This window comes from Aliidiomarina soli, assembly GCF_003986975.1.
GTDB lineage: Bacteria > Pseudomonadota > Gammaproteobacteria > Enterobacterales > Alteromonadaceae > Aliidiomarina > Aliidiomarina soli.
Genome location: NZ_PIPO01000007.1, coordinates 54,857 through 112,527 on the forward strand (window position 1 = coordinate 54,857; position 57,671 = coordinate 112,527).

The 57,671-nt window shown below is 52.3% G+C and carries 49 protein-coding genes (1 of these 49 cut by a window edge); 25 read left to right on the forward strand and 24 right to left on the reverse strand.

The window, feature by feature from the left end:
* Positions 1 to 149 precede the first annotated feature (149 nt).
* Positions 150 to 1,208: a bifunctional transcriptional activator/DNA repair enzyme AdaA gene (locus CWE14_RS14130; RefSeq protein WP_126799977.1), complete on the forward strand. Its 1,059-nt coding sequence runs from the start codon at positions 150 to 152 to the stop codon at positions 1,206 to 1,208.
* 12 nt (positions 1,209 to 1,220) lie between these two features.
* Here CWE14_RS14130 and CWE14_RS14135 read toward each other — a convergent pair whose 3' ends face one another.
* A complete protein-coding gene (locus tag CWE14_RS14135) occupies positions 1,221 to 2,477 on the reverse strand; it encodes an ABC transporter permease (RefSeq protein WP_126799978.1) in 1,257 nt (418 codons plus the stop codon).
* Complete coding sequence (locus CWE14_RS14140; RefSeq protein ID WP_126799979.1) at positions 2,468 to 3,154, reverse strand: ABC transporter ATP-binding protein; 687 nt, start codon at positions 3,152 to 3,154, stop codon at positions 2,468 to 2,470. The genes CWE14_RS14135 and CWE14_RS14140 overlap by 10 nt, the downstream gene beginning before the upstream one ends.
* A 68-nt stretch (positions 3,155 to 3,222) precedes the next feature.
* Between CWE14_RS14140 and CWE14_RS14145 the strand changes: the two genes are divergently transcribed.
* Positions 3,223 to 3,783: a DUF3299 domain-containing protein gene (locus CWE14_RS14145; RefSeq protein ID WP_241972424.1), complete on the forward strand. Its 561-nt coding sequence runs from the start codon at positions 3,223 to 3,225 to the stop codon at positions 3,781 to 3,783.
* Here CWE14_RS14145 and CWE14_RS14150 read toward each other — a convergent pair.
* On the reverse strand, positions 3,768 to 4,307 hold the full coding sequence (locus CWE14_RS14150; protein ID WP_126799980.1) for a ZrgA family zinc uptake protein: 540 nt from the start codon (positions 4,305 to 4,307) through the stop codon (positions 3,768 to 3,770). The genes CWE14_RS14145 and CWE14_RS14150 overlap by 16 nt on opposite strands.
* A 120-nt stretch (positions 4,308 to 4,427) precedes the next feature.
* Between CWE14_RS14150 and CWE14_RS14155 the strand changes: the two genes are divergently transcribed.
* The 8 genes from CWE14_RS14155 (at position 4,428) to CWE14_RS14190 (ending at position 15,181) form a co-directional block, all read left to right on the forward strand.
* A complete protein-coding gene (locus tag CWE14_RS14155; protein ID WP_126799981.1) occupies positions 4,428 to 4,826 on the forward strand; it encodes a MerC domain-containing protein in 399 nt (132 codons plus the stop codon).
* 144 nt (positions 4,827 to 4,970) lie between these two features.
* A complete protein-coding gene (locus CWE14_RS14160; protein WP_126799982.1) occupies positions 4,971 to 7,778 on the forward strand; it encodes a TonB-dependent receptor in 2,808 nt (935 codons plus the stop codon).
* Positions 7,778 to 9,685, forward strand: coding sequence for a metallophosphoesterase family protein (locus CWE14_RS14165; protein ID WP_126799983.1), 1,908 nt, complete (start codon positions 7,778 to 7,780; stop codon positions 9,683 to 9,685). The genes CWE14_RS14160 and CWE14_RS14165 overlap by 1 nt, the downstream gene beginning before the upstream one ends.
* A gap of 458 nt (positions 9,686 to 10,143) precedes the next feature.
* Complete coding sequence (locus CWE14_RS14170; protein WP_126799984.1) at positions 10,144 to 10,470, forward strand: hypothetical protein; 327 nt, start codon at positions 10,144 to 10,146, stop codon at positions 10,468 to 10,470.
* Positions 10,471 to 10,636: 166 nt separating this feature from the next.
* Complete coding sequence (ribA, locus tag CWE14_RS14175) at positions 10,637 to 11,218, forward strand: GTP cyclohydrolase II (RefSeq protein WP_126799985.1); 582 nt, start codon at positions 10,637 to 10,639, stop codon at positions 11,216 to 11,218.
* A 103-nt stretch (positions 11,219 to 11,321) separates the two neighbouring features.
* On the forward strand, positions 11,322 to 13,406 hold the full coding sequence (locus CWE14_RS14180; RefSeq protein WP_126799986.1) for a M13 family metallopeptidase: 2,085 nt from the start codon (positions 11,322 to 11,324) through the stop codon (positions 13,404 to 13,406).
* 89 nt (positions 13,407 to 13,495) lie between these two features.
* Entirely contained in the window at positions 13,496 to 14,755 is a 1,260-nt protein-coding gene (locus tag CWE14_RS14185) for an Nramp family divalent metal transporter (RefSeq protein WP_126799987.1), read from the forward strand.
* Positions 14,756 to 14,968: 213 nt separating this feature from the next.
* Complete coding sequence (locus tag CWE14_RS14190) at positions 14,969 to 15,181, forward strand: hypothetical protein (protein ID WP_126789048.1); 213 nt, start codon at positions 14,969 to 14,971, stop codon at positions 15,179 to 15,181.
* A gap of 113 nt (positions 15,182 to 15,294) precedes the next feature.
* On the opposite strand, the gene CWE14_RS14195 is transcribed toward CWE14_RS14190, so the two are convergent.
* Complete coding sequence (locus CWE14_RS14195; protein ID WP_126799988.1) at positions 15,295 to 17,817, reverse strand: zinc-dependent metalloprotease; 2,523 nt, start codon at positions 17,815 to 17,817, stop codon at positions 15,295 to 15,297.
* A gap of 150 nt (positions 17,818 to 17,967) precedes the next feature.
* Here CWE14_RS14195 and CWE14_RS14200 point away from each other — a divergent pair, with 150 nt between their 5' ends.
* Positions 17,968 to 19,773 carry a glycerophosphodiester phosphodiesterase family protein gene (locus tag CWE14_RS14200; RefSeq protein WP_198676605.1) on the forward strand — a complete coding sequence of 602 codons (1,806 nt, stop codon included), beginning with the start codon at positions 17,968 to 17,970 and terminating at the stop codon, positions 19,771 to 19,773.
* Positions 19,774 to 19,778: 5 nt separating this feature from the next.
* Here CWE14_RS14200 and CWE14_RS14205 read toward each other — a convergent pair whose 3' ends face one another.
* A complete protein-coding gene (locus CWE14_RS14205) occupies positions 19,779 to 22,859 on the reverse strand; it encodes an efflux RND transporter permease subunit (protein WP_126799990.1) in 3,081 nt (1,026 codons plus the stop codon).
* A 3-nt stretch (positions 22,860 to 22,862) separates the two neighbouring features.
* Positions 22,863 to 23,972: an efflux RND transporter periplasmic adaptor subunit gene (locus CWE14_RS14210; RefSeq protein ID WP_126799991.1), complete on the reverse strand. Its 1,110-nt coding sequence runs from the start codon at positions 23,970 to 23,972 to the stop codon at positions 22,863 to 22,865.
* A gap of 102 nt (positions 23,973 to 24,074) precedes the next feature.
* Here CWE14_RS14210 and CWE14_RS14215 point away from each other — a divergent pair, with 102 nt between their 5' ends.
* The 7 genes from CWE14_RS14215 to CWE14_RS14245 all read left to right on the forward strand — a co-directional run bounded on the left by CWE14_RS14215 (position 24,075) and on the right by CWE14_RS14245 (position 32,334).
* Entirely contained in the window at positions 24,075 to 24,962 is an 888-nt protein-coding gene (locus CWE14_RS14215; RefSeq protein ID WP_126799992.1) for a LysR family transcriptional regulator, read from the forward strand.
* Between the two features lie 178 nt (positions 24,963 to 25,140).
* Positions 25,141 to 25,503 (forward strand): hypothetical protein, encoded by a 363-nt coding sequence (locus CWE14_RS14220; protein ID WP_126799993.1) that lies wholly within the window; start codon positions 25,141 to 25,143, stop codon positions 25,501 to 25,503.
* Positions 25,504 to 25,732: 229 nt separating this feature from the next.
* The gene (gene acnB, locus CWE14_RS14225; RefSeq protein ID WP_126799994.1) at positions 25,733 to 28,321 is read left to right on the forward strand and encodes a bifunctional aconitate hydratase 2/2-methylisocitrate dehydratase; all 2,589 of its coding nucleotides are present in this window, start codon (positions 25,733 to 25,735) and stop codon (positions 28,319 to 28,321) included.
* Between the two features lie 220 nt (positions 28,322 to 28,541).
* Positions 28,542 to 28,988: a hypothetical protein gene (locus CWE14_RS14230; RefSeq protein ID WP_126799995.1), complete on the forward strand. Its 447-nt coding sequence runs from the start codon at positions 28,542 to 28,544 to the stop codon at positions 28,986 to 28,988.
* 185 nt (positions 28,989 to 29,173) lie between these two features.
* Positions 29,174 to 30,442 carry a nucleotide sugar dehydrogenase gene (locus CWE14_RS14235; protein ID WP_126799996.1) on the forward strand — a complete coding sequence of 423 codons (1,269 nt, stop codon included), beginning with the start codon at positions 29,174 to 29,176 and terminating at the stop codon, positions 30,440 to 30,442.
* A gap of 17 nt (positions 30,443 to 30,459) precedes the next feature.
* The gene (locus CWE14_RS14240; RefSeq protein WP_198676606.1) at positions 30,460 to 31,383 is read left to right on the forward strand and encodes a glycosyltransferase family 2 protein; all 924 of its coding nucleotides are present in this window, start codon (positions 30,460 to 30,462) and stop codon (positions 31,381 to 31,383) included.
* A 39-nt stretch (positions 31,384 to 31,422) separates the two neighbouring features.
* Positions 31,423 to 32,334 (forward strand): Dyp-type peroxidase, encoded by a 912-nt coding sequence (locus tag CWE14_RS14245; protein WP_126799997.1) that lies wholly within the window; start codon positions 31,423 to 31,425, stop codon positions 32,332 to 32,334.
* Here CWE14_RS14245 and argR read toward each other — a convergent pair.
* Positions 32,331 to 32,795, reverse strand: a complete 465-nt coding sequence (argR, locus tag CWE14_RS14250; protein ID WP_126799998.1) for a transcriptional regulator ArgR — start codon at positions 32,793 to 32,795, stop codon at positions 32,331 to 32,333. The two genes, CWE14_RS14245 and argR, sit on opposite strands and share 4 nt — an antisense overlap.
* A 144-nt stretch (positions 32,796 to 32,939) precedes the next feature.
* Between argR and mdh the strand changes: the two genes are divergently transcribed.
* Complete coding sequence (gene mdh / locus CWE14_RS14255) at positions 32,940 to 33,875, forward strand: malate dehydrogenase (RefSeq protein WP_126799999.1); 936 nt, start codon at positions 32,940 to 32,942, stop codon at positions 33,873 to 33,875.
* 99 nt (positions 33,876 to 33,974) lie between these two features.
* On the opposite strand, the gene CWE14_RS14260 is transcribed toward mdh, so the two are convergent.
* Complete coding sequence (locus CWE14_RS14260) at positions 33,975 to 38,498, reverse strand: EAL domain-containing protein (protein ID WP_126800000.1); 4,524 nt, start codon at positions 38,496 to 38,498, stop codon at positions 33,975 to 33,977.
* Between the two features lie 274 nt (positions 38,499 to 38,772).
* On the reverse strand, positions 38,773 to 39,744 hold the full coding sequence (gene ispB / locus CWE14_RS14265; protein ID WP_126789382.1) for an octaprenyl diphosphate synthase: 972 nt from the start codon (positions 39,742 to 39,744) through the stop codon (positions 38,773 to 38,775).
* Between the two features lie 196 nt (positions 39,745 to 39,940).
* Here ispB and rplU point away from each other — a divergent pair, with 196 nt between their 5' ends.
* From rplU to CWE14_RS14290, 5 genes are all read left to right on the forward strand, one after another.
* A complete protein-coding gene (rplU, locus tag CWE14_RS14270) occupies positions 39,941 to 40,252 on the forward strand; it encodes a 50S ribosomal protein L21 (RefSeq protein ID WP_126789063.1) in 312 nt (103 codons plus the stop codon).
* Positions 40,253 to 40,269: 17 nt separating this feature from the next.
* The gene (gene rpmA, locus CWE14_RS14275; protein WP_126789064.1) at positions 40,270 to 40,527 is read left to right on the forward strand and encodes a 50S ribosomal protein L27; all 258 of its coding nucleotides are present in this window, start codon (positions 40,270 to 40,272) and stop codon (positions 40,525 to 40,527) included.
* A gap of 125 nt (positions 40,528 to 40,652) precedes the next feature.
* Positions 40,653 to 41,825: an Obg family GTPase CgtA gene (gene cgtA / locus CWE14_RS14280; RefSeq protein ID WP_126800001.1), complete on the forward strand. Its 1,173-nt coding sequence runs from the start codon at positions 40,653 to 40,655 to the stop codon at positions 41,823 to 41,825.
* 13 nt (positions 41,826 to 41,838) lie between these two features.
* A complete protein-coding gene (folA, locus tag CWE14_RS14285) occupies positions 41,839 to 42,342 on the forward strand; it encodes a type 3 dihydrofolate reductase (protein ID WP_126800002.1) in 504 nt (167 codons plus the stop codon).
* A gap of 211 nt (positions 42,343 to 42,553) precedes the next feature.
* Positions 42,554 to 42,832 carry a DUF3718 domain-containing protein gene (locus CWE14_RS14290; RefSeq protein ID WP_241972425.1) on the forward strand — a complete coding sequence of 93 codons (279 nt, stop codon included), beginning with the start codon at positions 42,554 to 42,556 and terminating at the stop codon, positions 42,830 to 42,832.
* Between the two features lie 68 nt (positions 42,833 to 42,900).
* On the opposite strand, the gene CWE14_RS14295 is transcribed toward CWE14_RS14290, so the two are convergent.
* From CWE14_RS14295 to folE2, 7 genes are all read right to left on the reverse strand, one after another.
* Entirely contained in the window at positions 42,901 to 44,256 is a 1,356-nt protein-coding gene (locus CWE14_RS14295; RefSeq protein WP_126800003.1) for an NAD(P)/FAD-dependent oxidoreductase, read from the reverse strand.
* Positions 44,257 to 44,263: 7 nt separating this feature from the next.
* Positions 44,264 to 44,854 (reverse strand): GNAT family N-acetyltransferase, encoded by a 591-nt coding sequence (locus CWE14_RS14300; protein ID WP_126789069.1) that lies wholly within the window; start codon positions 44,852 to 44,854, stop codon positions 44,264 to 44,266.
* A gap of 23 nt (positions 44,855 to 44,877) precedes the next feature.
* Complete coding sequence (gene ahcY / locus CWE14_RS14305) at positions 44,878 to 46,251, reverse strand: adenosylhomocysteinase (protein WP_126800004.1); 1,374 nt, start codon at positions 46,249 to 46,251, stop codon at positions 44,878 to 44,880.
* A gap of 14 nt (positions 46,252 to 46,265) precedes the next feature.
* Positions 46,266 to 47,291, reverse strand: coding sequence for an adenosine kinase (locus CWE14_RS14310; protein ID WP_126800005.1), 1,026 nt, complete (start codon positions 47,289 to 47,291; stop codon positions 46,266 to 46,268).
* A gap of 69 nt (positions 47,292 to 47,360) precedes the next feature.
* Complete coding sequence (locus CWE14_RS14315; RefSeq protein ID WP_126800006.1) at positions 47,361 to 48,326, reverse strand: cobalamin biosynthesis protein CobD/CbiB; 966 nt, start codon at positions 48,324 to 48,326, stop codon at positions 47,361 to 47,363.
* A complete protein-coding gene (locus tag CWE14_RS14320; RefSeq protein WP_126789073.1) occupies positions 48,298 to 48,861 on the reverse strand; it encodes a DUF2726 domain-containing protein in 564 nt (187 codons plus the stop codon). The genes CWE14_RS14315 and CWE14_RS14320 overlap by 29 nt, the downstream gene beginning before the upstream one ends.
* Before the next feature lie 164 nt (positions 48,862 to 49,025).
* On the reverse strand, positions 49,026 to 49,952 hold the full coding sequence (gene folE2 / locus CWE14_RS14325; protein ID WP_126800007.1) for a GTP cyclohydrolase FolE2: 927 nt from the start codon (positions 49,950 to 49,952) through the stop codon (positions 49,026 to 49,028).
* A 190-nt stretch (positions 49,953 to 50,142) separates the two neighbouring features.
* Here folE2 and CWE14_RS14330 point away from each other — a divergent pair, with 190 nt between their 5' ends.
* Positions 50,143 to 50,502: an Hpt domain-containing protein gene (locus CWE14_RS14330; protein WP_126800008.1), complete on the forward strand. Its 360-nt coding sequence runs from the start codon at positions 50,143 to 50,145 to the stop codon at positions 50,500 to 50,502.
* Between the two features lie 64 nt (positions 50,503 to 50,566).
* Here CWE14_RS14330 and arcA read toward each other — a convergent pair whose 3' ends face one another.
* The 8 genes from arcA to CWE14_RS14370 all read right to left on the reverse strand — a co-directional run.
* Entirely contained in the window at positions 50,567 to 51,295 is a 729-nt protein-coding gene (arcA, locus tag CWE14_RS14335) for a two-component system response regulator ArcA (protein ID WP_126789076.1), read from the reverse strand.
* 96 nt (positions 51,296 to 51,391) lie between these two features.
* Positions 51,392 to 52,981 (reverse strand): sensor histidine kinase, encoded by a 1,590-nt coding sequence (locus CWE14_RS14340; protein ID WP_126800009.1) that lies wholly within the window; start codon positions 52,979 to 52,981, stop codon positions 51,392 to 51,394.
* Positions 52,975 to 53,967 (reverse strand): methyltransferase, encoded by a 993-nt coding sequence (locus tag CWE14_RS14345; protein WP_126800010.1) that lies wholly within the window; start codon positions 53,965 to 53,967, stop codon positions 52,975 to 52,977. Before CWE14_RS14345 ends, CWE14_RS14340 begins: the two co-directional genes overlap by 7 nt.
* Positions 53,957 to 55,621 (reverse strand): DUF342 domain-containing protein, encoded by a 1,665-nt coding sequence (locus tag CWE14_RS14350; RefSeq protein ID WP_126800011.1) that lies wholly within the window; start codon positions 55,619 to 55,621, stop codon positions 53,957 to 53,959. The genes CWE14_RS14345 and CWE14_RS14350 overlap by 11 nt, the downstream gene beginning before the upstream one ends.
* A gap of 64 nt (positions 55,622 to 55,685) precedes the next feature.
* Positions 55,686 to 56,240, reverse strand: coding sequence for a hypothetical protein (locus CWE14_RS14355; RefSeq protein WP_126800012.1), 555 nt, complete (start codon positions 56,238 to 56,240; stop codon positions 55,686 to 55,688).
* Positions 56,237 to 56,806, reverse strand: coding sequence for a FlgO family outer membrane protein (locus tag CWE14_RS14360; protein ID WP_126800013.1), 570 nt, complete (start codon positions 56,804 to 56,806; stop codon positions 56,237 to 56,239). Before CWE14_RS14360 ends, CWE14_RS14355 begins: the two co-directional genes overlap by 4 nt.
* Positions 56,803 to 57,459, reverse strand: coding sequence for a FlgO family outer membrane protein (locus CWE14_RS14365; RefSeq protein ID WP_126800014.1), 657 nt, complete (start codon positions 57,457 to 57,459; stop codon positions 56,803 to 56,805). Before CWE14_RS14365 ends, CWE14_RS14360 begins: the two co-directional genes overlap by 4 nt.
* A gap of 59 nt (positions 57,460 to 57,518) precedes the next feature.
* Positions 57,519 to 57,671: the 3' end of a succinylglutamate desuccinylase/aspartoacylase family protein gene (locus CWE14_RS14370; protein ID WP_126789083.1), read on the reverse strand. It continues 876 nt past the right edge of the window; only the last 153 of its 1,029 coding nucleotides appear in the window; its start codon lies off the right edge, out of view; it ends in the stop codon at positions 57,519 to 57,521.

A 57,671-nucleotide genomic window follows, 5' to 3' on the forward strand; every position in this document is an offset into this window, starting at 1 on the left:
GTTCATCGATGATCTGTGGTGGATGATACCAAGTTGGTATCAGAACTGACAGATGCGGCTAAAATAGTTGTCCAGTTTTCGGTTGCTGACAGTCACGCACTGAGATTAACTTTAGCCTACCAAAGGTTTTTAACCGAAGGATTAATCCGATGCGAATAACTGATCAACAGATGCAGCAACGCTACTATCAGGCCTTGCTTGATAAAGACCCGTCCTACGTAGGAATTTTCTATGCCGGTGTGAAAACGACCTCGGTGTTTTGCATCGCCAGTTGTCGTGCGCGCAAACCCAAGCCGGAAAACGTCGAATTTTTTACCCATTATAAAGATGCTCTCGACCACGGTTACCGGCCGTGCAAGATATGCCGGCCCACCGAAAATGCCTGCCAGGCGCCACCGGCTGTAGCGCAGGCAATCGACATGGTGCGCAATGCTGAGAAAACCAAAGTGACCGACGAGCAGTTGCGGCAACGGGGAATAGGCCCGGAAACGGTGCGACGATGGTTTAAAAAGCACTATGGAATGACGTTCCAGACGTTTCAGCGAATGTACCGGATTAATCAGGCGCTGGAAGAGTTAAAGCATGGCCGGGCAGTAATAGACAGCGCTTATGAGACGGGCTATCAGTCGCTTAGTGGGTTTGGCTATACCTATAAAAAACTGGTTGGGCAGAAACCCTCGGTGAGCGCAGAGACGCAACCCATTTTACTTGACCGGCTTACAACACCACTCGGACCCATGTTGCTGGGGGCGACTGAAAAAGGTGTGTGTTTGCTCGAATTTGTTGACCGACGGATGCTGGAAACCGAATTCAGAGATCTGCAGCGGCTATTAAAAGCTCCCGTTATGTTGGGTGAAAATGACCATATCCGGCAAGCCAAAACTGAGCTTGAGGAGTATTTTGCTGGTGTGCGGCGCGAGTTCTCGATAGCGCTGGATATGCCCGGAACCGATTTCCAGCAGCAGGTGTGGCAAGGCTTGCAAACTATCCCCTACGCGCAGACCCGCAGCTACAAGGCACAGGCAGACTATCTGGGACGACCCACTGCGGTGCGCGCGGTCGCCAATGCCAATGGCTATAACCGGGTCGCTATTGTGGTGCCCTGTCACCGGGTGATTGGCAGCAATGGAAACTTAACCGGCTATGGCGGTGGGCTCGAGCGCAAGCGCTGGCTACTTGAGCATGAACGCAGTCAGCAGCAGGTTTAGGCGTAGCGCAGGCTACACTCTGGGGGCAAGTGAGCTACTCAGTGCCTGCCGGTAAGCCAGCAGGGCTGGTACGCAGCCGACCAGAAGCGCAATGGCAAAGATGGTCAAGCTTAAGAGCCCGCTATTATCCTGCCATACCTGCTGGCTGATAAAGACGCCAAAGCGTTGCGCTATATAATGCTGGCCGAAAACCATCAGGCCGCGCACCGCAGCCCAGCTAAGGGCAATGGCCGTGAGGGTGATGATTGCCACTTCCGCCTGCAATAACCAGAATACATGAGCCGGTCGGGCACCAGTGGCACGAAGCACCGCAATTTCCCTCTGCCGTTCTTTCATTGACGCCAGTAAAGTGGTGATCAGGCCGGCGAATGCGGCAAACAGGACTAAATAACTGACCAGGAGTAGCAGGCGTTCAACCCCGCCTATCATCTGCCACAGCTCGCCCAATGCGACACCGGGCAAAATAGCGGTGAGCGGCTCCTGGCGGTAGCTATTAATTTGCCGCTGCACTGCAAAGCTGGCTACTCGTGATTTCATACCGACAAAAAACGCGGTGATGGCATCTGGGGTCAGATCGGTTGCGCTGGCTTGTTGCGGGCTGACCTCCTGTCCCGGAATAGGAACGCCATGTTGCCAGCCAAGATGAATTGCTTCGATCGCCTCAAGTGAGACATGCAAGCTCTTGTCAACAGGTGTGCCGGTGGGGGCAAGGATACCTGTCACTGTAAAGGGCATCTCATCGTGATGGATAAAGCTGGTCGACCCTGCGCCATGACTGATTACAACCTTGTCGCCGAGCTGATAATTCAGTTTTCGCGCGACTTCCGCGCCCAGAACGACATCAAATAGCGCGGTAAATGGTTGACCCTCCAAGAATTGAAGTGACTGACGGTCAGCAAACTGAAGGTATTGAAAATAGTCGCGACTGGTACCTATAACGCGATAGCCACGATGAGAATCACCGAGTGAAATGGGCACCGTCCATTCGATTTGACGGTGCTGACGAATGTGTTGATAGCTTTCCCAGGAGATATTATTGGTAGGGTTGCCAACCCTGAACACGGCGTAGAGAAGCAAGTTCAGTTGTCCGGAGCGGGCCCCAACAATCAGATCCACCGCAGAGACTGAACTGGTAAAGCTCTCTTTCGCCTGATGCCGGATATGGTTAATACTGAATAATAAACTCAGGCTGATGGTCAGTGTCAGCAAGGTCATCAAGGCGGTGATGCGTCGGTTCCATAAGCTCCGACAGGCAATTTTTATAAGCATGTGGTGACATTACCCTGGTCAGTTTGCATGCTCAGCACGCGTGGGAAATGCTGCTTTAGCGCGTCGTCGTGGCTAACAAACAGAACAGTTGTCTGCACCGCTTTACTTTGCTCGAGTAGTAATTTGAGAAACGCGTCACGGTTATCGGCATCCAGCGCAGATGTCGGCTCATCGGCAATCAGCAACGCTGGTTTACCGATCAGGGCCCGGGCTATAGCAACACGCTGTTGCTGACCCACGCTTAGCTGGCTGGCGGGGCGATGAAATAAATCCTGCGCGATATCAAGCCGGCCCAGAAGCTCAGCTGCGCGTGTTTTATAGTCGTGCAACGAATGGCCGGCAAAGTGGACAGGTAACAGAACGTTATCCAGCAGATTAAGGTATGGAATCAGGTTCAGTTGCTGGAATACAAAGCCGATACTGTTTGCGCGCAAATGGTCGCGTTGACTGGCGGAAAGGCGGTGCAGTGGATGGTTGCCGACCCAGACTTCACCGTCGCGGACTGCTGTAATACCAGCCAGTATGCTAAGCAACGTACTTTTGCCACTGCCCGATGGCCCTTTAATAAAAACCTGCTCGCCGCGGCGGATCTGCAGCTTTTCGATAGATAGACGCCAGGTGCCGGGACCTGGCCAGGCGAACGTAAGCTGGTTAATAGCGACTGCGTTTACTTGCATTAAAGGCACCAGAGGGGTAATTTATTGTTACGTTATAACATATGGTTTTGGAGGTGCCAATGTGTTCTATGCGGGTTAGTCAATGGGTAGTACTTGCCGGGTTAATGATCTCAGCTGTTGATGTAGAGGCGGACACGCCAGTAACAATAGAGTGGGTTGAATTGATGCCCGAGCACCTCCTTGAGGCGCTCGATAACTTGCCGATGCTTGAGCATGATTACAGTGATGATGCGGTCGATCCGTTTACCGATGAATGGAACGACCCCTACGCAGACGCCTGGAATGACATACTGACATCTACCGAAGTGGTTACCCGCTACGCCGATACTGTTATTCGCCTGCCCGGGTATATTGTGCCGCTGGATATCGATGATAAGCAGCGGGTGCGGAGTTTTTTTCTGGTGCCATATTTTGGTGCATGTATTCACGTACCTCCGCCACCGCCAAATCAGCTGATCTATGTCGACGAGGTACCGGCCGAGGTTAATTTACGGGTGGAGGATATGTACACGGCATACTGGTTAACAGGGCGGCTTAGTCTGGAAATTAACTCGCACGAGTTAGGTACGGCTGCCTACCGGGTGAAAATGCAGACTATCGAGCTGTACCAGTATCAGTTTGACGAATGAAGGCGCAAGCCTGGTTGACTCGCATTTAAGCTTGAATGGCCATGGTTAGTTTGTGTTAACCATTGCAGTTCAATACGATCGATTTTGCTGTAGCGAGCCAGAAAAGCAGATGCGTCCAGTTGCCTCGGCCGGGTATCTTCACATTGCCAGTGTATTTCCACTTCAATGTCTGCATGCCCCGAATGCTCGGAGTTCAGCAGTGGGGTAAACGCATGCCGCTGGGTCGCCTGACAGGTTCTCGCTGTTTCCTCATCGAGCCAACGCGCTTGTTTAAGCCAGTCAAGATGCGAGGTTATGTCTTCTGCTTCCTGGGTTGTTGCTGGGGCCCGCTCCAAACCCAGAATATCACCAGCAGGAACCACCAGGGTCAGCATCACCTCCAGCTCGATACTGGCAAGGCTAGCCTGTGCTTCTCCGTGAACATGTGTGCCGTGCTGGCGATGGTGGGTATCATCTGAATGAGCGACTGCCAGAGTCGGTAATGACAAGGTTAAAATACACAGCACAGATTGAATTGTTTTCATGAATCACCTCAAAACGACGTTCGTGGCCACCAGGGCGGCAAAACAGCAAACTGCCAATCGACAAATGTTATGTTATAACATATTATATCCACCGGCTAGTCCCTAATTGAGGTGGTAACAATGACCAAATTAAGCAAAGATAAAATTGCAATGTGTTTGTCGGCACTCTGTATCTGTCACTGTGTGCTTTCGCCCCTGTTGGTGGTTGGGCTCGGAACTGGTTTAATGCTTAACTGGCTGACGGGCGAGTGGGTGCATCTGGTGCTGATAGTTCCTGTGGCATTGCTGGTGGCTATTTCTATCGTACCGGGGTTTGTAAAGTATGGCCGTCAGCGGCCGTTCTGGTTTGCCGGGACAGGCCTGATGCTGATGACTATCAGTTTGCTGGTACATGGCTGGCTGGAGGTGGTGCTTGCGTTAATAGCTGGCTGCTTGCTGTTCACGGGCCATTTCCTGAATGCTCGGGCATCGCATTGCGAGCATCTGGCAGCCGCTGCAGTGGATGAAAAGGCGCTATAGCAGGGCAGCAGGTGCCTGCATGTTTATTCATTAAAGCGCAAAAATTATTCAGTCAAACTGTCATAATCCGGCGCTAATGTACTTCTCCGCAAGGTGCTCAGTTGCTCTGAGTGCTTATAACAAACACTATTTTGCGGGGTTGTCATGGGTGTATCCAAGGGTTGTCTTAGTTCTGGCCGTGCGGCGCGTTCGCCGTTAGCTATTTGTATTCAGGTTGCACTGGCGACCGGTCTGTGTGCGGGAATGAGCTCTGCATTGGCACAGGACGAGGCGACGGAAACCGAAGAGAATATTGAAGTTATTTCGGTGACCGGTAGCTACAGCCGTAGCCTGGAGCAGGCAAATGATCTGAAGCGTTATAACACAGGGTTTTCTGACTCAGTGGTCGCGACTGATATTGCTGACTTTCCGGAACAGAACCTGGCTGAAGCTCTGCAACGGATCCCCGGGGTTACCATTGAGCGCGACAAAGGCCTGGGAACCCGGGTCAACGTGCGCGGCCTACCTACAGAATTCACTCATGTCTCGATTAACGGCCTGGCCACAGCGTCAGGTAGCGGTGGTCGTGATGTTGAATTTGATATTTTTGCTTCTGAAATTATTCAGCAGGTAACGATTCAGAAGTCCCCGACTGCAGCGGACGAAGAGGGCGGAATAGCTGGCTCAGTAATGATTTCCACGGCGCGTCCGTTCGACTATTCCGAGTCGCGCTTTATTGCCAGTGCGGAAGCTGCTCATAATTCGATGTCCGGTGAAGTAGACCCACGGGTCTCGTTTCTGGCCAGTACGACATCGGGTCCCTGGGGCGGGCTGGCATCGCTGTCGTTTGCAACCCGGACCAATCGCACAGACTCCAACTCAGGGGTCGACTTCCGCCCGCTGGAACGTTTTGCGGCACGCACAGGCAGTGCAGAACGTGACGCCCAGGGGCAGCAGGCGGTTGACGTGGTTGAACGTGATACAGGGCGGGTCATTGATGACCGCTTTGACAGTGATGAAACCTCGCGGGTAGTGTTCCTGAATAAGGCGGGCGACCGTATTTATTTAAATGATCAGGAAAAGTGGGGCGCCACTGCAGCGTTACAGTACCGCCCGTCAGACAGTTTTAGTCTGACCCTGGACGCGATGCTCGGTGGCTATAACACCACGGAAGATGAGTACGATGCGGCAGCTTATTCGGCGTCGAGTATTAGTACCCTGGAGCAGATCCACGACTATGATGACACCACCTTGGCTGATTACGGCATTATGGTGTTGACGGACGCGTCTTATACCGCGACCCAGCATGAGTTTTTAAGTAAAGAAACGGTTAGCGATACCGACTTTTCCCAGTTGAGTTTATCACTCGACTGGCGACAGGGCCCATGGAGTGTATCTGGATTAGTAGGGTACTCAGGTGCCAGCAAACTGGAAGACTTTGCCAACCTCAAACATGTGGCATTTGCGCCTTCACGCACACGTTATACCGAACGCGGCGGTGAAACCATTCCCAGCCAAAGCGGTGCCGGATTCGATATGTATCAGGACGTTGAGCAGTACGTATTTGAGTCGTATCAGGTGAATCTGGAAGAAGTTGACGATGATAAGTACGCGGCACAACTGGATATTACCCGTGACATGCGGCTGGGCTGGTTACCTGCATTAATGGATATCCGCTTTGGGGTGCGTTACACCGATAAATCGAAGCAGCGTAATTTTGGTGACACCCTGGTCGGTGGTCCTGCTGCAGGGGATGCATCCTGGAGCAATACGCGGTTGTTGACCGAAAGCGAGCTCGAGTATGTGACGGATATTGTCCCTGGCGGCGGGTATCGGCCCAATGACATTAACTGGATGCAACCGTCCAATGCGTACGCGCGTAGCACCTTCCGCTACCCGGGTTTTGCGGTGGACTTTGAGCCAGGTGAGTTCTATCGCGTGGACGAAGAGGTATTGGCTGGTTACCTGATGGCCAATTTCGGTTTTGATGTGGGGCGTGTGCCTGTGGCTTTAAATACTGGCGTGCGTGCTGTGGATACGTCGGTTAATTCCTTTGGCTTTCACCAGGTTCAGAATCCTGATGGGTCGACCGGTTATACCGAGTCACCGGTGTCCAGCGATGGAAGCTACCGTGACTTCCTGCCCAGCCTCAACCTGACGGCGCAGTTGACTGACCAGGTGGTGTTGCGCGGAGCGGCGTCACGCACCCTGATGCGTCCTGCGCTGACTGACATTGCCTACCGGCGCAGTGTCAGCTGGAACGAATTCCGTTTCAGTGATGGCAACCCGGACCTTGAACCGACCTACGCAGACCAATGGGATCTGGGTCTCGAATGGTACCTTGATAACGGTGGCTTGTTTGCCGCGACCTATTTTGAAAAACGCATTGAGGGTGTGGTACGCCAGGAGCTGACCGGCATCGTGGAAGACGTGGAGAAGCTGAATGCTAACGGCACCCTGGATGGTTATTACGACTTTGATGTCTATCAGCCGATTAATGCGGACGGTTCTTACAGCATTTCCGGCCTTGAATTGATTGCGCATTTGCCATTCGATGCGATTCACCCAGCACTGGAAGGGTTCGGCATTAACAGCAACTACACGATGCTGGATAATTCATTAACTGGGGCATCAACGCTGAACATTCCGACCCCACCGGAAGGCTTAGCGGACAAAGTGTACAACGCCACCTTGTACTTTGAGAATGATCGCTTTGATGCACGGGTTTCGTACAACTACAAAGATGACTACGTGGAAGTTATCGAACGTAATATGTATCCGGTCTATCGCGAAGGCTATGGTCAGGTCGATATAGCGCTGGGCTACCAGTTGAGTGAGCGGGTCAGACTGACGCTTAAAGGCATTAATATGAGCGATGAAGCGACCCGCGGTTACACCATCGACCCTCGTTTCCCGGTTATGAATGAGTTCTCAGGGCGTCGTATCAGCCTGGGTATCCGGGCAGATATTTGATGGCGTTGAGGAAACTTGGCAAGGCGGTGAGCGGACTGATCCTGCTCGCCGCCTGTGGCCACATCCTTGCGCTTGATAGCAGCCAGGAACCAGCGCTTACCGGCACCCGGATAGCGTTTTTGCCGGATGTTCATTTCCATGATGTATATGCAAATTTCAGTGATGGGGCTTTCGCCGGGATTGGCGAACATGCGCATCAGCCGCAGGCTGTATTGCGCACCATGCAGGCCCAGCTCTACTCTACCCGTCTGTTCAATGAAAACTACTTTGCGCTGCATGCAGCGTTAGACGAACTGGCAGAGCAGGGGGTGGAACTGGTTATTTTGCCCGGTGACTTTAGTGACGACGGTCAGCCACTGCATTTGCGTGGTCTGCAGCAATTGCTGCAGCGCTACGAGCAAGAGCATGGCATGCGGTTCTTTGTGATTACCGGCAACCATGATCCGGTTCGACCCTATGACTTAGCGTCAGGAAAGCCGGATTTTCTCGGACCTGATGGGGCGCCGCTCGCTATATATAGCCATCAGCATGGGCTGTGCCAGCAGCCAGCCTCGTCGGATGTAATTTGCAGCGATGAACTGACCGAGCTCGGCTATGCGGGAATTTTTGACTACATGGGTGGTTTTGGTTTGCAGCCGCAGACTGAAGATATTTATTGGGAAACTCCTTACTCCTCCTACGCCTATTCCGAATACAGTTTGAGTGACGCGCAGCAGGCGTCGTCGTTGACTGAGCGACACTACCGTATATGCCGTGAGGGTGCGCCAAGCCAACCGGAAGACGAAAAGTCGCTGACCAATTGCACCTCGGTGAGTGACGCTTCTTATCTGGTTGAGCCGGTTGAAGGGCTGTGGTTGCTTGCGATCGACGCCAATATATACCAGCCAGTGGCCGAGCCGCGTGAACAGCTGAACCGGGCTGAGGACTTTTTAGGCGCCGGCAATGCGGGTTACAACATGCTGTTGACTCATAAACCACAGGTAGTGGAGTGGATAGCCGATGTGGTGCTGAGGGCGCGGCAACAGGGCAAGCAGCTGATCGCCTTTAGCCACTATCCGATGGCAGAGTTCTACAGTGGGATGTCACCCCATATTCGTCAGCTGTTTGGTTCACAAAGCTTCCAGATGGCACGTGAACCAACCCGCAACGTTAGTCAGGCGCTGGCTGATACCGGATTGCAGCTGCATGTCGCTGGTCATATGCATTTTAACCATACCAGTGTGGTTGAGGGCCGTGACGGGCAGCGACTGGTAAATATCCAGGCTCCGTCTATCGCCGGTTATCAGCCTGCCTATAAGTTACTGACCCTGCACGGGCCGAATCGGGTTGAAGTGAGTACGCCTGTGCTGTCAGACGTGCCTGGTTTCGACCGTTTCTTTGGCCTGTATCAGCGCGAACATGCGTATATGACCGGGCAGCAGGGTAGTGAGACGAGGTGGCAGAAAGAGGTGCTGCAGAGTAGCAGTTATGCTGAATTTACCGAATGGCATTTGCACGAACTGGCTCGGCAGCGTTTTTTGCCAAACGAGTGGCCTCAGCCATTGCGGGAAAGCATTTTACAGGCCAATGGTGCTGAGTTAGTCAGGATGCTACGACCAGACCATGTCAGCATCGACTCGGGTGATATCGATATGGAGCAGTTCGAAAGCTGGCAGGGGCTCGACTTAGCCATTGATTTCTACCGCTTGCGCAATGCAGGAACATTGGGATTGCAGGATATCCCAGCTGCGCGGATCCGCCAGTACAGCCAGCTTCAGCAACTGGCGGCGGTGACAGATTCAGAACTCGGCCAGCAACTGGCGCAGCTGCTGGTAATTTTTGACGGCTTCAGGGACGGTTTAATCAGCGACCACTTTTTTATTGATACCGCACAAGGGCGGGTTTACCCCGCTGCGGGGACTGATTAAGGCGCTCTAACAGCCGCTTCAATGAAAGACTTGCAAGCTACGGCGGCTTGCCGATGTTCTTCTATATTCTACATCTCTACGTTCTGCTGTTACTGTATACGTTAGCGGTCAGTGTTTGAGGTACAAATCACGGGCTTTTAATCGCTATAAACGTAATAGTAGCCAGGCCTGGATAAAATATCTGTAACTTGTTGCTGACGCGGGACTGGCAGAGTTTGAACCTTAGTTTAAGATTTTAGGGTGAGAGGTCGATAGATAGCTGCACAGTAAAGTCGGCGGCTAATTCGCGCTGTGGTTTTAGTGAAGTGTGGAAATTATCGAAATTATCAGACGCTTCCGGTAGAGTTAACAACAAGTTAACTTAGATACAACGTCTGGGTGTGGCAACGAGGAGTTGGATAGGGATGATGCTAAGAGGATTCTTGGTTCTTATATTGCTGGGAGTCAGCTTACCTTCAATGGCCCAGACATGGGTTTCACGTAATTATGTGGTTGAGCTAGAGCGTCAGTGCATTGAGGGTGATGTGGCCTGTGATGCGTACGAAGTGGTCTTCACCGATAAAAAGCGCGGGACGCGGAGCACCATGTACGGTCGCACCTTGCATACTGTTTGTGCTCATCCGGGCGCACGGTGCGGTTTGATGGGCTATCAGTTTTCCGATGCTGAACTTCGTTACCGTCTATATGAAAACGGAACGCTGGAAATCTATGATCGTGGTAACAGAATGTTAGAAAGCGAACGTGGAGACTGGCATAGCAGACCGCCCAGAGTGCGACGGTTATAGAAGAAGCCTGATGGCTTGACAGTCTTGTTATAGTATTACAACGAAGAGGCGCTGCGGCGCCTCTTTTGGTATCATTGTGTTTATTCACATTGCCCCCCATATGGGCAGTACCCCAAAATGGCAACACAAGCTATCTAACTGAAGTGATGATGTGGTGAAGAACGACATGCAGGTTAAAATTGCGGCGAAGACGAAACTTCCGACTCCGTTCGGTGAATTTGAATTAATTGGCTTTGAAACTGAGTCAGGGCAAGAACATGTCGCCCTGGCGATGGGCTCTTATACCGACGGTGCACCGGTGCTGACACGTGTTCATTCAGAATGTCTGACCGGTGATGCTCTGTTCAGTCAACGTTGCGATTGTGGCCCACAGCTGGAAGCGGCGATGCAGAAAATTGCTGACCAGGGGCGCGGTATTATTGTGTATCTGCGTCAGGAAGGGCGAGGCATTGGCTTAATTAACAAATTGCGCGCCTATGCTGAGCAGGATAAGGGCCTGGATACCGTGGAAGCCAATGAAATTCTTGGTTTTTTGCCGGACGCTCGCGATTACAGAGTCGCCGCTGCGATGCTTGAGGCGTTGAGTGTGGCGGAGATTCGGCTGATGACGAACAATCCCGATAAAGTACAATCGTTGACGGATGCCGGTATTAAGGTGGTCGAACGGGTTCCGCATCAGGTTGCTGCGTCCCCGCACAATCAGCATTATCTGGCGACCAAAACGAAGAAATTCGGCCATTTGTTGTAATTGCTTACAATTTAGTCCTATTGCTCTTTGCAGTGCCTGCTGAAGGAGCTTAAACTGGTGTCACCGACTTTTACTCCGTGACACCACGAGGACATTATAACAAATGAAAAAGCTCACTTTAGTCGCCAGCAGCGTAGCACTGGCATTGGGGCTGCTTGCATGCAGCCCGGCGAATGAACCGGAGACTCCGGATCAGCCAGATCCACAAACCCAAGCCAACACTGCAGAGCCTGAATTGCATGCAGGCTTGTTTCTCGAAGATTTCGACCGCACCGCTCGCCCGCAGGACGACCTGTTTCAATATGTGAACGGTAGCTGGTATGAAAACACTGAAATCCCAAGTGATATGTCGAGCTACGGTGCATTCCGTATTTTGCATGAAGAAAACGAGCAACGTCTGCATAGCATTATTGAAGATGCGATGGAAAAAGACGACGTCGAAGCGGGTTCAAACAATCAGAAGCTGGGTGACTTCTACGCCAGCTTTATGGATGAAGAACGCATCGAAGAGCTTGGCATTACTCCGATTGAAGAAGAACTGGAAATGATTTCCGGCGTTAGCAACCATAGTCAGCTCGCCGCTGTCATGGCGCAGTTGCAAATGCGTGGGATCGGTGGACCATTCAGCTTTTATGCCTGGGCCGATGCGCGTAACCCTGATTACAATACCCTTTACATGTCACAGGGTGGTTTAGGTCTGCCTGACCGCGACTACTACTTCAATGACAACGAGTCATTTACTGACATCCGTGAGAAGTACAAAGCATACATTGCTGACATTCTTACTGCTGCCGGACATGACAATGCAGCGGACGCCGCAGAGCGAATTTACCAACTCGAAGCACAGTTGGCTGAACACCATTGGACACGTGCTGAGAGCCGTGACGCTGAAGCAACATATAACCCGATGAGTACAGACGAGTTTGCTGAACTTATGGGTGATTTTGATTACTCGCTGTATGCCTCACAAGCAGAGCTGGATAGCGCTGAACAGTTGGTAGTGCGGATGCCGTCTTATTTTGAAGCTTTGCCTGGTATTTTCAGTGAAACTGATCTGCAAACCTGGCAGGACTATATGACACTGCGTACAGTAAACCGCTTTGCTTCACGTCTGAGTAGCGAATTTGCTGACCTCAACTTTGATTTCTATCAGACCACTTTAAGCGGTGTTCCTGAACAACAGGAGCGCTGGAAGCGCGCCGTTCAGGCGACCAACGGCGTTCTTGGAGAAGTGCTGGGCGAAGAGTATGTTGCCCGTCACTTCCCGCCAGAAGCGAAAGCACGGATGGAAGAGCTGATCGACAACCTGCTGGTGGCGTTTGAAGACTCTATTAACGATTTGGCGTGGATGACAGATGAGACCAAAGAGCAGGCCCTCGAGAAACTGTCGACTTTTACTCCGAAGATTGGCTATCCAAGTAAATGGAAAGACTACAGCGATTTAAGCATTGCTGCAGATGACCTGATCGGCAATACCAAACGCGCTTCAGTGTGGGCTTACCGCGATATGGTTGGACGTATTGGTGAGCCGGTTGACCGTGAAGAGTGGGGTATGACACCGCAAACCGTGAATGCCTATTACAGCCCAACGGCCAATGAGATTGTCTTCCCGGCTGGTATCTTGCAGCCTCCTTTCTTTGATATGGAAGCGGATGATGCAGTCAATTACGGTGGTATCGGTGCGGTGATCGGCCACGAGATCGGCCACGGTTTTGATGACCAGGGCTCACGCTATGATGGCGGCGGCAACCTGTACAACTGGTGGACTGACGAAGACCGCGAGCAGTTTGATAGCCGCGCACAGGTGCTTGTTGATCAGTTCAACGCGTTTGAACCGCTACCAGGCCTAAATATTAACGGTGAAGTTGCACTGGGCGAAAACATTGGTGATTTGGTGGGCTTAACCACGGCATTCCGTGCTTATCAGGAATCGCTTGAGGGTGAAAGTTCTCCGGTGCTGGAAGGCTACACCGGCGAGCAACGCTTCTTCCTGAGCTGGGCCCAGGTCTGGAAAATGAAGATGCGTGACGATGCCATGCGCGAGCAGATTGCCCGTGGTCCGCATGCTCCACCTAAGTACCGTGCGATGGGCGCGCCGCGGAACGTTGATGCGTTCTATGAAGCCTTTGACGTGAAAGAAGGTGACGGTATGTTCATCCCGGAAGATGAGCGTGCACGGATCTGGTAATACCGGTTGTGATTAAATAATCAGGTATAAAAAAGGGGCGCAAGCCCCTTTTTTATGGCCAAATTCAGGTCTGCTACTGAGAGACGGTTATGGCATTTAGAGATTATATAACCTTTGGTCCCGCCACCCTGGTGGCTGCTGCTTTTATTGGCCCAGGTACAGTTGTCACCGCGTCGCTGGCGGGCGCTGAGTTTGGCTACGATTTACTCTGGGCGTTGTTGTTCGCGGTCGCAGCAACCATGGTCTTGCAGGAGATGGCCGCCCGTATTGGGGTCGTTACCGGTCAGGGGTTAGGTGAAAGCTTACGCTCGCTGGTGGTGCACCCCTTGGGTCGACCCGCATTCATAACGGTGGTGCTGGCTGCGGTGGTGGTCGGTAATAGCGCGTTCCAGGGTGGTAACCTAACCGGGGCTGCCCTGGGTGCAGATGCGTTGGCCGCTGACATTCCGCTGCTGCACCATGTGCAGGAGACGACTCAGGTGAATCTATGGGCGATTCTGGTGGGGCTGATTGCGATAGCTGTATTATGGAGTGGTCACTACAAACGCATCGAGCGCGTCTTAGTGGTGCTGGTGCTGCTGATGTCACTGGCCTTTCTGACCACCTTTGTGGTTAGCCGGCCTGATCTGAGTAGTCTGATGGCTGGTCTGGTGCGGCCTTCGATACCGGCAGGTGGCGCCCTGACCATGATGGCATTGATTGGAACGACTGTGGTGCCATACGCATTGTTTCTGCATGCATCCAGTGCCAGCAAACGCTGGCCGCGTGTTGCGGGGGAGTCGCCAGGTCCGGCGGTAGGCGCGGCCCGGCGTGATGTCCTGGTTTCAATTCCGTTAGGTGGGCTGGTTACCCTGGCGATTGTGTCGACGGCCGCGTCGGCTTTCTTTGGCCAGACGGCCAGCATTGAAGGCGCCGCCGATCTGGCGCAGTCTCTGAACCCAGTGTTCGGCTCTGCAGCGACTTACCTGATGGCACTCGGCTTGCTGGCTGCCGGAGTGTCCTCATCGGTAACGGCACCCTTAGCCTCGGCTTATGCGCTAAGTGGGGTGCTCGGCTGGTCGGCGGATATGCGCAGTTGGCGTTTTCGTTTAACCTGGCTCACTATCATAGTGATAGGTATGCTGCTGGCCTCACTTGGGGTCAGGCCGGTAACCCTGATCCTGTTTGCGCAGGTCGCGAATGGCATCCTGTTGCCGTTGATAACGGCGTTTTTGCTGTTAGCGGTGAACCGCAGTGAGCTTGGTCAATACGCCAATTCGCGGTGGCAGAACCTGCTTGGCGGCTTGGTATTTGTGGTCGCCTGTGGACTGGGTGGGCGCAGTATCTGGCTGGCCCTTTGGGCTGGCTGAATGGGGTAGTGAAGCAGACCAAGATGGCGGTAAGGTGCACTACATAGTGGTCATAGTGCAAATTAGCTCTCGGTAGACTGTTTCTATCTTATTGATTTTAAGTGAATAATTGTTGGCTCGCGTGTTGCATAAGCATTAACCATAAACATGGGTTTATTTAACTAACAACACTGTCGCTGTCAGCGTAGCGTGAAAAAGAACAAGGAGATTACTATGGGTCCATTTGAAATTGCTGCCATTGCTATTATTGGTGGTTGTGCCATTGAGATATACCGTACCTACGTCAAACGTCAGAATGCCAAACAGAGTAAGACTGACCCGGCGTTACGGGAGGAAGTGGAGGCCCTGAAAGAACGGGTAGCGACGCTGGAAGCTTTGGTGACGGATAAATCCTATCAGCTGCGGGAAGAGTTCAAGCGCTTGTAATTAGGGTTGCCTGATGCACCGCTAAACCAATAAAAAAGAGCCAGTCTGCGTGAAGCGGGCTGGCTCTTTTAGTTCGCTAAGACCTCAGCGGCTGCTGAGGTCACTATCGGCGTTTAGGCTTCAAACGCGCGGTCAATTAGCAGATGCAGGTAGTTATAATGAGTACGGGCCTCATCGCTGGCGCGACGTGGCATGCTCATGTTACGAATACGACGTAACTGACCCACGGCACTAGCCTGACTCAGGTTGTCGTAGCTCGAACCAGTTCCCAGACCGGCAATACCAATCAGGCGGTTGATGTACTCAACCTGCAGGTTTTGGCTGGTAGTGGTCAGATCGGCACTGGGGAAAATGGCGCTGGTCAAATCGGCCATCATCTCGTTTAAACGATACTCGTTGCCATACAAGCTGCTGTCAGATAGACGCTGCAGAACATTCTCATGCAGAATGTGGTTAAACACATTGCGTTGAATGTTCAGTACCATTTGATGCGGCTTCGGATCTTCATTATCACCATAGTGATTGAAGCCACGACGTTGTTGCTGCATGTAACTTAGTACCGGGTGCATGCTTTCCAATGCATTTGGGGCGAACACGTAGTCAGCTAATGCTTCCATGGCTTGCTTCTGGGTTTCGCGTGGTACCGGGGTATACGGACGAACATCATCGTCCTGTCCGACATACGCACGTTCCACATAGACACCACCAACAAAGCGGCTGACCACGTTTGCCTGGCCTGCATACTGACCATAGAGCATATTGGCACTGGTCAGAACACGCTGATGCGACTCACCCTCTTCACGGCCTTTGTCCAGCAACTGACCGAACTCATGATTTACTAAGTCCCAGCGGTCCACTGCATAGGCAACCGGATCGGAGGTCATTGCGCCAGTCATGATCCGCGGATCGATATGACGACCCGGGGCACGCATGTCGTCGGCGTCGTTGCCGAATGCCAGCTCATGCTCGTGAGACCGATTAAGGATAGCCTGTAGGCGAGCTTCTTCGGCCTCAGGGTCCTGCAGTGCAGGCGAATAGCCGTATTCGATTGCCCACAAGTCATAAGGACCCGGCTTGTAGCTGTAGTAATCACCCTGGGTTCCGCCCACTGGTGCCAGGTTGACCGGGTTGTAGTCCATGACTGAGCCGGCAATAACGCCCTGAGTGAGTTCAGCGTCATGAACCTGCTGGTTATCCCATAAACTATGCGATTTCATGTTGTGGTTCAGACCCAGAGTGTGACCCACTTCATGCATGATCAAATGACGTAAGCCCTGCACCAGAATCGGGTCATTCTCGATGTCATCGTACATACGGTTATCGGAGCCTAAACGGGCGAACATCTGACCCATATGCAACTCATGACCCAAACTGCACAGCATCGTTGCGTCATCATTGGTATGTAGATCCGAATGTGCAGCACCTTGCGAGAATAGCTCGCCTAAGGTCCAGCGGTTCGACATAAACACATATTCAAGCATAATGTTGGAGCTGATTAACTCACCTGTCAGCGGGTTAGCCAGTGATGGACCATAACCGCCAAACGGAGGGCGTGGTGAAGAGGTCCAACGCAACACATTGTAATTCACATCGCCGGCATCCCATTCTGCATCGTCGGGTTGCTCACGAACTTCCATCGCGTTCTTGAAGCCAGCGGCTTCGAAGGCGATGTTCCAGTCTTCTACACCCTGGCGAATGGCATCACGCCACTCGTGCGGAGTGGTGTTCTCAATCCACCAAACGATGGGTTCGACAGGCTCAGACAACTCAGCATCCGGATTCTGTTTTACCAGGTTCCAGCGGTTGATGACATCACCCCACGGCGCCCACTCAGGGTTGGTCATTTGATCAAATTCCTGGGTGAAATAGCCAACGCGCGGGTCGTCACGGCGTGGTTGGTAATCATTTTCCGGCATTTCAATAAATGAATGTTGCAGGCTGATAGTAATTGAACGAGGGTCAGCAATGGCATTTGAGCCAAATACGACAGGTTCTTCGTTGACGAAAACGTAATCAACCACGACGTCCATATTGTTTTCGTACACACGTTCGCGGGCAATGCGCGAACGGTCAGAATTCAGTTGGCCGAGCGAGAACGCCGGGCCAGACTGATTCGGATTCGCCCACGGAGCAACCCGGTGCAACGCCTGGCTTTTAAATAGTGGATCCGCTTTGACCAGCACCCGACCATTGTCGTCGGCTTCAATATCAAGCACAGCGAGGACCGCTTCACTACGGTTTGCGTCAGCAGCACGGCTTAACGGACTGTCTTGGTCAAAGGTGTAGCGTGGGTTCCAGGTCACCACTTCGATACGATTAAAGTGGCGACGGAATTCAATCAGGTTGGTTTGGCGGAAGTTACCGCGGAAATGGCCGGCTTCAACCACGCCATCCATGGTTTGGGCAAAATAGATAAATGGCGTATCCAATTGCTCGTTTGATAACGACAGCATGGTTTCGCCGTTTTCTTCGTTGCGGTAGAAATTAAAAAGACCTTCCTGCGCAGTCAGTTCGGCGATGAGTTCGGCATAGCCTTTATCACCGTTTTCTTCTGCGTCTTCTTCAGCCCAGGCTGGCGTCAGTACAAGACTCATCGCAATCAGGCTGGCAAGGGTGGATTTGCGTACTGTTAGCATAAAATTTCCTATCAGTGTGTATCGTCAGTGTTGGCATCTAGTTGTTATGGTTTACCCTGCCATTGTATCGCAGTTGTCTAACAAATGGTGTGGGCAAAATGTAAGAAAAGTTGTATTGCTGGCGCGGGGAGCGGCGGCTATAGTAGCGGCATGATTATAATTCGCGAGTACGCCAGCCAGGTCTGGGGAGCCATTACCTACCATAAACGGCCCTTACTGGCGTTCCATTTGTATTTTTCGTTACTGGCATTGTTTGTGCTAAGTCCATTAGCGGGCTGGACGCTGGCTGGCCTGGTCCAGCTTAGTGGGTCGACGATGCTGGGCAATGAGGATTTAGCGCGTTTTTTGCTGACCCCAACGGGTATCGCCTGGGTACTGCTAGCCGCTTCATTTGTGGCTTTTTTCCTCTTTTTTCAGTCGGCGGGGATGATTCTGATTGCTGCACGTGATCAGGATGACCGATTCCACACTGCGAGCAACGCCTTGTGGCGTGTACTCAAACGCTTTACCGATCTGTTTAAACTCGCCTCGATGCAGGTGGTCTCTCATTTATTGCTCGCCGCACCTAGCCTGCTTCTGCTTCTGTGGCTTTTTCAGTGGTTGCTGGGTGACTACGATATTTACTATGTGGTCAACGTTCATCCGACTGAGCTTTTCTACTTCCTGCCGTTGGCCACCATGTTGCTGATTGCTTTACTGTTGGGCAATGGGTTGCTTTACGTCAGTTGGTCAATGGCGTTACCAGCCATGCTGCTGGACGGTTTTAAGCCACGGGTGGCGCTGACCCGCAGTTGGCAGCTGGTGAAAGGTGCGCGCTTCAAAGCGGCACGGTTAATTTTGTTGATTGCCATACTGACTTTGTCCTTGCCGATTGTATTTACTTTGACCTTTGAGGCCATTGGTGCGGCATTGATGGCCTGGTTACCGGGTCCGACAGCGGTCCAGGTCACCCTGATGGGGCTACTCATCGTGCTCTACGTGTTGTTGGCGGTAGTGCTGTCATTTATTGCTATTAGTGCCAACAGCCTGCTGCTGTTAAAGCTATACCTGCGCAGCTGCGGCCATACTCCGCAGGTGTTTGCTGAGTTCGAGCCCAGAGCGACCGCCCCCCTGGCGTGGTCGTTTGAACTGGTGATGGCGCTTCTCGCGCTGGGTCAACTGACCTATGTGGCGCAAAGTTTCGATACCCGTACCGAGGTGCTCAACATTGCCCACCGGGGTGCGTCCATTGACGCACCAGAAAACTCACTGGCCGCGATTGAAAAGGCGATCGAGCAGGGCGCTGATTACATTGAGCTGGATGTTCAGCAAACTGCTGATGGCGTGTTAGTCCTGCTGCATGATCGTGACTTGTTGCGGGTCGCAGGTGACCAGCGCGCTATCTGGGATATTTCTTATGCTGAACTGGCACAGCTCGATGCCGGCAGCTGGTTTGCGCCGGCGTTTGCCGCAGAGCAGGTACCGACACTGGCTGAGGCGGTTGAATTAATGCGAGGCCGGGCCAGGCTTTACCTCGAAGTGAAAACCTCACCCGCGATGCCAACCCTGGTCGAGGATACCGTTGCGGCGCTGCAGCAGCTTGAGTTTGTCGATGACACCCTGATTGCTGCCTTGTCGCCGCGGGTGTTGGATCAGGTGCGTGAGCTGGAACCGGATCTGCGTACCAGCTTGTTGGTGCATACGGCGATCGGCGCATTTACCCGGCAACCCTATGATGCTCTGAGTTTACGCGACGCCGTCACCGGGCCAGCGGAACTACGAGCGGCGCGCAGCGGTGGTTATCAGCTGCATGTGTGGACAGTAAACAACAGTAGTGACATGCACCGCTATATGGACATGGGTGTGGATGGAATAATTACCGATCTGCCCGCGCTGCTGAGTGAAGTTCAGCAGGAGCGGGCTGATTTAAGTGCCGGCGAACGGCTGTTGCTGCGCATGCGCCATTGGGTATGGTGAAGCGGTTACTCTGTTTGTGGTATGCGCATGACCAGCGAGTACATCACTGGCACTACAATCAGCGTCAACAGAGTAGCGAAGCCAAGACCAAACATTATGGTCACCGCCATCGCGGCAAAGAACTCGTCAAATAACAACGGGATCATGCCAAGGATGGTGGTAACGGCTGCCATGCTGACCGGGCGGACCCGGCTCACCGAGGCGTCGAACAACGCTACATGACCGCTTTTGCCACTGTCCTCTTCTGCTTTTATCTGCTCCAGTAACACCACGCCGTTTTTGATTAGCATGCCAGTTAAGCTGAGTAATCCAAGCAATGCCATAAAGCTGAATGGCTGACCGGTGATCAGTAAGCCCATACTCACGCCGATAATCGACAGTGGTACTGTGGTCCAGACAATAGCTGCTTTACGCGCTGAACTGAAAAGCAGCGCGGTGATAACAAACATGCACAGGTAGCCAAAGGGTAACGAGGTAAAGAGCGCCGCCTGGGCATTGCCCGAGGCTTCATATTCACCGCCCCATTCGAGGGTGTAACCACGGGGTAGTGGAATCGCTTCAATCAGCGGCTGAATCCGGCGTTGTACGTCGGCGGCGGTGTGTTCGCCAAAGAGATCAGGGTCGGCCATTACAGTAAGTGTTCGCTTACGATCGCGGCGTTTGATGAGCGAATCTTCCCAGGCCAACGGCATGTCGGTTACGACCTGAGCCAACGGAATATAGCGATTCAAAACCGGGCTGTAGACCTGCAGATCCTGCCAGTTGTCGAGGTCGAGACGCTCTTCACTCGGTGCGCGAATAACAATTGGCAATAAGTCAGTGCCGTCGCGGTAGACCCCAACATGCTTGCCACTAAAGTTGGCCAGTAGCAGTTCGTCGACGTCTGCTTTGGTAATTCCGACCCGACGAGCGACCGTTTCATTGAACTGTGGCTGCAACACCATCGAACGTTCACGCCAGTCATCCATCACATTGACAACGTCGGGGTCGTCTTCAAGTAGCTGCTTTGCCTGGTGCGCCAGTTGTCTTAAATGCTGCGGATCCGGCCCACTAAAGCGCGCCTCAATTTTGGCGGTTGAAGGAGGCCCAATTTCCATCCGCCGCAGCTTAATTCTGGCTTGTGGATGGTGACTGGCAAAGTACTCCGAGGTATCTTCCATCAGCCCTTGCAGGCTGTCCATATCCCGTCCCTGAACAATCAGCTGGGCAAAATTATCGTGGGCTTTCTCGACCACATAGGTGAGCGTGAAACGTAACGCGCCCTGGCCGATGGTGGTGGCTACCTGATCAACGTCCGGGTGTTCAGTCAGAAAGCGTTCTGCCTGCTCAATATCAGCACTGGTCGCACGGATGTCAGTACCTTGTGGATACCAGACTTCAACGTAATAGAGTGGCGTGTTCGCGGCGGGGAAGAAACTCTGTTTGACCGCGCCAAAACTAATCACCGCGGTGACTAGTAATACGCCCATCGCGACCAGGGTGAGGCCGCGAAAGCGCAGACAAAATTTGAGCAGGGTGCGGTAAAACTGGTAAAGCGCACCACGATAAGGGTCATCATGGTCAGCGTCGGACTCACGAGGGTTACTGCTCTCGGATGAGAGGCGCGGTGCTTTTAACAAGCGCTCGCCAAGGAAAGGCACCAGGGTCAGGGCGGTGAACCAGCTCAATAGCAAGGAAATCAGCAGCACCCAGAACATGGAACCAGCAAATTCACCGGTCGCATCAGCGGACAGCCCTATCGGGGCAAAGGCGATTACCGCGATGACAGTCGCGCCTAACAATGGCCACATGTTCTGTTTGACCACGTCACGCGCCGCATCAAGTTTTGAACGGCCTCGTTGCACGCCGACCAGCATGCCTTCGGTAATGACTATCGCATTGTCGACCAGCATGCCGAGGGCAATAATTAATGCGCCTAACGAGACCCGGTGCAACTCGATACTGAAAAGCGACATAAAAATGAAGGTGCCGAGTACGGTAATCAGCAGCACGAAGCCGATAATAAAGCCGGAGCGCATGCCCATGGTCAACAACAGGGCCAGCATGACGATAACAACCGCTTGCGCCAGGTTTATCAGGAAGCCGTTGACTGAGCTTTCAACTTTGGCCGGTTGGTTGTAAATGGCATCAATGTTAAGGCCGGCTGGCGTCGCATACTCAATATCGTCCAGTGCCTGTTGCACCCGTTCGCCGACTTCAACCACGTTGACTCCAGAGGCGAATGACACACCGAGCCAGACTGAAGACTGGCCCTGAAAGTGCAGAATGTGATCAGGAATGGGTTCCGGACTGCGATAAATTCGAGCGACATCACCCAGATAAAGCTGCTCCTGAGCTCCGGGGTTGCTGATAAGGAGCATTTCCATTGCTTCGACACTGCTGAACTCACCACTGGTGGCAAATCGCACCGCATCGTCATCAAGCATGACCTGTCCGGCGTTGGATACGGTATTCTGTGTCGATAACAACTCGTAGATACGCTGCGGTGAAATCCCCAGGTTGGCGAGACGTGCACGCGAGACTTCAACCACCACCTGCTCTTGCTGAACCCCGGAAATCGTTGCTTTGGCAACACCGGGAATACTGACCAGTTCACGTTGCACATAGCGCGCGTGGTCGTGCAGCGCTCTGTTGCTATAGCCATCACCGGTCAGGGCGAGCAGTACACCGTAAACGTCAGCAAAATCGTCCATTACCTGCGACGGATTGGAACCCGGTGGCAGCTGGTGCTGGCTGTCATTGACTTTACGCCGCAATTCATCCCATATCTGTTTAAGCTCGCGAGCGCGATAGGTGTCCTGCATTTCAACGGTTATTTGCGACAAGCCAGGTTTGGAAATCGACGTGATATGGCGAACGTATTGCAGTTCCTGGATTGCACTTTCAAGCCGGTGGGTGACCTCTTCTTCAACCTGCTGCGCTGACGCCCCCGGGTAGCTGGTAATGACTAGCGCCTGCTTTAGGGTGAACTCGGGGTCTTCAAGCCGGCCGAGTCCATCCAGCGCAAACGCACCGCCAATCAATAAAATCAGTAACAGTAACCAGCTGCTGGTGCGGTTTTTAATTGAGTACTGCGCAATATCCATTGCTTATAACCCCCGCTCACGGTGCCAGGGCTTAACGGTCTGCCCATCACGCAGGTGGTGAACGCCAGCCTGTACCACCAAATCTCCCGCCTGCAGGCCACTACTTATTTCGACACCGTCATTGGTCATATTGCCAATCTGCACCGCCTGCAACTGAATGCTGCCGATTTCATCGCCCTCGGCGGACTGCCGCTGATACAGCCAGACATAGGCGCGACCATCGCGCAGCGGTTGTTGCTCCGGGGCGAATACAGCCGACGCTGGCACCACCACCACCTCAGGTTGTGCCTGAGTCATGCGGTTGGTATCGATCAACACAGTGGCCGTCATGCCGGGCAGGATATTGACGTTATCTGGCGCTGCCAGCGTGAACACCACACGGTAGGTATTGGTGGCTGGGTCAGCGATACGATCCCATTCGCGGATAGTAGCGGGATAAAAGTGGTTCGGCATGCCATCAAATGTCACGTCAGGCTGATACTCGAGATCCCGGCGCACGCGTGCGAAAAGGCGTTCCGGAACCTGGATGCTGACATCGATAAATCCGTCTACCTGCAAAGTCAGAATGGGTTGCTGGGGGGCGATGTTCTCGTGGTTTTCCACGTGCAAATGGGCGATGACGCCGTCAAAAGGTGCTTTTAAACGGGTGTACTCGAGATTGGTTTCGGCACCTTGCAGGTTGGCCCGGGCGACACGTAAGTCGGCTCTGGATTGGTCGAATGCGGCCTGTGACAGCATATTTTCGTCCACCATTCGCTGGTTCCGTTGGTGTTGGGCTTCACTTAGCTCTGCCTGAGCTGAGGCTTGCTCAACCGCTAATTCGTAATCGGTTGGGTCAAGTGCCGCCACTAAGTCGCCCTGGTTTACCGACTGCCCTGGTCGCAATGGCAGCAGCTCGAGCTGGCCACCGACACGAAATGCCAGTTCTGCGGTTTGGGTTGCCTCGACAATGGCCGGGAAACGCCGGATCTGATGTTCACTATGTCCGCTTACCTGGTACAGATGAACTGGCCTCGGTTGCTCTGCGGCAGTTGGCTGAGAGGGGTCGCTGCAAGCAGATAGCAGCACGGCTAGTGCTGGGAGTATGAGGACTAAATTGCGCACAGGTAACATGTTAAAACCTTGTAGTGGACCAGTATTCTGATAAAGCAGTGTAGTCAATTTATTTTTAAAGTAATATTGAATAAATTTTTTGCTTTTATTAAGGATTTCTTAATGACTATCTGGCAGTTGCAGGTATTTAAAGCGATCGTCGATGACGGCAGTTTGCAGCTGGCGGCGGCACGTCTGCATCGCACGCCACCCGCGCTGAGTATGACCTTAAGTAAGCTGGAGCAGGAACTTGGTTTCAGTTTGTTCACCCGCGAGGGCTATCGCCTTCGTCTGACCCCGCGCGGCAAGCAGTTTACCCGGCATAGCTACGAGCTGCTGCGGCAGCATGCCAAGCTTGAATCGTTCAGTGCGTTATTGGCCAGTGGCGCGGAAGCTGAGCTGGAGCTGGCGTTTGATGCCACCTGCAACGCCAATTTACTGACACCCGCTTTGCAGCTGGTGCAGCAACAGTTTGCTGGCACTGAATGCATCGTAAACGGATATTCGCAGTTGAATGCATTAAAAATGGTGCAGGACAATCAGGTCGCACTTGCGCTGACACCCTGGCTGCCTGTGTTTCAGCAGCGCGCTGATTTTGAGAGCTTGTATGTATGTGAATTTGAGCTGACGGTGGTGATAGCGCGTGACCTGGTGCCAGGCACGGAGCGGCCCACACGTGAACTGTTAAATACGCTTCCTTATGTGTTGCCACAGAAGATGGATATGGGCATCGACCCTGAGCAGATCTACCGGGTAGGCGGTGTCGCACGGTTAAGAGTGAATGACGTTTCGACACTGCTGACCTTTATTAAAGCTGGCATGGGGTGGGGCATCGTACCGCGGCAACTGGTTGCTGACTCGATAGCAGAGGGTGAACTGGTGGAACTTAATATTGACGGTTTCCTTGACCGCATTCGCGCGGAGGTGCATCTGGTTAAACTTGCGAGCACTGTCCTTGGCCCTGCGGGCCAGGTGGTATGGGACTATTTTCGGCAGTTCGAGCGCAAGTAATCAGTTTGTGACAAACATATTGAATGTGGCACATATATTGAATGCTTTTTCAATATAAAACGCTAAAGCACATAAAAAGCGCTGACCAGGACGAAATTCGGGGTGAGGCTGTCAAACTATCGGCGCCTCAGGTAGGAAGCAGAGATGCATCGCATCCAAAGAACAATAAAGAGTTACTATGGTTGATGTAGGACGAGTTCATACTGCGCCTGGACCGACGGTCGGTCTGCAGGCACAGACATCGCAAGGCGAGAAAGGGCGTAAACCTTTTAATCCTGAAATTCTCAGCGAAGAGAAAGCGGCCGCAGGCGTCGCTCGCGAGCTGGCTGAAGCCAGTTCAGATCAAGCCATTACTGCACCTGCTGCCGCCAGCGACACCGCTGCCACACAAGGGGCGTCGAACCAAACCAAGGAAAGCGCCGAATGGTCACGCTCTGAGGGGGCACCTAACTGGTCCACGCTGAGTGCATCTTCGAAGGGTTATACTTTCACCGAGCGGGCAATTACGCTGTACCGCCATATCCACGCCATGCCGGTCTAGGCCGGCCTCGATTCTGTTTATATTGTTCTTCCATCGTCTCCATACTGCCCCGCTATTTTCCTTCTGACTACAAGCCATAAGCATGGTGAATGACGGAAATCCGTCTTTGCTGGTGCTGCTGCGTTCAAATGGCAGGCGAATTCCCGTATAATGCGCAATGTTTTTCCAATGAGCTGTTGCCGTTTGAAACTGAGTTTGGCAGCAGATCCTGAAATAAGAGGAAGCAGTAGTGTTAAAACAGTATCGTGAACACGTGGCCGAACGCGCCGCAGAAGGCATCCCGGCGAAGCCACTTAGCCCTGAGCAAGTAACAGAATTAGTTGAATTGCTAAAGAATCCACCAGCAGGCGAAGAAGACTTCCTGTTTGAATTGATCAGTGAACGCGTGCCTCCAGGCGTAGATGAAGCCGCGTATGTCAAAGCAGGTTTCCTGGCCGCTATCGTCAAAGGTGAAGACAGCTCACCGATTATCAGCAAGCAACAAGCCGTTAAATTACTAGGCAATATGCACGGTGGTTACAACATCGTGACGTTGGTTGATTTGCTCGACGACAGCGAACTGGCAGAGTTAGCCGGTGAAGAGCTGAAGCACACGATTTTGATGTTCGACGCCTTCCATGACGTTGAAGAGAAAATGAAAAACGGCAATGCTGTGGCCAAGGCCGTGGTTGAAAGCTGGGCAGAGGCCGAGTGGTTTACCAATCGCCCTGCGTTAGCAGAAAAAATTACCGCGAGCGTATTTAAAGTACCTGGCGAGACCAACACCGATGATCTGTCTCCGGCGCCTGATGCCTGGTCGCGCCCTGATATTCCTTTGCATGCAAAAGCGATGTACAAGATGCCACGCGAAGGTGTTACCAACGCTGAGCAGCAAATCGCTGAACTGAAAGAAAAAGGTCACCCGGTTGCATTTGTTGGTGACGTAGTAGGGACGGGTTCTTCACGTAAGTCTGCGACCAACTCTGTGTTGTGGAATATCGGTGAAGACATGCCGGGTACGCCGAACAAGCGCACCGGTGGTATCTGCATCGGCGGTAAAGTCGCGCCTATTTTCTTCAATACCATGAAAGATACCGGTACGCTGGTTTTTGAAGCGGACGTTGACCAAATGAACACCGGCGACGTGATCCATATTTACCCGTACGAAGGTAAAATCACCAACGACGCTGGCGATATCGTTGCTAAGTACGAATACAGCTCCGAGGTTATCCTCGACGAAGTACGCGCTGGCGGCCGTATCAACCTGATCATTGGTCGTGGTTTGACAGGCAAAGCGCGGGAATCGCTGGGTCTTGGCAACGCAAATCTGTTCCGTGCCCCAGAGCAACCAGGTGACAGCGGCAAGGGCTATACCTTGGCGCAGAAGATGGTTGGTAAGGCTTGTGGCCTTGACGGTGTGCGCCCAGGAACCTACTGTGAGCCGAAAATGACGACCGTAGGTTCACAGGACACCACCGGTCCGATGACCCGGGATGAGCTGAAAGATCTGGCTTGCCTTGGTTTTAACTCGGATCTGGTGATGCAGTCGTTCTGTCACACGGCGGCCTATCCGAAGCCTGTTGATATTGATACTCAGCACACGCTGCCTGATTTCATTATGAACCGTGGCGGTGTGTCATTGCGCCCAGGTGACGGTATTATCCACAGCTGGCTGAACCGTATGTTACTGCCTGATACCGTAGGTACTGGTGGTGATTCACATACCCGTTTCCCGCTTGGTATTTCATTCCCAGCAGGCTCTGGTCTGGTGGCGTTTGCCGCCGCGACCGGGGTGATGCCACTGGATATGCCTGAGTCGGTACTGGTGCGCTTCAAAGGCAAAATGCAGCCGGGCGTAACGTTACGTGATCTGGTTCATGCCATTCCGCTGTATGGCATCAAGCAAGGTTTATTGACCGTTGAGAAGCGTGGTAAGAAAAACGCGTTCTCGGGTCGTATTCTGGAAATCGAAGGCCTCGATAACCTGACTGTTGAGCAGGCATTTGAATTGTCGGATGCGTCTGCCGAGCGTTCAGCTGCTGGCTGTACGATTAAGATGTCAGAAGAGTCCGTGGCTGAATACCTGCGTTCAAACATCACCATGCTGCGTTGGATGATCAACGAAGGTTATGGCGATCAGCGCACCCTGGAACGTCGTGCCCGTAAGATGGAAGAGTGGCTGGCGAACCCAGAACTGATGAGCGCGGATGCGGATGCGGAGTACGCGGAAGTGGTGGAAATTGATCTGAACGAGATCAAAGAGCCAATCCTGTGCTGCCCGAACGATCCGGATGATGCGAAAACATTGTCTGATGTCGCCGGTAACAAGGTCGATGAAGTATTCATCGGTTCGTGCATGACCAACATCGGTCACTTCCGTGCCGCTGGTAAACTGCTTGAGCAGAATACTGAAGCATTAAAAACTCAGTTGTGGATTGCGCCACCAACCAAGATGGACGAAGCGCAACTGATGGAAGAAGGTTATTACAACATCTACGGCCGCAACGGTGTACGCACTGAAATGCCAGGCTGTTCGCTGTGTATGGGTAACCAGGCACGGGTTGAAGCGGGTGCTACGGTACTGTCGACTTCAACGCGTAACTTCCCTAACCGTCTAGGTGATGGTGCCAATGTGTATCTGGCATCTGCTGAGCTGTCAGCGGTTGGTGCAATTCTGGGTAAAATCCCGACGCGTGAAGAGTACATGGAATATGCGCAGAACATCGATGCGATGGCTGGCGAAGTCTACAAGTACCTTAACTTTGATCAGATGCCTGAGTTTAAACAGGCTGAAGACAACGCGAAACAGACTATTATTCCAACCATTAACGTTGCTTAATAGCCTGCTTGCTTAACTAAAGCATCGCGATAAAAACCCGGCACTGAGTTGCCGGGTTTTTTTATGCCTGTTTCTGCAACAGAGCAGAGCGGCAAGCCATTGCCGAAAATTGCAGATGACAGGCTGGATCACAATTTGCATTGGTAGTGCTGAGCGAGAGTGCCGCTACAGGAAGGATTAGGCGGGCTCTCAAACCCCATGCAACCCTCGTGGAGGCACTATGAACGTTACCAGTTTGCCGGGTGTAAGTAACTTGCAGACCCAGCGTATTGATGAAGATGATAAGCAGAAAAACCAACAGGCTCAGATCCCTGCTCAGCCGGCGCAGGAAACCCGTGCCGATTTGAGTGTACAGGGTCAGGCGATGGCGCAACGGGAGCGCGATCTGGCCAGTCGCTTTGATGTGCAGAATCTGACAGCAGACGATTTTGACAACCTGACCAGCGAACTCGAAGAGCAGGGCTTGATATCTGAGTTAGAAGCCAGCGATTTACGCGCATTATTCAGTGAAGGGCAGAAGTCCTTACAGTCGCTGAATAGCGACAGTCAGAAACCCGTCAATATACTCTCCATGCTGGAAGAGCAGGTGCAGGACAGTGACCAGCAGAATAGTCGTGCTGGCGGCCTGTTTGCCATGTTTGATGCGATGGATAGGCACGACAGTTAAAGCACGCTATACTGCGCGCTTTACTGGTTTTTCGGGTACGCCGTGCAGTTTTCTCATCCTACAGCGCTTCTTTATGGAACACAGATAGCCTGCCAGTCGGGTTGGCTACTGTGTTTTTCTGCCTCTCCAAACGAGCAGTCGAGCCTGCGTATGCACGCCCCTAATTTTGTTACTGGAAGCTTCTTATGAACGATAAAATCTGTGTTTTAGGTCTTGGTTATGTGGGCTTGCCACTGGCCGCTGCGTTTGCTGAACAGTATCAGGTGGTTGGTTTTGATATCAATCAGACCCGCGTTGACCAGTTAAAACAGGGACAGGACGTAACTGGTGAGTTGAGTGATGATGAACTGGCGAATGTTGCTGGGCGTTTACAGCTGACAGCTTCGATCGAGGATACCGCTGACTGTAATATCTACATTATTACCGTGCCGACGCCAATTGACAGTGCCAACCGGCCGGACTTGCGGCCGCTGGTAAGTGCCTCTGAACTGGTGGCGCAAACACTGAAACGCGGTGATATCGTTATTTACGAATCCACAGTGTACCCAGGGGTGACGGAAGAGGTTTGTATCCCGGTGGTGGAGACCAATTCAGGCTTGGTTTATAACCAGGATTTTTATGCCGGCTATTCACCTGAGCGGATCAACCCGGGTGATAAACAGAATACCTTCAAAACGATCAAAAAAGTGACTGCAGGGTCAACGCCTGAAATCGCACAGCGCGTTGATGCACTATACGCCAGCGTAGTAACTGCCGGTACCCATCTCGCATCGAGCATCCGCGTCGCTGAGGCGGCCAAGGTGGTAGAGAACACCCAACGCGACGTTAATATCGCTCTTATCAATGAATTGGCGCTCATTTTTAATCAAATGGGAATCGACACACGAGAAGTGATCGAGGCTGCAGCGACCAAGTGGAACTTTATAAAGCTGTTTCCGGGTCTGGTCGGTGGTCATTGCATCGGTGTTGACCCTTATTATCTGACCTTCAAGGCTGAAGAACTGGGGTACAAACCAAACCTGATCCTGGCCTCACGGCAGATTAATAACGGCATGGGTAAATATGTGGCCGAGCAGACGATCAAGAAGATGATTGAGAACGACGCCCGCATCAAAGGGTCGCGGGTGCTTATTCTTGGGTATGCCTTTAAAGAAAACTGCCCGGACACACGCAATACCAAAGTGGTCGATATTATCGATGAATTGAATCAGTATGGGGTACGAGTTGATGTTTTCGACCCGGTTGTAGACCAGCAGGAACTGGCGAAGCATGATGATTTCAACGTCTGTGGTGATCCCTTTGCTGAGTCATCGGGCTATGATGCAGTAGTGGTGGCCGTCGCGCATCAGGCATTTACCCAGTATACCCAGGCGGATTACCAGCGTATGTCTGCGACTACCCCTGTGGTGATGGATGTGAAAGGCATCGTCGAAGCGCCCAGCTGGCGCTTATAAAGAATTAAGGAAGCGGAATGAGTAAGGCGACCAGTGAAGCACCGGTTTTTCAGGTAGATACACCCTGGTATCAGGGGCTGCAGGAATTTGCGTTGCGTGCGGCTGTGAGTAAGCTGTTGCCGATGAGGTTTCTGTATAAAAAGCCTGCCAGTACACGCGCAGCACGCAAGGGTCGATTGCAGATTGAAATCGTCAGCCATTGCTGGCGCTACTCGCATTTGCATGCGTATCAGCTGAGTTCATTGGTCGAGCATCCGCCACAGGATGTGGACGTGACCATGACTGTGTATTACGCAGACGAAGATCAGGCAACGGCGCAACTGCTCGACTTTTTTGCCACTAAAGAGGTCAGCAACGTGACCTGGAACTGGCAACGGCTCCCGGCGCCCGAACTGTTCCGTCGCGCTATAGGTCGCAACAAGTCAGCGCTGGCGACAACAGCGGACTGGGTCTGGTTTGCCGACTGTGACCTTATTTTCGGTGCAGGCTGTCTGGACGGCCTTGCCGACTCTCTGCAAGGTTGCAGTGGAATGCTCTATTTTCCGGCTGAAGAACGTATTACGACCTTGTTAAGTGGCGACAGCCCGATGCTGCAGGCGGCGCGGGAACCCAAAGTCGTGCAGGTGGATGAATCCGATTTTAAGCTACGCAAACTAGAACGTGCTGTCGGCGCTTACCAGATCGTGCATGGCGATGTTTGTCGGGAAATAGGCTATTGTAATGATGTGGCGGCGTATCAGCGACCTACAGATCGCTGGAAAAAGACCTTTGAAGACAGGGCATATCGCTGGATTATGGGGACCCACGGCGAGACCGTTGAGGTACCATCCATTTACCGTATTCGCCATATTGAAAAAGGCCGTTACCATGGCAGCAAAGCGATGACATCGATGCGTCAGAGTATCCGTCAGCGCCACGATAGCAATAAAACAGAAGACTAATTCGCAACGCTCGACTCGCAACACACGACAGGGCTGACTATGAAGTCACAGGGACAAGCAGGGGTAGCAAACCGGGGCAGCATTCATGGCCTGGTTTTATTGTGCCAGGTGCAACCTGCGCATCTGGCATCACTACGCCTGAAGCTGGCCAAACTGCCGTCGCTGGCAGCAAGCCTTGATGAGCGTTTTTCAGAGTCGTTGCTAACTGTTACCGCCGCATTCGGCGAAGATGCGTTCCGCCAACTGGGCGCTCTGGCTCCGGCTCATCGTTTTTCCGACTTACCATCCTTCGATCAGAGTCCGGCGTCACTCAACGTAACAACCATCGATATCGCACTGATTATCCGTTCTGAACGATATGACAGCTGTTTTTTCGCCGGCCGCGTGTTAACCGAATGGTTTGCCGCTGATGTTGAGATGCTGGCCGACTACAATTTCTTTCATTATCTGGATAACCGCAACTTATTCGGCTTTAAATGCTGGCGCGATACCCTGCTTGGGGCTGAACGGCGTAATTTACTTGCCCTGCAGGCTGAGCATGAGCCGTTATGGGACCAGGGTAGTTACCTTATTTTGCAGCACCAGCGAATTGCGGATCAGGCCTGGCAACAGTTAAAGCCAGAGCAACAGGAACAGCTTATAGGGCGGAATAAATTAAGCGGCGAGCCGATCCTGACTGACCGCCCGAACCATTTCAGCAAAGTCCAGGAGCATCTGGGACAGGCGCTACTCTGGCATCAGATGCCGATCGCCAGTATGAATGAACAAAGCCACCTCGAACTGCTTTGGAGTAATACCCCTGATGCCGCTCATCATTGGTTAGCTCAGCGGATTGAAGACGATGAAGATGGCTTTCGTGACCCAATCCTGGACTACCAGGACAACCTGTTAAGCGCTGCTTTTTTTGTGCCGCCGTTACCCTGGTTCGAACACCTTAAATCGGTTTTTTAAACCCCTTCAAACAGCTCTTGCACTTTGGTCAGAGTAAAGTCGATGTTGGCTACTTTGACCGGTGCAATGAAGATGGTGTCGTCGCCGGCAATGGTTCCCAGCACACCTTCTTTACGGCCCACAGAATCGAGCAGGCGGGCGATAAGCTGGGCGGCTCCGGGCGAGGTGCGGATAATGACCATCACATCATTGTGCTCGATTTCAAGCACCAGTTGACGTACCGGGCTTTTCGCCGAGGGGACACTGAGTTCGCTGGGCAGACAGTAGACCATCTCCTGCTTCGCATTGCGGGTGCGCACCGCGCCGTATTTGCTTAGCATGCGGGACACTTTGGACTGACTGATGTTGGTAAAGCCCTGCGCTTTTAGCTCGTCAACGATAGTGGTTTGTGAGCCATAGCGTTCTTCTTTAAGGAGCGCTTTAAATTGCTCAGTTAACTGATCCTGCTGTGAGTTTGCCATAGTCGCTTCTAACTGGTTCAACTTAGTTGTAAGTGTACCTGAGACATCTGCAAACGCCTAGTAGACTGCGCCTTTCGGTTGTTTTTTGGACCCAAATCCAGTAAGGTTTTAGCCCTCTCAATTCCAAGTTAAATGGAGTACATCATGAAAGTAGCAGTGTTAGGCGCCGCTGGCGGTATCGGTCAGGCGTTATCATTATTGTTAAAAACTCAGTTACCTGCGGGATCTGATTTAGCCTTATTTGATATCGCACCAGTAACCCCGGGTGTCGCTGTCGATCTGAGCCATATTCCGACTGCCGTTAGCATCAAGGGATACGGTGAAGATGGATTAGCTACTGCACTGCAAGGTGCTGATATCGTGTTGATTCCAGCTGGTGTACCGCGGAAACCGGGAATGGACCGCTCTGATCTGTTCAACATGAACGCTGGCATTATCAAGAACCTGGTTGAAGCCTGTGCGGACAACTGCCCTGAAGCCTGCATCGGTATTATTACCAACCCAGTTAATACCACGGTTGCGATTGCCGCTGAAGTGCTGAAGAAAAAAGGTGTTTACGACAAAAACAAACTGTTTGGCGTAACCACTCTGGACGTTATCCGTGCTGAGACCTTTGTCGCGGAGCTGAAAGGTAAGAACCCAGCGGATATCCATGTACCAGTGATTGGTGGCCATAGCGGTACCACGATTCTGCCATTGCTATCTCAGGTTGAAGGCATTGAGTTCAGCCAGGACGAAGTTGAGCAACTAACGCACCGTATCCAGAATGCTGGGACTGAAGTGGTCGAAGCGAAAGCGGGCGGTGGCTCTGCAACCTTATCCATGGGTCAGGCTGCAGCACGTTTCTGCTTGTCGCTGGCACGCGCCAAGCAAGGCGAAGCTGTGACTGAATACGCCTATGTTGAAGGCGACGGAAGCGATGCACCATTTTTCGCACAAGCAGTTAAACTAGGCAAAGATGGTGTAGTTGAAATCCTGCCGTATGGCCAGTTAAGCGACTTTGAAGCGAAAGCCAAAGCGGACATGTTAGATGGTTTGAAAGGTGATATTCAGACTGGTATTGAATTCGCTAACCAGTAACCAGTAACCAGTAACCAGTAACTGGTAACCAGTAACCAGGTTAGGTTCTATAGAGTAAGCCCCGCCCAGTTGCGGGGCTTTTTTTATGGCTCAAAGAGACTAGCGGGAGGGTTCGCTAAACCATTTGAGTGCACGCTGAATCGGCATTGGCCCGCCAAACAGGTAGCCCTGCATTAAATAACAGCCGCGGGCTAACAGCCAGCTGCGCTGCGCTTCACTCTCGACGCCTTCGGCAATGCAGATTTTATCCAGATTGCTGGCCATCGCCAGAATCGACTCAATGATGGCTTCGTCGGAACGGTCACAACCAATATCGGTGGTGAAGGTGCGATCAATTTTGATCACGTTAAGCGGAAACTCCTTGAGGTAGCGTAGCGACGAGTAGCCGGTGCCAAAGTCGTCGAGCATCAGCTGAATGCCCAAGTCACGCAATCGGTTCATGATCTGACTGGCGCGCAGTGTTTCTTCGATGAGGACACCTTCGGTCAGTTCCAGCCGCAGCGCAGAGGGCGGCAGATCAAAGTCCTGCAGCAGGTTTTGCAACTGCTCAATCAGATCATCCTGCTCAAGATGGCGTACCGAGAGGTTCACCGACAGGTATAAGTCTGGCTGCAGCGCGCGGAGTTCTTTTAGATCGAGACAGGCCTGGCGCAGAGCGACATTGGTCATGGTGACAATGACCCCGAGCTCTTCGGCCACGGGTATAAAAACGTCGGGACTGATGTTGGTGTTCTCATGTTGCCAACGCATCAGCAACTCGACACCGACGCATTGATTACGCGCGGCGTTAACGATGGGTTGGTAGCTATTAGTTAGCAACTGCTGACTGATGGCATGCTTAAGCTCTACTTCAAGATTAAGTTGTGCCCGTACCCTGGTGTCCATTTCATCCTTAAACAGGCGATAGCAATTACGGCCTGCGTCTTTGGCGTGGTACATAGCGACGTCGGCATGCTTGAGCAATTCCTCACGAGTCTGCCCGTGCTGCGGGTGCAGGGCGACACCAATACTGGGTGAGACGCGGATATGATGTTTATCGATGACAAGGGGCTCATTAACTGTGTGCAGGACGCGTTGTGCGGTCTCTTCAACCGCGCGCAGACTATTGGCATGCAGCAGAATAATAAACTCATCGCCGCCCAGTCGCGCGACTGTGTCAACACTGCGCAGACAGTGCTGGACCCGTTCTGCAATCACGCACAGAAGTTTGTCGCCGATACTATGCCCCAGCGAGTCGTTAATTTGTTTGAAGCGGTCGAGGTCCATAAACATCAGTGCTACCTGCTTCTTCTCGTCCAGTGCCAGGGTCTCGTCAATCCGCTGGTTGAGCAGAGCCCGGTTCGGCAAACCGGTCAGAGCGTCGTAGTTGGCCAGCCTGCGGAGCTGATGCTCGGCTTCTTTTTGCGCTCTGATATCGGTAAAAACGATGACATAGGCACGGCTACCAATGGAATCGTCCGCCACTGCACTGATATTAATAATAACGGGTACCTCATCGTTATCTGCCAGGCGGATAACATCTTCATTGCGCCATTGCTGACCCGGACGCAATTGCTTAATAATTTCGCGGTAGTAGTGCAGGCGCTCTGCACTCAGGTTCATAAAATTAAAGTCGTCTATTTTGTCATTCTCAATACCAAGTGCATCGCAGAACGCGCGGTTAGCGGTCAATGGCATCTGGTCTCCATCCAGCAGCAAGACCCAGTCCTTCGTTTGCTCAATGGCTTTACCGAACAGCAACGCTTTTTCCTCGTTGCTGCGTTCGTGAGTGATGTTCTGGAAGGCACCGGTAACCCGTTCTACAGTGCCGTCGCGGTTGCGGCGGGTGACCTGCCCGACATCGCGGTACCAGAGCCAGCGTCCGTCAGCGTGACGTAAACGGTAGGTACAGGAAAAGTCGTTGCGCTGCCCACGCTGTAATTGTTGCCATGACTGCAGATAATCGTCAAGGTCACGGCGGTGGATGCGATTTTGATGGATGGCCATCGTCATATCCGGCTCATCGTCGCTATAGCCGAGTTCCAGTTGCATGCGGGTTTCAAATAAACGGTCACCTTCATAATGCCAGTCCCAAATACCGCTATTGGTGGCACCAATGGCCAGCTGCAAACGTTCTTCGCTGCGCTCAGCGCGTGCTTTACTTTCGATGATACGCTGATGCTGCTGGTAACGGTATTTAAGGAAGGAGGCCAGAGCGAGGGAAACAATCAGGATGTAGCTCACCCAGGCGGTCGGCGAAAGCAGCGGGTGGTATGCCACCTGTATGGTTAGGGTGGCAGTTTTAGCGTAGTTACCATTGCGCGGATCGATGGCGCGAACCGTGAGCGTATGGTGACCGGGGGGCAGTCGGGGAAAGGAAATGCTGGCCTCCTGGGTACGCGCAATATAGACGGGCTCCGGGCCTTCCAGGCGATATGAATAAAACACCATATGGGGCCGTTCGAAACTATTGGTAGAGACGTCGATACGGATCCCAGGTGTGTTGTAGTTGAGGTCTATATGCGAACCATTGAGATCGGCGAGCGGCGAGTTCAGACGCTCGCCACTGGTAATGAAGTTGACGCCACTGATGCGGGTATTAAGCGTACGCTGACCAGGTTTCAAATCGCTTGGGTTGAACAGAGTGAGGCCCCGCATCGACCCGTAGGCGATGCGGCCATCGTCAAGTCTGACACTGGCGTTGGCATTGAACTCGTTGCTACTGGCGCCATCCATATAGCTAAAGCGTTCGTGGTGGAGGGTTTGCGGATGGAAGCGAATAATACCCTGCATCGAGCTGAACCAGAGGTAGCCATATTGATCGAGATGCCCCTGATAGAGAGAACTGGCCGGCAAGCCCTCGTTAATACCCAGGTTAACTTCAGGCTTGAGAGTCTCCGCATCCAACGCCAGCAGACCGTGGCGTAGCATGGTAAACCAGATCCGTCCCTGGTCGTCGTAGACAAAACTTTCCGGATAAATAAGTGAATAGAGCTGGTAGGGTTCATGGCGGTACAGGCGACGCAATGAATTGTCCTGCATGTTAAACAGCCACAATTCGCTGGCCAAACCAAGGAAAAGAGCATCCGGGTTGTCTCTGGGGCTACCGAGAATGGTGTGTACATTCATCAGGTCAAACTGCAAATGGTCGAAGTCGGTGTAGCGTTGCAGTCGATACTCTTGAGTGTCAAAGACATAGAGCCCTTCGGCATTGGCAAACCAGAGACGATCTCCAATCAGATTGTAACCCCAGAAGTAGTCTTCCAGCAGGGTCGCGTCAGCCGGATTGTCGACGAGCTCTTGTAGTGGCGTTAACGAATCCTCTTCAGTATTAAATAAGTACATATATTCAGCATGATAGAGCCAGATATGGTTAGCGTTATGTGGGTCGGGGAATATGTCGTAGACGGTTCCTTCATGAATATACGCCGAGTCATGCTGAGTATGGAAATGGACCTCATGAGAGCCATCCGGGTTGAGCTGATTAAGGCCATTCTGGGTGCCCACCCAGAGTCGTTGTTCGAGGTCTTGAGCTAAGGTCCAGACCTGGTTACTGCTTAGGTCGGGGTAAGGGCCCATGCCCTGCGCTATGATATGAAACTGACGTGTTGACGGGCGCCAGTGAAAGAGGCCGTTGAAGGCGGTTCCCAGCCAGAGGTTGCCTTGTCCATCAAGGGTCAGATGGTGGATGCTGTTGTCGAATATTGCCCGTTCTGTATCCTCAAAACGCAGTAACAGGCTGGCCTGAGGGTCATCAGTTGTGTAGGTATAGAGGCCGTTCTGGGTTGCTAGCAGCAGTTGACCATCGTGGTCGATTATTTGCCATACATTCTGTACGGGGTCACGCACGGTTGCCGTTGGCATAGGTGAGTTGGTGCGTAACGCGCTGAGAACCTGAGTCAGATCGAGCGAATACAATCCCTGCACAGTGGCTACATAGAGTTCATCGTCGAATTGGTAAAGAAACTTGGTGTTCAATTCATCGGCATGTGCGTCTTGCATCTCAGGCAAATGGTTGACCGCCTGATGTTGTCCGGTTTCCGTATGGTAGACCTGAAGACCACTGGAGGTGGCCAGAAAGACGAATTCGTCGATTGCCAGAGCATGCCGTAACAGGTCGTAGTAGTCTTCGCTGTTCTGCGCCACTTCGAAGAGCAGGCTACTGTCCATTTCATCTGTGTGGAGCTGGCGTAGGCTGGTTTCGGTGACCAGGTAATACCGGTCGCGATGGATGAAAATATCGGTGACTTCGGCGAACCACCAGTCATCAGACACCTCTGCATCCATACGCTTTTTAAACTCGCGGTCGCCGGGGCTGAGACTAAACACGCCTTGGGTCGGAATGGCCACCCAGATTGTATTATCCTCGGTCTGTGCGATCATCGATATATAATTGGTTTGGAACAGGTTGTCAGGGCCGTTGACTGACTGGAAGCGATAGCCATCGAAGCGATTCAGGCCATTTTCGGTAGCAACCCACAAGAAACCATCATGGTCCAGAAGGACTCCGGTGACCGAATTCTGTGACAGCCCGTGATGGACTGAATAATGCTCGATTCTGATTGTATCATTCGCTAAGGTTTCAGTTGTGGTAACTAAAAACAACGAAAGACAAAGAGCGAGCCAGCAGACTAATCCCTTCATGCAGGTCCATTTGTATTTTAATTATTATTAACAAAATGATAATAGATGGTTTTGTGAGTGAAATAAATGCGTGAGATTGGGGGGAATAGGGCTCAGCCTAAAAAAATGCGGGGTAAATTAGCGAATGATAGTTTCATTTTTCGAGTGTAAGTGTTCGCTATTTTCTAATGCTTTAATATCAGTACAGTTTTAACAAAGCAGGTCACGCAGGGTGACGGTCCGCTCATGATTGAGAAGATCAACTGATTACAAAATCTAATAGATCGAACTATCTTCAGGCTACTCGTTTAACGGCAATTCGGGCCAGCGCGAGCAGTGCCTCTTTGTAGTCGCTGTCAGGCACCAGAGCAAGCGCGTCAATGGCTTTGTCCGTTTCTTCAATCGCTTTACGCTGGGCGTAACCGATCGCGTCGGTTTCTTTCATCGTCTGCATGACCATGGATAGCTTATCCCGCTGGCCACCTTGCTCAATAGCCTGCTTTATCATTGCTGACTGCTCATCAGAGCCGTGCCACATCGCGTAAAGCAATGGCAGGGTGGGTTTACCTTCGGCTAAATCGTCGCCGACTTCTTTGCCCATGGCTTCGGCGTCGGCGGTGTAATCAAGAATATCGTCGACCAATTGAAACGCTGTACCCAGGTGACGACCGTAGGCTGCCATGGCTTCTTCCACCTCTGCTGGTTGCTCGCTAAGCACCGCCCCTAACTGAGTCGCGGCTTCAAACAGGCGGGCCGTTTTGCTGTAAATAACCGCAAAGTAACGCGCTTCTGTGGTGTCAGGGTCATTGCAGTTCATCAGCTGCATGACTTCACCTTCGGCGATCACGTTGGTGGCGTCAGCCAGAATGTCCATCACCCGCATCGACTGCATCGAAACCATCAGCTGGAAGGCACGTGAGTAAAGAAAATCACCAACCAGTACACTGGCTTCATTGCCAAACTTGGCATTCGCGGTTTCACGCCCCCGACGCATGTCGGATTCATCCACCACATCATCATGCAGCAGGGTTGAGGTGTGAATAAACTCAACTACCGCAGCCAGCGTATGGTGGTGGTCTCCCTGATAGTTAAATGCTCGTGCCGACAGCACCGCAAGCAGAGGACGTAAACGCTTACCACCCGCACTGACAATATAAAGACCCAATTGATTAATAAGCGCGACGTCAGAGCGCAACTGCGTCATAATAAGAGTATCAACTGCGTTCATATCAGCTTCAGAAAGGCGTTTGATCGCCGCTAGATCCATCATTTCGGTTCTGTCTCACAGGTCACGATTTGGCGCAGATTTTACAGGATCCTTGCAATTTCGCCAGTGTTCTGATGGTTAGTTAGCAAAAGCTTGATTTTTTACCAATTTGCCCTTGCGTTAGTGGCATATTTTGCGTAAAATTCGCGCCCTGAATTGAGTTTTGAGCGCCCTGTCGGGGCAGTGGAGAAGAATTATGTACGCGGTTTTCCAAAGTGGCGGTAAGCAACACCGTGTCGCTGAAGGCCAAGTTGTACGCTTGGAGAAGTTAGAAGTCGCAACTGGTGATACAGTTGAGTTTGATCAGGTTTTAATGCTGTCAAACGGTGACGATGTGACTATTGGTGCGCCTTTCGTGAAAGGTGGCAAGGTTACAGCTGAAGTTGTAAACCATGGCCGTAACGACAAAGTGAACATTGTTAAGTTCCGTCGTCGTAAGCACTCACGTACTCAGATGGGCCACCGTCAGTGGTTCACTGAAGTGAAAATCACTGGTTTTGGCGCCTAATTAAGGAGTAACGACACATGGCACATAAAAAGGCAGGTGGTTCAACCAAGAACGGTCGTGACTCAGAGTCTAAACGTCTGGGTGTGAAGCGTTATGGTGGTGAATCTGTATTAGCAGGTAACATCCTGGTTCGTCAGCGCGGCACTCGTTTCCACGCTGGGGACAATGTTGGTGTTGGTCGCGACCACACCTTGTTCGCAAAGTCTGACGGCAAAGTTTCTTTTGACGTCAAAGGCCCGAACAATCGCAAGTTTATAAGCGTTGTAGCTGAGTAAGTTTTACTCACTTATATCGCGCGTATAGCGAAACAGAAACCCCGCGTTTGTCGCGGGGTTTTTTGTTTTGTCTGCTACAGGTTCTGTAGCAGGCTGAAAGTTTTAACAGTTAAGGCAGGTAAGGCATGAAGTTCGTCGATGAAGCAGATATCCGTGTAGAAGCCGGAGACGGTGGTAACGGCTGCGTTAGTTTCCGTCGTGAGAAGTATGTCCCTAGAGGGGGGCCAGATGGCGGTGACGGCGGCGATGGCGGTGACGTCTGGCTGATTGCGGATGAAAACCTGAATACCTTGATTGACTATCGGTTTGAACGTTTTCACCGTGCGGAGCGCGGTCAGAACGGCATGGGCCGTAACTGCACCGGTAAGCGCGGCCAGGATTTAACCATCCCTGTGCCAGTTGGCACCCGTGCTCGTGATATGGATACTGATGAGATCATTGGCGACCTGACCAAACACGGGCAGAAGCTAATGGTGGCCAAAGGCGGTTTCCACGGCTTAGGTAACACGCGTTTTAAAAGCTCGACTAACCGTGCACCACGACAAAAGACCACAGGTACCCCGGGTGAAATTCGCCCGTTGCGGTTGGAGCTTTTGTTATTGGCGGACGTGGGCCTGTTGGGGATGCCAAATGCAGGAAAATCGACCTTTATACGCTCGGTTTCAGCTGCCAAACCGAAAGTAGCCGATTACCCCTTCACTACCCTGGTGCCAAACCTGGGTGTTGTCAGTCCGGCACCGCATCAGAGCTTTGTTATTGCAGATATCCCGGGTCTGATCGAAGGTGCGGCCGAAGGAGCAGGGCTTGGCATTCAATTCCTCAAGCATCTTGAACGCTGTGGCTTGCTATTGCACTTAGTTGATCTGGCGCCTTTCGATGGCAGCGACCCGGTAGAGCAGGCAGTGACCATCATCGGCGAACTGGAAAAGTACAGTGCTGCCCTGGCAGACAAGCCTCGCTGGCTGGTACTGAACAAAACGGATTTGCTTGATGAAGACGAGATTGCTGAGAAAACTGCGAACATAGTTGAGGCGCTTGGCTGGGAAGGTCCTGTGTATCAGATCTCGGCGTTGCAGGGTAATGCCCGTGACGGACTGATTTTCGATATTATGAAGTATCTGGAAAGCTTGCCTAAAGCGCAACAGGAGCCGGAAGAAACAGCAGAAAGTGTCGACTTCAAATGGGATCATTATCATGACCGTCAGCTTGAGAAAATGGCTGAAGAAGAGGATGACGATGATCTGGATGATGATGACGACGACGATTATGACGTTGAAGTTATTTACACCAAAGAATAACTGGTGAACGCACATGCACATTAGCCTGGTTGCCGCGATGGCGGCAAATCGAGTGATTGGCAAAGGCGGTGAAATGCCATGGCATTTGCCAAAAGAGCTGAAGTACTTCAAAGAAATAACCTTAGGCAAGCCAGTGGTGATGGGGCGGCGCACCTATGAATCGATAGGAAGGCCGCTACCGGGGCGACATAATATCGTTATCAGTGGCAGTAACCCGGCGTTACCAGATGAGGTTAGTGTGGTTAGCAGTGTCGACGAAGCACTCGTGGTAGCCGGCGATGTGGATGAGATTATGGTCATCGGTGGTGGTGAAATCTACCGTCAGTTTCTGCCTGTCGCAACCCGCCTGTATTTGACCGAAATTGATCTTGTGGTCGACGGCGATACATGGTTTCCTGAATTCAACTCGGATGAATGGTCTAGTACTATTCTCAGAGATATCGATGCAGAAGACCAAAATACTCCAGCTTTTCAAGCGAAATTACTGGAGAAAAATGATAACGTGTCGATAAAATAAGCGTGATTTTATAAATTTGTCATACTGAAAAAGTATGATGTAGGTATGCTTTAATATATATTTTTATATATGACAGTGAAGTCAAAGTAACACATAGTTGGGGGCAAAAATGTTGAAGTTCGTTGCTAGTACATTGACCGTTGCGGCGGTCGCTTTCGGGGCTAACTTAGTTGTAGTTAAGCCGGCGCAAGCGCAGGATCTGGCATTAAACATGTGCACATATGTACAGGGTGATGACCGAATGCGTATGCGTCAACGTATGCGGGAAGACCGTTTACGTTTACGTTCTGTTTATGACGGCATTCTTTGTAACAACATGAGTCTTATTCAGTTTGCAATGGCAAGCGGTTCTGCTGACATTGGTACCTTTATGGTCAGCCAGTTGCCAGCATCACAGCTGGCCAGTAACGGCGATTTAGAGTGGGCCGAAGCAAATGGACACGGTGACTCAGAAGTAGCGCAAGCTATTCGTGAACGCACCGAAGACTAAGATACGTTTTAGTAAAAGCCGCGCTTAAGCGCGGCTTTTTTATGTCTGTTTCTCGCTCTTCACTTCGGTTACCAGGCGTCGCGTAGTCGAGCGTACTGGTAATACAAGCGCTGCCCCAAACGACGCATGCGGGCCATCGGGAAGGAGCGGGGTGGTAACTGGTAGAAAGGCAGCGCTGCCAGCCGGTCGCCCAATGCACGTTGAGCCAGGCGTTTGCCAGCCAGACTGGAAAACGAAATACCTGCACCACAATAGCCAAAGCTGGCGAATAAGTTGGTATCCAGTTCGCAGACTCTGGGCATGCTATCGGCGGATACGCTAATCCACCCGCACCAGCTGTAATCCACAGCAATGCCCTTGAGCACCGGCATACTGGTATACATCGCCTGCCGCAACGCCTGCTGATATCGCGGATGGTTAGCGTCACTGCCTTGAACTGCGCCGCGGCCGCCGAAAAGGAGGCGTCCGTCTGGTAACAAGCGATAATAGTACTTGAGTAAGCGGGTATCCATCATCAGCTCGCGGTCGGTCAGGCCGATACTTTCGCGCTGCCCGTCGCTTAATGGGGCCGTTACAATAATACTGGAAAGGGCGGGTAACTGGCAGCGGCTGAGCGCGGGTAGTAAAGAGCGCTGCAAATACCCATTACTACACATCAATACCTTATCGGCCTGTATCTCCCCCTCGGCGGTTTGCAGTGCATAGCCGCCTTTTTTAGCTGACAACGCGGTCACCGGGCAGCTGGTCTTAATCAGGCTGCCGGCTTGTAATGCTATATTGGCATATCCTTGTGCCAGCGCCCGTGGATGAACTCGTGCAGCGGGCTGTTGCTGCAGTGCGCCATGAGCGTGACGCAGACCGCCATAGCGCTGTTGCATATGAGCGCTATCCAGGTAGTGTCGCGGCCAGGCGGCATCGTTGTCAGCAAGCGCTCGCAAAGCTGCAGCATGGGCGGGAGTATGGGCGACCCGTACATAGCTCGCCGACTGCCAGTCACACTCGATTTGGTGCGCTTTCACCAGTGACTCGACATGCCTCACACCCTGGTTAAATTCATGCAGAACATTGTCGGCGCACTCTGCCCCGTAGTGACGACGGTAGTCGTGCAGGCTCAGGCGCCCGCTGGATGGTAGGACGAAACCAGCATTACGGCTACTGCAACCAGCAGCGACGTCCCCAGCTTCGAGTACGACCACCTGATGACCGCGTTGGCTTAGTTCTATCGCAGCATTTAAGCCGGTATAGCCAGCACCGACAACAACGAACTCGGCATGTTGCGGCAATCTGATGCAAGGAGTCCCGGCGCTACCAGGGGTATCTGTCAGCGGACCATTATGTTGCCAGTAACTGCTGATATCACGGTCATGGTTGCGTGCTGTAGTCGGGCTGCAAAGTGGGTCATAGACTGCATAGGGGCTGGCCATAAGTGGGTCAGGCGAGATTTATCTTGCTGAATGGGAGCACCATTTCGGCCGCGATACAACGACAGATACCGTCGCAAACCGGGCAATAGTAACCATCCTCAATTGAGGCCAGATACCAGCGGTCCGGGTAGTCGTCAATAAGTTCGCCGCCGCACCGGGAGAAGTACTCAAAGGCACTGTTGTTCGGGCTTTGGCGCCAGATATGCGCAAGACCCGCTTTGCAGCCTAATGCAGACGCTTCAATGATGGAATGCTGGAGCAGACTTTTGCCAATGCCTAAGCCCTGGAAGTCCTGATCGATAGCGGCACACTTGAAGTAACACATTCGGGTCGGCTCGACTGGCCATTCGCTGGGTGAGCAATAGTCGTCAATCGGCCAGTTGCCGGGTGCAAAAGTAAGCCGCAGACCGACCAGTTTATCATCGGCAAAGGCCAGCCAGTGCAGATTGCGACCGTCTTTCTGGCCGCGCGCAAAATACTCCGCAACGTTCGTTTCGGTAAGGTAATTGTCACCATGCACTTTGTTCCCCAATACAATAACGGCGGCAAAATCTGCCGCCGTCATGGGTCGAAAGTGCAGACAAGGTTGACTTGTCATACAGTCTCCGCAGTTAGCTATTCTTAGTAACGGTACGCATCCGTTTTAAATGGACCATCGACACTGACATGAATGTAGCTTGCCTGTTCTTTGGTCAAACGGGTCATGGTACCGCCAAACCCTTCTACCATATAGCGCGCTACTTCTTCGTCAAGCTGTTTAGGCAGGACTTTGACTGACAGCGCGTTCTGCTTGTCAGCATCGCTCATGTCGGCAAATTTTTGCTCGAACAAATCCATTTGTGCCAGTACCTGGTTCGCAAAGGAACCATCCATAATACGGCTAGGGTGTCCGGTGGCATTCCCCAGGTTAACCAGACGACCTTCCGCTAACAGGATCAGGTAGTCGTCATTAGATTCTGAACGGAAGACCTGATGAACCTGTGGCTTCACTTCATCCCAACGCCAGCTTTTGCGCATGTACGCAGTATCAATTTCGTTGTCGAAGTGACCAATGTTACAGACTACAGCACCCTTTTTAAGGCCTGCCAGCATGTAACGGTCACAGACATTGAAGTTACCAGTGGTGGTGACCAGCAAGTCGGTATTTAGCAGCAGGTCGCTATTCAGGTTGCTGCCATCGCCATGATTTTCACCGTTGATATAAGGTGAAACCACTTCATATCCGTCCATGCAGGCCTGCATAGCGCAAATCGGGTCGATTTCTGCGACTTTAACAATCATGCCTTCCTGACGCAGGCTGGCAGCAGAGCCTTTACCCACGTCGCCATAACCAATGACCAGTGCCTTTTTACCGGACAACAGGTGATCAGTGGCACGCTTGATAGCGTCGTTAAGCGAGTGACGGCAACCGTATTTGTTGTCGTTCTTCGATTTAGTGACTGAGTCATTAACGTTAATGGCTGGTACTTTCAAGGTGCCTTTTTCAAGCATCTCAAGTAAACGGTGAACACCTGTGGTGGTCTCTTCGGTAATACCATGAACCTTGTCCAGCATTTGCGGGTACTGGTCGTGGATAAGCAGGGTCAGATCACCGCCGTCATCCAGGATCATATTGGCATCCCACAATTCACCGTCTTTCTTACAGGTTTGCTCTAAACACCAGACGTATTCGTCTTCGGTTTCACCTTTCCAGGCAAATACCGGAACGCCAGCGGCGGCCATCGCTGCAGCAGCGTGATCCTGAGTAGAGAAAATATTGCACGATGACCAGCGTACTTCAGCGCCAAGCTCGAGTAAGGTTTCGATCAACACCGCGGTTTGAATCGTCATGTGAATACAGCCGATAATACGAGCACCGGCTAATGGCTTGCTGGCGGCATATTTACGGCGAATCGCCATCAGTGCTGGCATTTCTGATTCGGCAATGGCGATTTCTTTACGGCCGTAATCGGCCAGGGAAATATCTGCTACTTTGTAATCGGTCTGTTCAGTCATTAGTACCTTCCTGCTTATGCATTTACGGCTGCAGCGTCAGGCTGCAAGCCTAATTCGTCTAAAATAGCCTGCTGAGTGCCGGGTTCCAGGCGCGGTCCGTAATTGCTGACTACCTCAGCGGCAGAGCGGCTTGCCAGCGTACCGGCTTGTGCTGCACCCAGCCCTTGGGTAATTGCGTACAAATACGCACCTGCAAACATGTCACCGGCGCCGTTGGTGTCGATGGCTTTTACTTTAAAGCCTGGTACTTGTACGCGTTTATCTGCTTCTCCGATCACAGCACCGGCAGGCCCACGGGTAATTACCACCTGCCTGGCAAAGCGTAATAAATGCTGCATCGCACTGTCGAAATCGGTGGTCTCGGTGTATTCAAGCGCTTCGTCTTCATTGCAGAATAGCAGGTCAACGCCGGGCTGAAGAAATTCCTGCAATCCTTCTTTGAAGTACTTCACCATGGACGAGTCAGAGAACGTCAGCGCTATTTTAGTGCCGTGGCTCTGTGCCATCTGGCGCGCTTCCTGAACGGCATGGCGGGCGATTTCTGAGGTGGCCAGGTAGCCTTCAATGTAGAGGTACTCAGACTCACTGATTTTATCCAGTTCGAGTTCCTCGACCGAGAAATCAATGGTAATACCAAGGTGGGTGCACATAGTGCGCTCAGCATCCGGCGTCACCATTACTACGCATTTACCCGTTAAACCGTCGTTGTCCTGTGCTTTAAGGTGAGTATTGACCCCCGCACTCTCAAGATCGTGGCGATAAAATGCCCCGGCTTCGTCGTTAGCAACCTTGCAGCAGTAGAATGCATTGCCGCCGAACTGACTGAGTGCAACCAGACTATTGGCTGCTGAGCCGCCACCGGCACGCTTTTCTAACTCAAATTTTTTGTTTAATTGAGTCAGCAAGGCATCCTGTTGCGATTCGTCGAGCAACGTCATTATGCTTTTTTCCAGGCTTTGCTCAGCAAGGAAGTCGTCTGTGACCTTGTATTCCTGATCGACTAGGGCGTTACCAAGACCAATGACATGGTATTTCTTCATGGGTAATAAATCCGAACGACATTAAGGCAGGCATTATATATGAACATGGCGTCGGGATCGATGCCATGTTCAGTTAGACCAGGTGGCAAGCAGTCCAATCAGAAATAATGGACTTACCAGCATCCAGACCACCCACTGGCAACGGGTCAGAATACCGGGCAGGCGTTTTGAATGGTGTGGTTCGGGTTCTGGTCCCGGGGTAAACCTGGGGCGGTGCTGTCGCTGGTCATCGAGTTTGATGGCGCCGCCCATGGTGCATTTTAAGCGCACCGCCAGTGCGCGCCAGAGTCGGCCATCCTGTTTGTGCATATGACTTTGCGGGGCAAACCGCCATGGCAAGATGTTGCCGCCAAGCAGGCTGCGTACTGCCAGCAAGAGCCATAGCAGGACACTGGCAGGCCAGGCAAACCCTCGCATTAGCCAGTTAACAGCAAAGCCGAAATCACGCCAGCGCTTTTGCATCACGGGCCAGGCCTGGCTAAGTTCGAAGAGCATGCGGTACGCCAGTGCCGCCAGCGGACCGCCGATGATAAACCAGCATAATGTTGCCAGCCAACCAAGCATGAGCTGGCGGCTGAGGTATTCCATTGCCGCTTTTCGCAGACCGAGTTCGGACAACGGCGTCAGGTCACGTGCAAGATAGCGGGCCAGGCGCTCTCGGGCTAACTGCTTCTGACCTTTAGCCAGTGCCTGCTGCACCTGCCGGTAATCGCTAAAGGCGCGGCCACTATGTAAACAGAGCAACAGCACTAGGGCTTCAAACAGCCAGTCCAGTTCAGCAACCCAGTAGATAACGGCGGCTATCGCCAGCCAGGGCAGAGTCAATGACAGGGTAGCCATCAGCCCGGAAATGCGTTGCTGTGAGCGACTATTGTCCGGCCGGTGAACCTTGCGAGCCATGCCAGCAGCAAGCTGATGAAGGAGAAAGAATGGGTGTGCGGAGCGTGGGAGCGGCACAAACCGCTCCAGCACGATCACGAAGGTGAGTAACAGCCAGTAATAAAACTCAGGCTGCCATTGGGGCAGAGTGGCCATCGGCACCACGCATTTTTGGACGTGCAGCACGCACAAAGTCAGACTGGTTGAGTTTGGACAGAATAAAGCGACCCAGCTCGTCAGCACGATAGCCTGATTTAGCCTTAAAGCGGAGGAAAGGTACACCCGCTGCGGTTAGGGAGTTCTTCAGGAACCAGTTGCGTTTTGCCTGGTGCTGATTACTTTCTGCCGCTTCGAGTTCGATCACTGCCACTACGCGCATACCGTTGAGACGGTCACAGAGCACATAATCCAACATCCGGTTCGCCACTTTGCCGTGTGCTTCACGTTTAGCGGCGCGCGACAGCCCTTTGTCTCGTACGCTCACCACGTCGCCCAGGCGAACTTTGGTGAAGACGCGGTACTGGTCGCCCAGCCCACGTTCCAGCAGGCTCAGGAACTGCTCTTCTGTTGCGGAGAAGAATGTCTCCTGGCGCTTCTGATAAGGGTAAGGCGAGTAACGCTCCGTCAGACGCGAAGCCAAGACTGCCACCAATACTAAAACCGCAATAAAACCAATTAGCACAAATTCCATTGAACACCTCGTTCAAAAACCATTAACTGTTCTGTAAGGTTTTAATGCAAGCAAGGTGCCAGGTTTTGTTAATCGTGAGGAATATAATTGAAGCTAGGGAATTATCGGACCTTGGCACTGGTATAAGGCAGTCAGATGCCTTATACCAGCCGCAGCCAAGACGGCTAACGCGGGGAGTAGCCGTTGGGGATGCCCTTGGTGGTGATACTTACGGCGTCGTGGGCGTGCAACGATTCGTAATGGTTGATGCGGATCCAGAAGTCGCGAATGTGAGAATTCTGATTCAGAGTGTGTTTGACGCGACGAGCAGCGTCTTCACAGAACATCAGGTTTTGTCCGTTTAGACGGGCAAATTCCTGTTCGTCTTCACGTTTGACCGCTGCCTGAACGGGCGTTTTCAGCGTGTTCTCGATGGCATCAATTAACTCTTCGATCGGCAAGTCGTTATGCTCGGCCTGCAACTTCACTTTAATATCGGCAATAGAACGCTGACTGTGTGGCGTTGCTGGGACACCCTCGGTGGTGCCGAGCCAGGCCAACACAGATTCTTTGTCCATGCTGTCCTCATCAAAACGCTGGTTAAACGCATCCTGAATAAGTTGACGGGCTAGTGCTGCTGAGCACGGGCAGGTGGACGAGTAGGGGACGGCAACGCCAAGCTCAATATCCAGCCCCTGGTCACTTAATATCGCCTGCAAGGTAACCGGGTAGGCTTTCCAACCCTGTTTTTTGCTAATCAGCGATTTGCGGCGCAAATGGTAGTCGAAATGGAAACGCACCATGGCCTGCGAACTGAGATCTGCATGGCTGCTGATAAAGGTTTTCAGCAGGGTGTGCAGCTGCGCAGGCTGCAGACTGCCACTTGCAGATAACTCGTCGACCGCCAGGTAAAGGCGTGACATGTGGATACCTTTGGCTTGTGAGTCATCGAGACTGACAAACGCATCTACCTTAGCGCTGACCTGGCGGTCTGGCTGACCAGGTACGGTAACCAGCAGTGGCATTTCGATATTGCTCATGCCAACCCAGTCCAGTGTCCCCATCGTTTGGGCACTGTCTTGATTAGCGATATCTGGCATTGAGGTCGGCATGCAATTACTACTCCGCGTGTTGGCTGTCAAAATGGTTGGTGTCAAAATACAAATTGACGGGATATTATATCTGACTTGTGCTGTTTATTTAACTACCGTTGCTTATTAAGCAACCAGCGACCGGCCAATTTGTAAATTCTTATACGCGAGCATACGTATTTTGGATTGAAAGCCCAAGACGGAAAAACAAATGACCTTTATTAATAAATTCGAATCATTAGATAAAGAACTGCTCTCACAATACCATGAGCTGCTGGGCGAAGAGGGTTTAACCCAGAGCCTGGATACCTTTGCCCGTTTAATGCCAGAGTATATCGCCGAGCTTGAGCGCTTCGCGCAGGCGCAGCAGGACGATGACTTTCGACGTCAGGCGCATAAAGTAAAAGGCGGCTGTCGTTCGCTCGGCTTCGCCCGCTTAGGTGCACTGATGCAGTATCTGGAAAAAGACCACTGGCAGTGGTCTGAAGTCCCCGCTCTTATTGCTGATGCCCGGCAATGGTTAGCCGAAGACCAGGAGACAGCCCGGCAGTGGCTGAAAGCAAAAAGCTGAGCAGGGTAGCTCAGCTTTTTCTATCTATTCTGGTCAGTAGGTGTTGTCAGTTATTGCTTGAATGCTACTGGGAAACTTCAACCCGGACGTCACCAACAAAACGGTAACCTTCACCATGAATGGTGGTGATTAGATTAGGTGTTTCAGGGTGCGATTCGAAATGACGGCGAATACGACGGATTGCAACATCGACGGTGCGGTCATTGGGGCGCAACTCTCGGTCCAGCATTTTACGTACCAGGGTTTCACGGTCGTGAATTTTACCTGGTTGAGTCAGAAACAGTTCCATTGCCCGGTATTCACTTTTCGGCAGACGGAACATTTTCTTATCCGGTGAATACAGGCAGCGACTATCGCAATCCAATACCCAGCCATTGAAGTGGAATTCGCGTGAACCTTCCACTTTAGGTTCGCTAGGTTGCTGACTATGTTGAATACGGCGATACAGGTTACGCACCCGAATAGTCAGTTCTTTCGGGTTGTAAGGCTTAATCAGGTAATCGTCAGCACCAAGTTCTAGAGCAAGCAGACGGTCTTCGTCACTATCGCGTCCGGTCAGGAAGACCAGCCCGATGTTGTTCTGTTCGCGTAATGATTCAGCCAGCTCAAGGCCGCTCTGGCCTGGTAAGTTGACGTCCATGATGATGAGGTCAACAGGCTGCTGCGCCATAATGTGTTCCATTTGCTTGCCATCCGCAGCGTCAAAAACTTCATAACCTTCCTGCTGGAAGAGGCGGGTCAGAGTCTGTCGGGTGACGACTTCATCTTCAACGATAAGAAGTTTGGCGCTCATAGTTAAGTCCTGTCTTTAAACGATTTAGCAAACATAAGGAAGATCAAGTTGTAAGGATAAGTTTTTTAACGGGTTGATTGCAAGTATTTGCACGGTTTAAGCTGAATTTACTAGTTCCAACGGACAGTTAATGATGACCTCAAAGCCTTCATCCGGAGCGCTGACGCAGTTTATGGTGCCGTTTAAGGTGTGGGTGACTAAATTGTAAACTAGGTGCATACCCAGGCCGCTATTGCCGTGACCACGTTTACTGGTAATAAAGGGGTCGAAAATACGGCGCAAAATATCGGCCGGGACACCACAGCCATTGTCTTTGTAGCGAACTTCCAGATGCCCGTTTTGATTTTGTAAGTAAATATCAACCTGGCCGCTGTCTTTACCCGCAAAGCCATGAATGACCGAGTTTTCCAGCAAACTACTAATAATTTGTTGCCACACACCTACTTTCAGCTTTACCAGCTCAGGGATGTCACTATGAATGGTGACCTCAAGTTTTTTGGCGTCAGCGATATAGGCTCTGGCGCTGGTAACAATGTCTTCCATTAGCTGGCTAAGTTCGACGTCAGTCGCTGTTTCGCCAGCATGCTCAATCGCCAGTTTTTTAAAGTTATTAATCAGTTCAACCGCGCGGTCCAGGTTGCGCTGCAGGAGCTGCATTTGTTCATGAGCTTCGTCGGTACGTATCGGCTGTTCACGCAGGCTGCCTTCTATCATCGATGCGGCAGTTACCGCGAGGCCAAGCGGGGTATTAATTTCATGAGAGATACCGGCCACCAGCTCGGATAGTGACGACATCTTTTGTGCTTCAACCTGACGTCCCTGGTGTTGATGCAACTGCTCAAGGGTCTCGAGCAGTTCCTGATTGGCATTGCGCAGCGCGTTGGTGCGTTCCTGCACCTGCTGCTCAAGTTCGGCGTTAAGTTGCTGCGCCGCCGCTTCTGACTTGTCGTGCTGGCGGATGTACTGCTGGATGCGCTCGAGCACGGTATTGAAATTGTGGGCGATGAGGTCGAATTCTGAAAACTGGCCGTTGGGTGCGCGGATACTGTAATCTCGCGTTCGTGCTACTTCCCGGGTTGCCATGATCAGGCGTCGCAATGGCCGTCCGAAATAGTGACTGACCAGACTGGCGAGCAACAAAGAGAGCAGGGCTGAAAACAGGATTGCGCCAACCGCAGTGACACCGGCTTGCCGTAACACTTGCTGAAGCGGTTGTATGCTGGTCCGAACGAAGACATACCCGCGTGGGTCCTGGTCGCCGTTTGCTGCTGATTGTAAGGCGACCACGGGTACCATGATATCGATGCCGTTGCTGGTCAAATGCGGGCTTTGCAGTGCGCTAATCGAATCCTGGCGCGCCGCTATTGGCTGAATACCCGGGCGGTTGTAGCTGGTGAGGAAGTTCAGTTGGCCCTCGTCGTCGTACAGGTAGACATGAGCGTTGAGAATAAACCGCGTTTCATTCAACAAACTGGAAAACGACTGGGCGAAATCCTCATTATGATGAATCAGCTGCTGGTTTACGCTGATCGCCAGGGCCTTGCTATAGTCCTCAGTTCGTTCCAGCATTGTGCTGCGGGCCTGCAGGTAATTAACCCAGGTATAGCCTGCGAGAGCCAGCCCGGTGCTGAGGCAGGTGACGCACAGCGTGGTAACCAGAAAGCTTTTGCGCAATGAATTCAACATGGCTGGCTAGCCTCAAGAATATGAAAGCGCCCATTGTTGACGATTTCGCGTACGTTGCGGAATTGTTCACGAAGCAGCTCCGGGTAGCCGAGGAAGTTATTTGCCACCAGCATTAAACGACCTTTGCTGGTCAGGTGAGTCGGGACCGAGCGAATGAAGTCACGGGCGATGCTGTAGTCGGTTCGTTGTCCGGTATGAAAGGGCGGGTTGCTGATAATCCAGTCGAACTTGCCGTCGACCTGATCTAATCCGTCACTGGCGATAACCTGACTGTCTGCCGGATTGACCTGACTAAGCGTCTGTTTACATGCTTCAATGGCAAACGCATTTACATCGCTTGCGCTAATATGGGTGACGGCAGGGAAGCGGGTGGCAATGCTGGCAGCAAGGACTCCGCTGCCACAGGCAAAGTCGAGCACCTTGCCCTGCATTTCAGCGGGAAGGTGTTGCAGTAACAGCGCGGTGCCGGCATCCAGCTTTTGTTCGCTGAACACACCGGGCAGGTTCACTACTGTGATCGCTGGTTGGCCTAACGGATAGGTGGAGCGATAATCTGCCAGTTCAAAGTGGCCGGCTTTGGCGCCTTTGAGCTGAGTTCGGTAGAGCAGGCAATGGTTACCACTGGCAACTTTTTGTGCCGGGTGCCAGTCGTCACCGAGTTGCTTGGCGAGTGCTTTAATACCACTTTTATTGCCGCCTACCAGATAGAGCGTATCGCTTGGAACCAGGTTATGGGCCAGGTTTGCGAGCAGCATTCGCGCCAGATTCTTTTCTTTCGGAACATAGAGCACGGTCGCTGACGCCCGTTGTTGAAGCACAGCGCCAAATTGATGGACTGGCAGCGCATAACGATGCCAAAGATTGAAGTAATAAAAATGGGCGAGACATTTGGCCTCGCGTGCCAAGGCATCCGGGGCGTTAACCAGTAAGGTCTCGTTGTCGACCAGCTGGTGACGCAGCAAAAGCTGACTGCTGTTATCCAACATATTGATAACTGAAGCTCCCGTTCTTCAGAATAAGCGATGAAGGACCCCGGTTTTCATCAATCCGTTTGGTTTCATAGTCACTGTGAAAGACCACGCCTGAGTACAGGACGCGGTTTGCATGGACCACGATCATCTGGCGCTCAGGCGCACGTTTCTGCAGCTCCTGAATCTGAATACGCAGCACGGTGGCATTGCGCCGGTGATTTTCCAGCTTTTGATCGAGGGTATGCAGAAACTTTTTCAGTGGTGCCGCTTCGAGCCGATAGCGGGCCCGATCGCGGGCGCGGCTAAAGCGCTTAATCAGGACAAGCTCGGCCTTTAATTCAGACGCCAGACGCGACTTGTCAGCAAGATATTCGGGATCGGCTTTGGGTGACTGCAAAACCACGTGGGTTTTGGTGCCGGCGGGGGCGCCAATCTGCCCCGCGTAAATATGGTTCGCGGCATCCACGGTACCGCCGATTAATTTACCGCGCGCTTCCTTACCTTCGCCGCCAAGGCAAATCGATCCACCAGAGACAACGTGGCAATGGGTCAACTGTTTGTCGACGATGACTCCGGTTTCACCATGCAAGGTTGCGTATTGTGAGTAGGAGACCCAAAGCGACCCTTTGGCAGTGACCTGAGCAGAATGTTCCGGCACATCGCTGACCTCATGCCCCTCATCGTGGACCTCAGATTGTTGTCCAATAACCCCTTTGGTGATGGTTACGTTGCCGCCAGCTTCAATGATGGCCGAGTCAACATAGCCCGATACCGTGACATCACCTCCGGCGACGACTTTCATGCCGGGGCCAACGTTGCCATTAACGATAACGGACCCTTCGTAACTAACGTGACCAGTGGTGGCGTCGACTTTGCGCATGGTCAGCACATCATCCACATGGGCTGCATTGTCAATCAGTCTGGGTAACCCCTGCCGCGCGGCCACCAGTATCATGGGGTCGTCTGGTTTAACTTCGGTGCCGTTTCCGGCGTGCAGGTCGCGGTTCTTGCCGGGGATTGGCGGGGTTGCTACACCTTTTACGGTAAACCCGGGACTGCCAGGGGTGGGGGATATTTTACGCAGCAGCGGAGTGCCTGGTTCAACACTAATAATTTCACCCAGATCGCGCATATCGACCTTGTTGCCATCGACTTCCTGCGGTTGCAGAACACGTTCGCGGGCATCCATGGTGAGCGCCTCAAAACGCGCGTCGTCGCCATCAATAGGAGGGCGGCCGCGTGCTATTAACAAGGTCAGTGAGGTCCCGGGTTCGCCATTCATGCTATGTAAGACGAGCTTTTCCATGGCCTGACGGCGAATACCGGCGGTGATGCCCTCGGCGCGCAAGGTTTTCAGGATCTGATTCATGGTCAGGGCCGCACCGCCCTGAGGCGCAACCACCTCGGCGTGGGCCTGCATCTGATCTTCACTCAGTTGCAAGGTTATCGAGGCGGGCAAACACTGGCCAATACGGATCAGCGAATCGTCATTCTCGGCCAGTTGCTGACAGGCATTAATGAATGCATTGTCGTCGAGAACGCAGTGACGCATATCGGATTGCTGAAACAGGGTATCCAGCGCTTTACTATTCAGGCTGGCACGCTCTGCGGTACTGTCCAGAGACAGGTACAGGTTTTGATCGGTAAGCACGAAATCGATGCCTTTCATGATCCACCCACTGACAAAATTATAATTATTTTTTAAGCGGGCTCTGTGAGCACGCTGCGCGTTGTCACTCTTTGTTGGTATCGTCCTGGTGACTGATCAGCCCTTGCATAACGAGTTGTTTAGCACGCTCAAAATCGAATGCCTGCAGTGCTAACTCGATATCTGCGAGGTCGTCGTCCGGCCAGTGAGCAGCATCGCAAGATGCCCAGGAATTCAACAATGTTACTGCGCTTAAGTTATGCTGTTCAAGCTTTTGTAACAACTCCTTCGTCAATGAAGTTGTTTTTACTGCATTGTTACTGCTATTTAACTGTGCCTGAATCTGCTTCAGGGTATCTTGTGCCAGCTCAAGCAACTGCTGACTTTGACCGGCTGAAGGCAGGGGCGCCGGAGGTGCCAGCGAAGTTGCCAGGTCAGCTAACGAGCGAGCACCACAGGCTGGTGCGGTGCTTTTCCAGTTATGAGCGAGTTCCTGCGCCTGTTCACCAGTCAGGGTCTCGCACCTGAGTAAAGCAGCATGTTGTTGGACGAAGCTTTCTAAAACAGAATGATACAGTGTCTGTTTGTGCTGACAGACCGTCAGCCCATAGTCAACGTCCAGCAACGGGCTGGAGGTCATCTCGCAACCAGCTCCACCCCTTGCTCTGAGCGCAATTGCTCAACCAGTGCACGAGGTACAGTGACTTCCGCCGTGGCTGCGACTATCTGGCTGTCGAATTCAATCAGGCGTGCATTAATAGTGATACCGTCACTGCGATCCACCGCAGTGGCTGCAAGAATATAATCCGCCGACTGCAATTCACGTAATTCAAGATAGTTGCGGCTCAGTGCAAAATCGCCTTGCTGAGTAACCCGGATACCATCAGTCAGTTTAAAATCAATTACATGCATATGGTGGCTATGCAACTCAGCGGCCAGATTCTCCTGCAACTGCAACGCAAGCAGGCTGCCATGGTCAAGGTTGCCTTCGAGCCACGCCGGTGTGGTAACCGCGATGCGCTGTCCGCCACGCACATACTTTCCCGAGTCCATTAACTGAGTACTCAGTTGATGCGCATAGTCGCGAATCGACTCAGGTTGAGGCTGACTCGCTACAGGTTGAGGGAACTGACTACATGCGCCTAGTACCAGGCTGAGTAGTACGGCAACAAGTAGCTGATGGGCTCTGTTAGTAAAGTTGATCATCGGCGAGCTCCTTGATTAAACATCGTGCGGTGTCGCTGAGTGCGCGCCTGCGCTGCTTCGGCTGGGACCGCTTCACGGTATAAACGTCCCTGGCGCAGTTCACTTTGCTGGCCACTGCCATGCAGAGCGCTCCAGGGGAAAAAGTGGGTCGCTGCGCTGTGCACACTGTTATCGGCCAGTGCCACTAAGCGTATATTGACCAGTAAGCCACCACTCACTTCGCTGTAAGTACCCGTAAGGAAGTAATCCAGATGTTGGCGGGTACTCAATTCCTGCAGTTCGCGACTCAGCATTAGTTCCTGATTGTCTTCCAGTCTAAGCTGCTGGCTGGTGCGGTATTCAATGACTTGTGCACCGCGTTGCGTCACGGCTCCAATTAGGCCTTCCTGGATCTGCTGCACCATAACCCGGTCCTGGCCGTCACCTTGCTGGCGAAGGTCCTGAACCGGCACTAAGCTGCCCACCGCTATCCGTCGCGGTGCCACTGAACGGCGCGAGTGGGTGCTGAACAGGGAGGCGGCAAGCTCTTCAGTATGAGTTTGCAGGCTGCGATCATTGTGACTGGCAACCGGCGTAGAGCTGGCGCATGAACTGATCAAAAAGGCAGTCGCAACCACCGCCAGATAGCGAAAGCCAGAACGTGCAAATGACATGGTAATCCTCAATGCATTAACTGCGAATACTCAAGCTATCGGCGCCAACTGCATTCTCTTTAATCGTTTAGTGGTGCGGGTTGATTCGGGTAGGCCTCAACAAAGGTGTCTACCATTGCGGTTGCCAGGGGGGCTTCATTGCTGTCAAAGCAGGCCAGGTGAAACAGAGCTTCCCCTTCGTTGGTCACCGGAATATTGCTGGCACCGATAAT

Bases quoted from the DNA above. Each gene is read 5' to 3' on its own strand.
- CWE14_RS14315 (WP_126800006.1), bottom strand. From the start codon at position 48,326: ATGGCCACTCTGCCCCAATGGCAGCCTGAGTTTTATTACTGGCTGTTA.
- CWE14_RS14340 (WP_126800009.1), bottom strand. From the start codon at position 52,981: ATGTTGAATTCATTGCGCAAAAGCTTTCTGGTTACCACGCTGTGCGTC.
- CWE14_RS14155 (WP_126799981.1), top strand. From the start codon at position 4,428: ATGACCAAATTAAGCAAAGATAAAATTGCAATGTGTTTGTCGGCACTC.
- ribA (WP_126799985.1), top strand. From the start codon at position 10,637: ATGCAGGTTAAAATTGCGGCGAAGACGAAACTTCCGACTCCGTTCGGT.
- CWE14_RS14140 (WP_126799979.1), bottom strand. From the start codon at position 3,154: ATGCAAGTAAACGCAGTCGCTATTAACCAGCTTACGTTCGCCTGGCCA.
- CWE14_RS14190 (WP_126789048.1), top strand. From the start codon at position 14,969: ATGGGTCCATTTGAAATTGCTGCCATTGCTATTATTGGTGGTTGTGCC.
- CWE14_RS14165 (WP_126799983.1), top strand. From the start codon at position 7,778: ATGGCGTTGAGGAAACTTGGCAAGGCGGTGAGCGGACTGATCCTGCTC.
- CWE14_RS14180 (WP_126799986.1), top strand. From the start codon at position 11,322: ATGAAAAAGCTCACTTTAGTCGCCAGCAGCGTAGCACTGGCATTGGGG.
- rpmA (WP_126789064.1), top strand. From the start codon at position 40,270: ATGGCACATAAAAAGGCAGGTGGTTCAACCAAGAACGGTCGTGACTCA.
- CWE14_RS14130 (WP_126799977.1), top strand. From the start codon at position 150: ATGCGAATAACTGATCAACAGATGCAGCAACGCTACTATCAGGCCTTG.
- CWE14_RS14360 (WP_126800013.1), bottom strand. From the start codon at position 56,806: ATGATCAACTTTACTAACAGAGCCCATCAGCTACTTGTTGCCGTACTA.
- CWE14_RS14150 (WP_126799980.1), bottom strand. From the start codon at position 4,307: ATGAAAACAATTCAATCTGTGCTGTGTATTTTAACCTTGTCATTACCG.
- CWE14_RS14260 (WP_126800000.1), bottom strand. From the start codon at position 38,498: ATGAAGGGATTAGTCTGCTGGCTCGCTCTTTGTCTTTCGTTGTTTTTA.
- argR (WP_126799998.1), bottom strand. From the start codon at position 32,795: ATGGCAAACTCACAGCAGGATCAGTTAACTGAGCAATTTAAAGCGCTC.
- CWE14_RS14210 (WP_126799991.1), bottom strand. From the start codon at position 23,972: ATGTTACCTGTGCGCAATTTAGTCCTCATACTCCCAGCACTAGCCGTG.
- cgtA (WP_126800001.1), top strand. From the start codon at position 40,653: ATGAAGTTCGTCGATGAAGCAGATATCCGTGTAGAAGCCGGAGACGGT.
- CWE14_RS14185 (WP_126799987.1), top strand. From the start codon at position 13,496: ATGGCATTTAGAGATTATATAACCTTTGGTCCCGCCACCCTGGTGGCT.
- CWE14_RS14310 (WP_126800005.1), bottom strand. From the start codon at position 47,291: ATGAAGAAATACCATGTCATTGGTCTTGGTAACGCCCTAGTCGATCAG.
- CWE14_RS14230 (WP_126799995.1), top strand. From the start codon at position 28,542: ATGAACGTTACCAGTTTGCCGGGTGTAAGTAACTTGCAGACCCAGCGT.
- CWE14_RS14320 (WP_126789073.1), bottom strand. From the start codon at position 48,861: ATGGAATTTGTGCTAATTGGTTTTATTGCGGTTTTAGTATTGGTGGCA.
- CWE14_RS14290 (WP_241972425.1), top strand. From the start codon at position 42,554: ATGTGCACATATGTACAGGGTGATGACCGAATGCGTATGCGTCAACGT.
- CWE14_RS14240 (WP_198676606.1), top strand. From the start codon at position 30,460: ATGAGTAAGGCGACCAGTGAAGCACCGGTTTTTCAGGTAGATACACCC.
- CWE14_RS14365 (WP_126800014.1), bottom strand. From the start codon at position 57,459: ATGTCATTTGCACGTTCTGGCTTTCGCTATCTGGCGGTGGTTGCGACT.
- CWE14_RS14135 (WP_126799978.1), bottom strand. From the start codon at position 2,477: ATGCTTATAAAAATTGCCTGTCGGAGCTTATGGAACCGACGCATCACC.
- CWE14_RS14215 (WP_126799992.1), top strand. From the start codon at position 24,075: ATGACTATCTGGCAGTTGCAGGTATTTAAAGCGATCGTCGATGACGGC.
- CWE14_RS14145 (WP_241972424.1), top strand. From the start codon at position 3,223: ATGCGGGTTAGTCAATGGGTAGTACTTGCCGGGTTAATGATCTCAGCT.
- CWE14_RS14170 (WP_126799984.1), top strand. From the start codon at position 10,144: ATGGCCCAGACATGGGTTTCACGTAATTATGTGGTTGAGCTAGAGCGT.
- CWE14_RS14235 (WP_126799996.1), top strand. From the start codon at position 29,174: ATGAACGATAAAATCTGTGTTTTAGGTCTTGGTTATGTGGGCTTGCCA.
- ahcY (WP_126800004.1), bottom strand. From the start codon at position 46,251: ATGACTGAACAGACCGATTACAAAGTAGCAGATATTTCCCTGGCCGAT.
- CWE14_RS14200 (WP_198676605.1), top strand. From the start codon at position 17,968: ATGATTATAATTCGCGAGTACGCCAGCCAGGTCTGGGGAGCCATTACC.
- CWE14_RS14195 (WP_126799988.1), bottom strand. From the start codon at position 17,817: ATGCTAACAGTACGCAAATCCACCCTTGCCAGCCTGATTGCGATGAGT.
- arcA (WP_126789076.1), bottom strand. From the start codon at position 51,295: ATGAGCGCCAAACTTCTTATCGTTGAAGATGAAGTCGTCACCCGACAG.
- CWE14_RS14330 (WP_126800008.1), top strand. From the start codon at position 50,143: ATGACCTTTATTAATAAATTCGAATCATTAGATAAAGAACTGCTCTCA.
- mdh (WP_126799999.1), top strand. From the start codon at position 32,940: ATGAAAGTAGCAGTGTTAGGCGCCGCTGGCGGTATCGGTCAGGCGTTA.
- CWE14_RS14345 (WP_126800010.1), bottom strand. From the start codon at position 53,967: ATGTTGGATAACAGCAGTCAGCTTTTGCTGCGTCACCAGCTGGTCGAC.
- folA (WP_126800002.1), top strand. From the start codon at position 41,839: ATGCACATTAGCCTGGTTGCCGCGATGGCGGCAAATCGAGTGATTGGC.
- CWE14_RS14205 (WP_126799990.1), bottom strand. From the start codon at position 22,859: ATGGATATTGCGCAGTACTCAATTAAAAACCGCACCAGCAGCTGGTTA.
- CWE14_RS14350 (WP_126800011.1), bottom strand. From the start codon at position 55,621: ATGAAAGGCATCGATTTCGTGCTTACCGATCAAAACCTGTACCTGTCT.
- ispB (WP_126789382.1), bottom strand. From the start codon at position 39,744: ATGGATCTAGCGGCGATCAAACGCCTTTCTGAAGCTGATATGAACGCA.
- CWE14_RS14355 (WP_126800012.1), bottom strand. From the start codon at position 56,240: ATGACCTCCAGCCCGTTGCTGGACGTTGACTATGGGCTGACGGTCTGT.
- CWE14_RS14300 (WP_126789069.1), bottom strand. From the start codon at position 44,854: ATGACAAGTCAACCTTGTCTGCACTTTCGACCCATGACGGCGGCAGAT.
- CWE14_RS14245 (WP_126799997.1), top strand. From the start codon at position 31,423: ATGAAGTCACAGGGACAAGCAGGGGTAGCAAACCGGGGCAGCATTCAT.
- CWE14_RS14295 (WP_126800003.1), bottom strand. From the start codon at position 44,256: ATGGCCAGCCCCTATGCAGTCTATGACCCACTTTGCAGCCCGACTACA.
- folE2 (WP_126800007.1), bottom strand. From the start codon at position 49,952: ATGCCGACCTCAATGCCAGATATCGCTAATCAAGACAGTGCCCAAACG.
- CWE14_RS14220 (WP_126799993.1), top strand. From the start codon at position 25,141: ATGGTTGATGTAGGACGAGTTCATACTGCGCCTGGACCGACGGTCGGT.
- rplU (WP_126789063.1), top strand. From the start codon at position 39,941: ATGTACGCGGTTTTCCAAAGTGGCGGTAAGCAACACCGTGTCGCTGAA.
- CWE14_RS14160 (WP_126799982.1), top strand. From the start codon at position 4,971: ATGGGTGTATCCAAGGGTTGTCTTAGTTCTGGCCGTGCGGCGCGTTCG.